The organism is Gudongella ferriphila, assembly GCF_046224405.1.
Taxonomy (GTDB): Bacteria; Bacillota; Clostridia; order Tissierellales; family Tissierellaceae; genus Gudongella.
In genome coordinates, this window is sequence record NZ_JBJXRK010000015.1 from 1 (window position 1) to 51,739 (window position 51,739).

At 39.5% G+C, this 51,739-nt stretch carries 37 protein-coding genes and 1 pseudogene; 34 read left to right on the forward strand and 4 right to left on the reverse strand.

Annotated features, from left to right (window positions below):
• From ACKVDP_RS08880 to ACKVDP_RS08935, 12 genes are all read left to right on the forward strand, one after another.
• A partial coding sequence (locus tag ACKVDP_RS08880) for a hypothetical protein (protein WP_409228469.1) occupies window positions 1–285 on the forward strand: 285 nt, incomplete at its 5' end.
• Between the two features lie 106 nt (window positions 286–391).
• Window positions 392–1,330, forward strand: coding sequence for an N-6 DNA methylase (locus tag ACKVDP_RS08885; RefSeq protein WP_409228470.1), 939 nt, complete (start codon window positions 392–394; stop codon window positions 1,328–1,330).
• Window positions 1,320–2,603, forward strand: coding sequence for a restriction endonuclease subunit S (locus tag ACKVDP_RS08890; RefSeq protein ID WP_409228471.1), 1,284 nt, complete (start codon window positions 1,320–1,322; stop codon window positions 2,601–2,603). Before ACKVDP_RS08885 ends, ACKVDP_RS08890 begins: the two co-directional genes overlap by 11 nt.
• 28 nt (window positions 2,604–2,631) lie before the next feature.
• Window positions 2,632–5,871, forward strand: coding sequence for a type I restriction endonuclease subunit R (locus tag ACKVDP_RS08895; RefSeq protein WP_409228472.1), 3,240 nt, complete (start codon window positions 2,632–2,634; stop codon window positions 5,869–5,871).
• Window positions 5,872–6,039: 168 nt separating this feature from the next.
• Entirely contained in the window at window positions 6,040–7,092 is a 1,053-nt protein-coding gene (locus ACKVDP_RS08900) for a hypothetical protein (protein WP_409228473.1), read from the forward strand.
• Window positions 7,093–7,154: 62 nt separating this feature from the next.
• Window positions 7,155–10,607: a coiled-coil domain-containing protein gene (locus tag ACKVDP_RS08905; protein ID WP_409228474.1), complete on the forward strand. Its 3,453-nt coding sequence runs from the start codon at window positions 7,155–7,157 to the stop codon at window positions 10,605–10,607.
• 2 nt (window positions 10,608–10,609) lie between these two features.
• Window positions 10,610–15,409 carry a DEAD/DEAH box helicase gene (locus ACKVDP_RS08910; protein WP_409228475.1) on the forward strand — a complete coding sequence of 1,600 codons (4,800 nt, stop codon included), beginning with the start codon at window positions 10,610–10,612 and terminating at the stop codon, window positions 15,407–15,409.
• A 388-nt stretch (window positions 15,410–15,797) separates the two neighbouring features.
• Window positions 15,798–18,245 carry a DEAD/DEAH box helicase family protein gene (locus ACKVDP_RS08915; protein WP_409228476.1) on the forward strand — a complete coding sequence of 816 codons (2,448 nt, stop codon included), beginning with the start codon at window positions 15,798–15,800 and terminating at the stop codon, window positions 18,243–18,245.
• Between the two features lie 26 nt (window positions 18,246–18,271).
• Window positions 18,272–18,640: an HIT family protein gene (locus tag ACKVDP_RS08920; protein WP_409228477.1), complete on the forward strand. Its 369-nt coding sequence runs from the start codon at window positions 18,272–18,274 to the stop codon at window positions 18,638–18,640.
• An 87-nt stretch (window positions 18,641–18,727) separates the two neighbouring features.
• Window positions 18,728–19,654 carry a restriction endonuclease gene (locus tag ACKVDP_RS08925; RefSeq protein ID WP_409228478.1) on the forward strand — a complete coding sequence of 309 codons (927 nt, stop codon included), beginning with the start codon at window positions 18,728–18,730 and terminating at the stop codon, window positions 19,652–19,654.
• A gap of 330 nt (window positions 19,655–19,984) precedes the next feature.
• Window positions 19,985–20,188, forward strand: coding sequence for a hypothetical protein (locus ACKVDP_RS08930; protein ID WP_409228479.1), 204 nt, complete (start codon window positions 19,985–19,987; stop codon window positions 20,186–20,188).
• Window positions 20,189–20,398: 210 nt separating this feature from the next.
• The gene (locus ACKVDP_RS08935; RefSeq protein WP_409228480.1) at window positions 20,399–21,247 is read left to right on the forward strand and encodes a DUF1643 domain-containing protein; all 849 of its coding nucleotides are present in this window, start codon (window positions 20,399–20,401) and stop codon (window positions 21,245–21,247) included.
• A 62-nt stretch (window positions 21,248–21,309) separates the two neighbouring features.
• Here the strand turns inward: ACKVDP_RS08935 and ACKVDP_RS08940 are convergent, their stop codons facing one another.
• Window positions 21,310–21,873 carry a DUF2179 domain-containing protein gene (locus ACKVDP_RS08940; protein WP_409228481.1) on the reverse strand — a complete coding sequence of 188 codons (564 nt, stop codon included), beginning with the start codon at window positions 21,871–21,873 and terminating at the stop codon, window positions 21,310–21,312.
• Between the two features lie 396 nt (window positions 21,874–22,269).
• On the opposite strand from ACKVDP_RS08940, the pseudogene ACKVDP_RS08945 reads away from it, so the two are divergent.
• From ACKVDP_RS08945 to ACKVDP_RS08990, 10 genes and pseudogenes are all read left to right on the forward strand, one after another.
• Window positions 22,270–23,061 (forward strand): annotated as a pseudogene (locus ACKVDP_RS08945) (SDR family NAD(P)-dependent oxidoreductase).
• Between the two features lie 268 nt (window positions 23,062–23,329).
• Window positions 23,330–24,937: an efflux RND transporter periplasmic adaptor subunit gene (locus ACKVDP_RS08950; RefSeq protein ID WP_409228482.1), complete on the forward strand. Its 1,608-nt coding sequence runs from the start codon at window positions 23,330–23,332 to the stop codon at window positions 24,935–24,937.
• Window positions 24,938–25,615 carry an ABC transporter ATP-binding protein gene (locus ACKVDP_RS08955; RefSeq protein ID WP_409228483.1) on the forward strand — a complete coding sequence of 226 codons (678 nt, stop codon included), beginning with the start codon at window positions 24,938–24,940 and terminating at the stop codon, window positions 25,613–25,615.
• Window positions 25,612–26,808, forward strand: coding sequence for an ABC transporter permease (locus ACKVDP_RS08960; protein WP_409228484.1), 1,197 nt, complete (start codon window positions 25,612–25,614; stop codon window positions 26,806–26,808). Before ACKVDP_RS08955 ends, ACKVDP_RS08960 begins: the two co-directional genes overlap by 4 nt.
• Before the next feature lie 169 nt (window positions 26,809–26,977).
• Window positions 26,978–27,781 carry a putative hydro-lyase gene (locus ACKVDP_RS08965; protein WP_409228485.1) on the forward strand — a complete coding sequence of 268 codons (804 nt, stop codon included), beginning with the start codon at window positions 26,978–26,980 and terminating at the stop codon, window positions 27,779–27,781.
• Window positions 27,782–27,817: 36 nt separating this feature from the next.
• The gene (locus tag ACKVDP_RS08970) at window positions 27,818–28,399 is read left to right on the forward strand and encodes a carboxymuconolactone decarboxylase family protein (protein WP_409228486.1); all 582 of its coding nucleotides are present in this window, start codon (window positions 27,818–27,820) and stop codon (window positions 28,397–28,399) included.
• 389 nt (window positions 28,400–28,788) lie between these two features.
• Window positions 28,789–31,494: a PAS domain S-box protein gene (locus ACKVDP_RS08975; protein WP_409228487.1), complete on the forward strand. Its 2,706-nt coding sequence runs from the start codon at window positions 28,789–28,791 to the stop codon at window positions 31,492–31,494.
• A 153-nt stretch (window positions 31,495–31,647) separates the two neighbouring features.
• Window positions 31,648–31,866, forward strand: coding sequence for a hypothetical protein (locus tag ACKVDP_RS08980; protein ID WP_409228488.1), 219 nt, complete (start codon window positions 31,648–31,650; stop codon window positions 31,864–31,866).
• 67 nt (window positions 31,867–31,933) lie between these two features.
• Complete coding sequence (locus tag ACKVDP_RS08985; protein WP_409228489.1) at window positions 31,934–34,609, forward strand: DEAD/DEAH box helicase; 2,676 nt, start codon at window positions 31,934–31,936, stop codon at window positions 34,607–34,609.
• Window positions 34,606–35,322 (forward strand): SWIM zinc finger family protein, encoded by a 717-nt coding sequence (locus ACKVDP_RS08990; RefSeq protein ID WP_409228490.1) that lies wholly within the window; start codon window positions 34,606–34,608, stop codon window positions 35,320–35,322. The genes ACKVDP_RS08985 and ACKVDP_RS08990 overlap by 4 nt, the downstream gene beginning before the upstream one ends.
• Before the next feature lie 120 nt (window positions 35,323–35,442).
• Here ACKVDP_RS08990 and ACKVDP_RS08995 read toward each other — a convergent pair whose 3' ends face one another.
• The 3 genes from ACKVDP_RS08995 to ACKVDP_RS09005 all read right to left on the reverse strand — a co-directional run bounded on the left by ACKVDP_RS08995 (window position 35,443) and on the right by ACKVDP_RS09005 (window position 37,503).
• Window positions 35,443–35,781 carry a DUF302 domain-containing protein gene (locus tag ACKVDP_RS08995; protein ID WP_409228491.1) on the reverse strand — a complete coding sequence of 113 codons (339 nt, stop codon included), beginning with the start codon at window positions 35,779–35,781 and terminating at the stop codon, window positions 35,443–35,445.
• A gap of 150 nt (window positions 35,782–35,931) precedes the next feature.
• Window positions 35,932–36,183 carry a hypothetical protein gene (locus ACKVDP_RS09000; protein ID WP_409228492.1) on the reverse strand — a complete coding sequence of 84 codons (252 nt, stop codon included), beginning with the start codon at window positions 36,181–36,183 and terminating at the stop codon, window positions 35,932–35,934.
• An 87-nt stretch (window positions 36,184–36,270) separates the two neighbouring features.
• Complete coding sequence (locus ACKVDP_RS09005) at window positions 36,271–37,503, reverse strand: S-layer homology domain-containing protein (protein ID WP_409228493.1); 1,233 nt, start codon at window positions 37,501–37,503, stop codon at window positions 36,271–36,273.
• 216 nt (window positions 37,504–37,719) lie between these two features.
• Between ACKVDP_RS09005 and ACKVDP_RS09010 the strand changes: the two genes are divergently transcribed.
• The 12 genes from ACKVDP_RS09010 (at window position 37,720) to ACKVDP_RS09065 (ending at window position 51,640) form a co-directional block, all read left to right on the forward strand.
• On the forward strand, window positions 37,720–38,931 hold the full coding sequence (locus ACKVDP_RS09010; RefSeq protein WP_409228494.1) for a Tm-1-like ATP-binding domain-containing protein: 1,212 nt from the start codon (window positions 37,720–37,722) through the stop codon (window positions 38,929–38,931).
• A gap of 6 nt (window positions 38,932–38,937) precedes the next feature.
• Window positions 38,938–39,759, forward strand: coding sequence for a phosphoenolpyruvate hydrolase family protein (locus tag ACKVDP_RS09015; protein WP_409228495.1), 822 nt, complete (start codon window positions 38,938–38,940; stop codon window positions 39,757–39,759).
• 213 nt (window positions 39,760–39,972) lie between these two features.
• Window positions 39,973–40,989, forward strand: coding sequence for an aldo/keto reductase (locus tag ACKVDP_RS09020; protein WP_409228496.1), 1,017 nt, complete (start codon window positions 39,973–39,975; stop codon window positions 40,987–40,989).
• A 158-nt stretch (window positions 40,990–41,147) separates the two neighbouring features.
• Window positions 41,148–42,035: a fructose bisphosphate aldolase gene (locus ACKVDP_RS09025; protein WP_409228497.1), complete on the forward strand. Its 888-nt coding sequence runs from the start codon at window positions 41,148–41,150 to the stop codon at window positions 42,033–42,035.
• A 177-nt stretch (window positions 42,036–42,212) separates the two neighbouring features.
• Complete coding sequence (locus ACKVDP_RS09030) at window positions 42,213–42,788, forward strand: TetR/AcrR family transcriptional regulator (RefSeq protein ID WP_409228498.1); 576 nt, start codon at window positions 42,213–42,215, stop codon at window positions 42,786–42,788.
• Window positions 42,789–42,987: 199 nt separating this feature from the next.
• A complete protein-coding gene (locus tag ACKVDP_RS09035; protein ID WP_409228500.1) occupies window positions 42,988–44,847 on the forward strand; it encodes an aldehyde ferredoxin oxidoreductase family protein in 1,860 nt (619 codons plus the stop codon).
• Window positions 44,848–45,007: 160 nt separating this feature from the next.
• Window positions 45,008–46,588: a transporter substrate-binding domain-containing protein gene (locus ACKVDP_RS09040; protein WP_409228501.1), complete on the forward strand. Its 1,581-nt coding sequence runs from the start codon at window positions 45,008–45,010 to the stop codon at window positions 46,586–46,588.
• Complete coding sequence (locus ACKVDP_RS09045) at window positions 46,581–47,921, forward strand: sigma-54-dependent transcriptional regulator (RefSeq protein ID WP_409228502.1); 1,341 nt, start codon at window positions 46,581–46,583, stop codon at window positions 47,919–47,921. The genes ACKVDP_RS09040 and ACKVDP_RS09045 overlap by 8 nt, the downstream gene beginning before the upstream one ends.
• A 253-nt stretch (window positions 47,922–48,174) precedes the next feature.
• Window positions 48,175–49,413: a sodium/glutamate symporter gene (gene gltS / locus ACKVDP_RS09050; RefSeq protein WP_409228503.1), complete on the forward strand. Its 1,239-nt coding sequence runs from the start codon at window positions 48,175–48,177 to the stop codon at window positions 49,411–49,413.
• A 57-nt stretch (window positions 49,414–49,470) separates the two neighbouring features.
• Window positions 49,471–50,370 carry a glutamate formimidoyltransferase gene (gene ftcD, locus ACKVDP_RS09055; RefSeq protein ID WP_409228504.1) on the forward strand — a complete coding sequence of 300 codons (900 nt, stop codon included), beginning with the start codon at window positions 49,471–49,473 and terminating at the stop codon, window positions 50,368–50,370.
• A gap of 90 nt (window positions 50,371–50,460) precedes the next feature.
• Complete coding sequence (locus tag ACKVDP_RS09060; protein ID WP_409228505.1) at window positions 50,461–51,024, forward strand: cyclodeaminase/cyclohydrolase family protein; 564 nt, start codon at window positions 50,461–50,463, stop codon at window positions 51,022–51,024.
• A 37-nt stretch (window positions 51,025–51,061) separates the two neighbouring features.
• Window positions 51,062–51,640 carry a HutD/Ves family protein gene (locus tag ACKVDP_RS09065; RefSeq protein ID WP_409228506.1) on the forward strand — a complete coding sequence of 193 codons (579 nt, stop codon included), beginning with the start codon at window positions 51,062–51,064 and terminating at the stop codon, window positions 51,638–51,640.
• Window positions 51,641–51,739 lie beyond the last annotated feature (99 nt).

The window sequence follows — 51,739 nt, forward strand, 5'->3', positions numbered from 1 at the left end:
AAATTTAAAAAGCTCTCAAAAGAAGAATATTTTAAGAGAAAGAAACTATTAGATAAGCAACTAGAAGAACTGTATATAAAAATTAAGGATATTAAAGATGAAGATATAGAATTATTAAATTCACAAAATGCTATTCGAAAGGGGATGTTCATTCACGAAAAATATATTGGTATAAACAGGCTTACAGATGAAATAATAAATGATACAATAGAAGAGATAATTCTCGGCGACAATAATGAAATTGAGATTAAATTTAAAACATCTGCTCAAGTACCTGAAATTTAATTAAAACAATATACAGTCATATATAGGAGCAGATTTCTTAAGTAGAAGGTAAGAGATCTGCTCTTTTGTTATTAAATTATAATAAAACTTTTTTTGTGTCATCACCTTGACACCAGCGGGATCAGGAGGAATGTTTGTACAAAGCGAGAAGTTTGTTGAAGATCACCAGGGTAAGGTAGAGAACCTATCCATATACGGACAGGAGCTTAACTCCACAACATGGAAGCTCTGCAAGATGAACCTTGCCATAAGAGGACTTGATGCTAACATAGGACCACACCATGAAGATACCTTCCACAATGACCTTCACAAGACACTTAAGGCAGACTATATACTTGCTAATCCGCCCTTTAACATCAGCGACTGGGGAGGAAACAGACTAGTAGATGATGTGAGGTGGAAGTATGGAATACCACCATCGGGAAATGCAAACTACGCATGGCTGCAGCACATGGTCTATCATCTTGCTCCAAATGGAACAGCAGGAGTAGTCTTAGCCAATGGATCCTTAAGCTCCAATACATCCAATGAGGGTGAAATAAGGAAGAACTTACTTGAATCAGACCTTGTAGATGCAATAGTGGCATTGCCAGATAAGCTATTCTATTCAACAGGAATCCCGGTATCACTATGGATACTAAACAGAAATAAATCAACCAACCCAGGCTTCAGGTCAAGAGAGAATGAGGTTCTCTTTATTGATGCCAGAAAGCTTGGAGATATGATAGATAGACGCCACAGAGAGCTTAATGAAGAAGATATCCAACAGATCTCAGAAACTTACCACAGCTGGAGAAACAAGGATGGAGACTATGAAGACATCCAAGGCTTTTGTAAGTCAGCTACCCTTGATGAAATACGAGGTCATGAGTATGTCCTTACACCAGGAAGGTATGTAGGTATTGAGGAAGTTGAAGATGATGGAATACCCTTTGATGAAAAGATGGTCAATATGACGGCAGAGCTTGCAGAGCTATTTGCCAAATCCAGGCACCTTGAGGAGGAGATACGCAAGAATCTTGGGGGTATTGGATATGAGTTTTAGTGAGTGGAAAGAAGTAGAATTGGAAGAAGTAATAGAGCTAGTCATTGATTATAGAGGGAAAACTCCGAAAAAACTTGGTGGTGACTGGTCAAGGAAAGGATATAAAGCACTATCAGCAAAGAATATAAAAACTGGAGTAATTGTCCAAGAAGATACAATTAGATATTTAGATACCAATTTGTACAAAAAGTGGATGAAGGAAGAGGTTAACAGAGGAGATATTTTAATGACATCAGAAGCTCCTTTTGGGGAATTATTACTTTGGGACAGTGATGAAAAAATTGTTCTTAGCCAGAGGTTGTTTTGCCTTAGAACTAATTATAAAGTTTATTCAAAGTACCTGTATTATTACATGACAACAAATAGGTTTCAAAAAGAACTGGATGCAAGGGCTACAGGAACGACAGTTAGAGGTTTAAGACAACCGCAATTATTGAAATGCAAAATTGAATATCCACCTCTTCAAGAACAAAAAGCTATAGCCCATATTCTATCAACCCTGGATGAAAAGATCGAGATAAACAACAAGATCAACAAGACTCTGGAAGAAATGGCTCAGGCAATATTCAAGCATTGGTTTGTGGACTTTGAATTCCCCAATGAAGATGGAGAACCTTATAAGTCCTCTGGAGGTGAGATGGTCCATAGTGAGCTTGGACCTATCCCGAAGGGGTGGGAAGTAGGAAATATATCAGATTTGGGAGATATTGTTGGAGGAGGGACGCCTTCAAGGAAAAAGGAAGAATACTTTGTACCAAAAGGAATACCTTGGATAACACCAAAGGACTTATCGAATAATAAGAATAAGTATATATATGAAGGTGAAAATGACATATCTGAGCTTGGTCTAAAAAATAGCAGCGCTAAAATTGTTCCTCAAGGAACAGTACTATTTAGCTCAAGAGCTCCTATAGGATATATTGCAATTGCGGCAGTAGATGTAACAACAAATCAAGGATTTAAATCAATTGTTCCAAAGGAAACATATGGAAGTGAGTATGTATATCAAGAATTAAAGAATAAGACCGCGTTAATTAGCAGCAGAGCTTCAGGTTCAACATTTAAGGAAATATCAGGTTCTGGATTAAAATCAATCGAGACCGTAATACCAAGTGAACAACTTGTGAATAAGTTTAGTTCAGTAGTTGGTCCATTTTCAGATAGAATCAAAGCAAATGAGCAAGAAATAGATGTACTTACCAATTTCCGCGACACCTTACTACCAAAATTAATGTCAGGCGAAATAAGAGTACCCCTTGAAGAAGATGAATAAGATCCTTTAATAAGGAGGCTGTTAAGATATGCATGCATTCAATGAAGATAGTCTTGAAGTATCTGTAATAGAACTGCTTTTATCCATGGGCTACGACTATGCCTATGGTCCAGACATCTCTCCAGGAGGAAAAGACCCAGAGAGAAAGGACCATAAGGAAGTGATCTTAGCTGGTAGAGCAAAAGATGCACTACGAAGGATAAACAAGAAGCTTCCAGAAGAAGCATTGGAAGAAGCATATAGACAGGTAATAACCTTTAACAGCCCCATGCTTGAAGAAAACAACAGATACTTCCATCAGCTTATGGTGGAAGGAATTGAAGTATCCTTTTCTGAAAAGGGACATATCAGGACAAAGAGAGCATATTTAATGGATTTTGACAATCCAGAAAACAACGACTTTCTGGCAGTGAATCAGCTGACAGTAGTGGAAAATGAAACAAGAAGACCAGATGTGGTGGTATATGTAAACGGTATACCACTTGTTTTAATGGAACTAAAATCAATAGTTGATGAAAACGTAGGAATAGAAAGCGCATACAACCAGATCCAGACATACAAGAAGGACATACCATCCCTCTTTAACTACAACGGCTTTTCAATACTGACAGATGGCACAAATGCAAAGGCAGGGACGATAACATCCACAATGGAGTGGTTCCAGTTCTGGAAATCCATAGATGGAATCGATATAACCCCAAAGTCAATGCCACAGTTTGAGACCCTAATCCAAGGAATGCTTAGAAAAGACAGACTCCTTGATATAGTCCAGAACTTTATCCTCTTTCAGGAATCAAAGGAATCAGATTTTGATATAGATGGCAAGAAGCTTGGAGATAAGAAATCCATAATAAAGATCCTATCAGGCTACCACCAATACTTTGCAGTTAAAAAGGCAGTGGAAAAGACGAAAGAGGCCATAAGCGAAGAGGGAGACAGAAAGATAGGCGTAGTATGGCATACCCAAGGATCAGGTAAAAGCCTATCCATGGTATTTTATGCAGCAAGCCTGATAAAGGAACTTAACAACCCTACACTGGTAGTAATAACAGACAGAAATGACCTGGATGATCAATTGTACTCAACCTTTAGTAAATCAAAGGATATATTAAGGCAGACTCCCCTGCAGGCAGATGTAAGGAAACTTACTGATGCCCAGAAAAAAGCAAAGGCGAACAACAACTCGGCGGACATAAACGGCCTCTACGACCTTCTAAACGAAAGGGAATCAGGAGGAATAATATTTACCACAATCCAGAAGTTCAGTCCAGACGAAGGGGATATGCCAGCCCTTACAGACAGAAGAAATGTAATAGTAATAGCAGATGAAGCCCATAGGAGCCAGTACGGCTTAAAGGCAAAGACAGATATAAAGACAGGAGAAGTTTCATATGGTTATGCCAAATACATCAGGGATGCCCTACCAAATGCATCCTTTATTGGCTTTACAGGAACACCAATTGACCTTGAAGACAAGTCCACCACAGCAGTGTTTGGACATACTATAGATACATACGATATGACCCAGGCAGTAGAAGACGAGGCAACAGTAAGGATCTACTACGAAAACAGGATCATAAAGCTGGATACAGTAGATGAAGAAATCCAGAAGATAGATGTAGAATTTGAAGAAGTAACAGAAGGCCAGGAAGATTCCATAAGGGATAAGACCAGGTCCAAATGGTCGCGCCTTGAAGCAGTTGTTGGATCTCCCAACAGGATAAAAAAGCTTGCAGAAGACATAGTCCACCACTACGAAGAGAAATCAAAGGCAATAGAAGGAAAGGCAATGATAGTCTGCATGAGCAGAAGGATCTGTGCAGAGCTCTATGAAGAGATCACATCCCTAAGACCAGACTGGCACAATGATGATCTGGACAAGGGAAAGATCAAGGTAGTTATGACAGGAAGCGCAGCAGATCCAGAGAAGATCCAGCAGCATGTTGGAGGCAAGCAGAGAAGAGACCTTCTTGCAAAGAGGATGAAGGACAACAACGACGAACTTAAGCTTGTAATAGTAAGGGACATGTGGCTAACAGGCTTTGATGTTCCATCCATGCATACCATGTATGTGGACAAGCCCATGAGAGGACATAACCTTATGCAGGCCATAGCAAGGGTTAACAGAGTCTTTAAGGAAAAATCAGGAGGAGTGGTAGTAGACTACATCGGAATCCTTGAAAGCCTTAAGGAAGCCCTTAACCAATACACCACCAAGGATAGGGGAAACACAGGTATAGATACAAGTGTGGCAGTTGGGATCATGCTTGAAAAACTGGAGATCCTAAACAACATGATGCATGGATACGACTACTCAGACTTTATGGGAGATTCCCAGCTCCAGCGGGCAAGGGCCATAACAGGTGGAATGGACCATATCCTTGGAAAATCAGAGGAAGACCAGAAAGAGTTTAAGAACATCACCTTGGAACTTGCCAAAGCCCATGCCCTTTGTGCAGCAACAGAGGAAGGTGCCAAGAAGAACCTTGAAGTAAGCTACTTTAAGGCAGTTAAGGCAAGTCTTGTAAAATTGGAGAAAAGAGGATCAGGTGTCTTATCCACTGCAGAGATAGAAGCAAGGATAAACCAGATGCTCCAAAGAAGCATACTTTCAGAGGAAGTAATAGATGTGTTCCAGGCATTGAATATGGAAAGACCGGATATATCAATCCTTTCTGAGGACTTCCTTAATGAAATCAGAAATATGGAACAGAAGAACCTTGCAGTAGAGATGCTAAGAAAGCTCCTTGAAGGAAAGATAAAGATAATTGAGAGGACAAACCTTGTTAAGTCGGAGAAGTTCTCAGAGAAGCTTACAAAGGCTCTAAACAAGTACAGGAACCAAGCCCTGACAAACACAGAGGTCCTTGAAGAACTGATACGAATGGCCCATGAGATAAAGATGTCCCAGGATGAAGAAAACAAACTTGGACTATCAGCAGATGAGGTGGCCTTCTACTACGCCCTTACATCAGATGAGATAGTAAAGGAACTGATGGAAGATGAGATCCTTAAAAAGATTGCCCATGAGTTGACAGAAGCCATAAGGAGAAACACAACCATAGATTGGAACATCCGTAAGAGTGCAAGGGCAAATATGAGAAGGATTATAAAGAGACTGCTTAAGAAGTATGGATACCCACCTGAGCAGGCAGTCAACGCCATGAGGATAGTAATGAGACAGGCAGAGAAGATGGCAGGCAATGTCTACGAGGAAGTGGCATATAGTCATGAGCTGGTAGCAGAGGAAGAGGGAGTGGAGTATTGAGGAGGGTTGAATTGACTTAATAGTAGAAATGGATGATTACTAACAAATCAAATACAAAAATATATTTATCTACTTATTTAATACTATAAATGTCTGAGCTCATAAAAGAACAACGTTATAGTCTAGAAATCGTCATGTAAACGCATTTGGAATAAGGAGGAGAAGTTGATGACTGATGTAACTTATAGCAATTCCACAACCATAATGGATATATTAATTAAGTTTGATAATGGAACCTATAATCCTGAGAGATATATAAAATACATAAACGATTTATATGAAACCAGGACACAGATTTTCATAAGTGAAGATTCAGTTAGTGACCATTTTATGCTGTGGGGATCACAAGTTGTCATTGATAAGGATAAAGAAATTAATAGATTATTGACAGATTATATATTTGTTACAGTAGTGGATTTTTTCCATGGTAAAGACATATACAAAGTTGGGGAGATTACGGAGGAAAGTTTAGTAGAGTTGATGTTTGCAACTAATGTTGGAATGAAGAAATTCTTACCGCTCTTATATATACTTTTCACAGGAGAGAATCCTCTAGATTTTGAAAATAGAAGCAAAGAAGAACAGGATGAGATCAGTAGAAAAATTGTAGCTTTTGAAATTATGGAAATAGAAACAAACGACGAGGAAAGCATCGAAAATGAGCTAGAAACTATGAATTATGATTTAGACCATGAAGAAACAGAATCTGATGAGATTAAAAAAGATCACGATGAAGAAGTCTTGGTAGATAAAAATAGTAATTTAGCTGAAGGTATAACAGAAGAACATGAGCTAGTTCTTCCCCCAAACAGTGATGAGGCGCTAAAATCATATGGAGAGTTCAGAGATATTATTGATAAAATGTCATCCTACATACTGGATTCATACAGTCAGTCAATATCTGAAGTTGAGAAATTGAAGAGTTTGAATTCTGACTTAAGTGAAGAGATTTCTGAAAGTCATGAAGAATATAGGATAAAAACAGAAGAATATTTATCTGAGATAGATACTTTAAGAGATATCATACATGAAAAAGACCTGTTAATAACGGACCTAAGAGAAAAGATAAAATCGATTACAGTTGAATTGGAGGAGCACAAGAGGGATTATGATCTTGAAGTAAAATCTCAAAAGGATGAAATAGACAACCTAAAACGGACTATAGAGGACTTTTCATCCATAAAAGGAATGGTTGATAATATATTGAAACGTTTTAAATGAAACGTTTTAAAGCATAGTCAATTATAATAAACTCTTAAAATAATCTAACGGGATGTGAGAGTATGGCTCTTGATTTTGAGTTAATGGAAAAACTTAAGAAATATGAGGATAGGTATATTCAAGAAATTGAAGATAATGATATCACCATATTACGTGACATTACTTTTAATGAAGAAGACTACAATAAATTGAGATCACTGTTAAGAAGCTTTATTAAGACGAGAAGGATGAAAGTTCTTAAGGAGAAATTCCCCCTAACTTTGTCAATTTTTATCGTATGGTCTGTAATTAAGCATTACAGTGATGGTGAGATGTGGAAGCCTTTTTTTAAAGAGTTAAACATTAAATACAATCCAGCTAAGTCTAGAATTTTCGGGGATATCTTTCTGGATGCAATTGAAAAATACCAACTGCTAAGTGTAAGGGATCATGGAGGGAAAAAGTACCTCAGTCCCATACTTATGCATGGATATATTAGTAATACATATTCAGTAAAATTGTTTGATAGGCTTAATAGGATATATGAAATAATTCTTGATAGAGAAGTTGATCTGGGAAAAATTGATGAATTGTGGGATACAATGTTTCCAGACGAAACCAATTTATCCACCAGCAAGCAGATTGAATCAACATTGAACCTTGAAATTGAAGATATCAAGAGACAGCTAAAGGAGCTAAATTCTAAAGGATATAATTTGGATTTCACAAGATCTGATATGGAGTTGCTTCAGGCAGAAGTGGACGATATTAAAGAGAATATTAGGCAATTGGAAATAGACAGCAGAAACACCAAGAATGAATTAGAAGACCTATATAGTATATATGCTCTTACTGATGACATTCTACTTAGATCAGATAAAATGGGGACTTACATCACTGATCCTACTGCAATTGATACTAACAAATACATAAATGAATCCTTTGATTCTCTTTTCTCAACCTTAGAAGAATCAATTCCAGAAAAGGAAGCTGAGTTGCAGAAAATCAAAGATAAGATTCTTAAGTCTAATAATCAACTTCAAATTAAGAATGGTAAACTTGTTGAAAACAAGACAAAAGTTACTATCCTTGGAGGAGGAACACTAGAAAATGGGTGGTATGCACTAGACGACTATAAAAAACTGGTTGATTTATTAGACAAAAAGCAAGTTGAACTTAAAAAGATATCTAAGTCACTGGAGTTGGATAGTAACAATGGACAGACTAGTTTTTCCCAAATTTATACTGCATCTCTATTTCACTTGAGAGAATCTGCTCCTGTGATATTCAAAACCTTTATCATAGAAAATTTGGAGATGATGGATAGGTACTTTAGGTATAAGACTATAGACATGGAAAATAAACTAGCTGAACAGTTTCTGAAATGGTATAAATCACCAAGTATAAAAAATGAGAACCAAAATGGAGGGGCAAATAGATTAGCAGCAGTTACAGAAAAACGAGATAATAAGGCAAATAAGAAATCCTCCAAAATAAGGACTCATAAAATAAAGCGTATGGACAAATTAAGTGAACCCTATCTACAATTGGAGCCTGACAAGAGGTCCATATCAATTTTAGTCCCAGAACAGACTTTTAACATTGGCTACAAGATTGATATTGAACCGTTAATTGACATCAAGTACCTGGATGGAACCAAAGATCGAATTACATTACAAGATCACTACAGAGGCGAAGACACCATAATTTATGAACAGAGAGTTAATGTAATAAAAGCTATTGATAATCTCGAATTTAGCTGGATAAACATTAGAAATCATTTTGAATACCAATTTGATAGTGTTTTAATCTTTGATCAAGATGGCAACAAGAAAGAAAATGGTCTTTTAGAAAATGGCCTTTATTACATATTAATAAGTGACTGTTGGGATATAACTAATGGTGAAATAATTAATAAGTATAACGCTAGCATTGAGGGCTACAGGATTATTGAAGCTGCGCTAAACGAAACTTCCCTTGAGTTTCAAAACAGGATAACAAAGGAGGATTTTGTTGTACGTGGAAGTAAATACAACAACATAGCTGTCTTGGATTTGAACATAGTTGAAGGAGTTAGTTTAGATGGTTTGGAAGTTATTAATGGGAAATTACCTACACTGGCATATAATTATATTATTGTTGATCATGACAATTTAAAACTGAAAGTAAAAGTGGATGGCACAACAATACTGAGCAAGTCACTAGCAACTTGTTGCGAACAGGATGAAATGCGTGAGAATGTATTTCTTGTAGATTTAAATAGTCTTATTAGAAGCAAATATTATTACCCCGTAAATGTTGATATATCAATAATCGATAAAAGAAACACCAAGGTGTTGCACCTTCAATATAGTTGGCTAACAAATACTACCCTAAAATACAGTGGCAACAACGTAGTGATTAAGTATCCAGAAGGAGCAAGGATTAAGCATCCAAATGTGAGCATAAGCAATTACAAAGCATACATACCCATGGAGAACTGTCCTTATGAGGAGATTGAAGTTTACTATGACAGATACGGTATCAAGGTATTTAGGGTAGAGGTGCCTCACTTAAGCTTAAGAATCGTCGACACGGAGGGTAATAATATCGAGTTGGGAATGGAATTCCTAAAAGAAGAACTCAATAGTTTGAAAAAATACCAATTGATTGTTGAGTCAACAAGTAAAATAACGAGATACATAAAGATATCTAATAGTGATGAGACTCTTGATATATCCATACCATTGAAAAAAGGTTCAATCAGAATTGATATGGATACGATTATTGATTTTCTGTGCACTGATGATCAAGACATTCTTAGTGTAAGATGGGTTGGACTAAACAGTCATGGCAATAGCATTGATATTCTCAAGGTCTTCAAAGAATGGATAATTCAAGACATTGAAATCTACCAGGAAGAGGTGGAAGAAGAGTATATACTGGAGGTAAACTACAAAGAAAACTATCGATATTCTGGAAGCAAGTACATCAAATTCCTTAATGAAGGTAATATAGTCTTTGTGAAAGAGATTAAGGAAGATAATCCATACTACTATATAAAAAGAGATAGCATCGAAAGTAAGAAGATAAGAATCGAGATATATAGAGTGAATGAAAGTGTTGTTAGGTCGGGATTGTTTGGCAAATCAAGCCCCAAAGAGGTACTAGCCGGTTATAAGGACATTAAACTAATATCCAAACTAGAAGAGATAATGAAACTCCAAAAGCATGGTCTCAAACTAAAATCTTTTAGTTATGAAGGAGAATTATACATGTTGGAAGACCCTTTATTCCTTGAGGGAATAGAGAAAAGCAGGTCTTTTAATTATTCAGAAGAGCCAGTCTACAAAGGGATAGTAAGATCCTCTTTAAGTGTATCTGAAGTTTTGTTCTATCTAGACATAGAAAACAGACAAATACCTTTGCTGCTTGATACGTATAGAGATGGTGCCCAGTATGACTTGGATACGGGAGAGGTCTTTTGGGATTTGAGAGAGTCTAAGAATGTAATAGCACCGATTGATGATTTTGACTACGAAATAAGGGAGGAATAAGCATGGGATTAAACCCCTTAGAAACTTCAAAACTTATATTTGATAGATACAAAAGATATATTTCAACCAGCCTGAAGTTTAATGATGAAGACCTTAATAACCAACTTAAGGAATTATTGGAAGAGACTGATAAATTTTCCAAGGGCCCCATAATTGAGGCAACTCCTCCATACAAGAAGGGCCGTACAATAGAAGACCTAATTGAAGAAGGTGTTCTTGCATCTGATTTCAGCAAGTTTAATTCATCGGCATTGCCTCTTGATAGAAGCCTTTATATTCATCAAGAAAAGGCAATTCGAAAAGTCTGTAAAGAAAACAGGAATATTATAGTGGCAACAGGTACTGGAAGTGGTAAGACAGAGTCATTTATGATCCCAATCCTCAATGAACTTATAAAGGAAAGGGAAAACGGTGAATTAACGCCAGGTGTAAGAGCACTATTGTTGTATCCGATGAATGCACTTGCTAATGACCAGATGAAAAGACTAAGATCGCTCCTTGAAAACGAACCTGAAATAACATTTGGGATATACACTGGTGAAACTGAAAACTATGAAGATAAAGCATTTGATAAATACATAAGGATGCATGGTAAGAAACCCATCCAAAACGAACTGATTTCAAGAGATAAGATGAAGGAATCACCTCCTCATATATTGCTGACAAATTATGCTATGCTTGAGTACTTGATGCTTAGGCCGGAAGATAGTGTATTTTTTGAGGGAGAGCATTCCAATAGCTGGAAATTTATTGTAATAGATGAAGCCCATACATATACTGGTGCTAAGGGAATAGAAATGTCTATGCTTTTGGCAAGGCTTAAGAGTACTATAGGAATTCCTAAGGGAAGTCTAAGATGTATTTTGACAAGTGCATCCTTGGGTAGTGGAAAAGAAGACCTACCAAAGGTAGCTAATTTTGGCCAAAAACTATTCCAGGAGGAATTTCATCCAAAGGATGTAATAGAAGCAGTGAAGGATAACTTAAGAACTGGAAAAGTATGGGGAACAGTAGATCCAATAATGTATAAGAAATTGGTTGAGATCCTAACTAATTCTCCAGATGGGGATGTTCGAGAAATACTGGAGCATTATGGAGTTCCAGAGGATATCATTAACAAGTCACTGGAGGAAGGAAATCACTACGACAGAAGGGTGGTCTATGATTCATTGTTAGGTGATGAACGTGTAAATAGGACAATAAAAGTTCTATCTGATGGACCAATGGACTTCTACACACTTGCCAATGAAATATTCACAGATGATGCGGATGCAGATTTTAAGATGACAACTCTTATCGACCTTTGCAATATTGTGAGGAGGTCAAAGGAAGAAAACCCCTTAATTCCAGCAAGATACCATTTTTTAGTTAAAGCTCTAGAAGGGGCATATGTGGCATTTTCAGAAACTAACAAGTTATACTTAAATCGAATGAAGACAGCAATAATAAACGACAATGAAGTTAAGGCTTTTGAAGTTGGAACATGTTCAAAATGTAATTCAATGTACCTTGTAGGGGAGATAGAGGAAGATAATTCAAATGGATTAAGTTATCTTGTCGAGAATCAGAACAGATATTCAGAAGAAAGCAAAGAGCTGGAGTTCTATGCAATTATACCTAGTGATTATAGCTACATCGAAAATGAGGATGATCTTAGCGAAGAAGGAACGGTCTTAATAAATCAAGAGACATTCCTATTATGCCCTATTTGTGGAAACATTAGGAGAGAAGGAGACACCAAAAGCTGCAGTTGCGACAATAGCAAGCAAATTAGGGTTGTTAAGACAAAAGGAGATAATGGCAGTGTACATAAATGCAGTATATGCGGTGCACGGAGTACAAGGGGCAGTGTGGTTAGGAGATTCTTCCTCTCAGAAGATGTAGTATCCAGTGTATTGGCAACAGCCCTATATGACCAGATACCTAACAAAGTTAAGGAAACTTCAGAGGATAAGGAGACTCGCGGATTATTTGCAGCAGCAAAGAGAAGAAGAGAACAGGATATAACTAAACAACTTCTAGTTTTTTCAGACAGTAGACAGAATGCTGCATATTTTGCCTCATATTTAAAGAATAGTTACGGAGATCTTTTAACAAGAAATATATTGGTAAAGGTAATAAGTGAGAATAGGGAGGCGTTTGAGAATAACAGTTGGAGCCTGGAAGACTTTCAAAGGAGGGTAAAGACTTTTGTAACGGATAGACGAATAATTAAAGGCTCAAGAGAAACCATTGAACTGGAGACCTGGAGATGGCTGACCAGAGAGTTTTTTGACAAGGGGAACAATTCACTGGAATCAACCGGGTACATTAAGTTCTTACCAGATTATGATGCTATCGACGATATGGATATAGTGTTTGAACTTGATCAATTTAAGGATTTAGGACTTGATGTAGATAATGCCAAACGACTAATAACCTACTTTATTGATGACTTCCGATACAGTAGGGCATTTAAATATCCCGAGATAGTGGATCCTAAGGACGATTACTTTTCACCTCAGAATACTCAAGGAGGATTTTGCAGAGTAAATCCACCCTCAAAGAATAAATATTCGAGAGGATATACGATTAAGTCATGGAAGCCATCAGCAAATCATTTAAATGGTAGACTGGATTATTTGATGAAGCTGGTAGAAGCAAATAACAAGGATTATTCAAAAGAGGAGTTAGTTGAGGTTCTCGATACACTTTATGAGTTGTTCACAAGTCCTGAAAGCCCACTGTACGAATATGTACTAAATGAGAATAATGAAGCATATGGCGTAATCAATAAGTTGGATACTAGACTGTTTAAGGTAGTACCAGGATTAGGGAATGATGAAGTGGAGTATTATAGATGCGATAAGTGCCATAATATAACTACCATCAACATTAGCGATGTATGTCCGACTTATAGGTGTTCAGGGAAGTTAAACAAGATAGACATGGAGGAAAGGCTTAGAAGTAACCATTATAGAGATCTTTACTCACAGTTAAAACTTGAAAAAATGGACGTAAGTGAACATACTGCCCAACTAAAGACTGAATATGCAGCTGAAGTACAGAACAAGTTCATTAATGGAGAGATAAATGTCCTTAGCTGTTCAACAACATTTGAACTTGGAGTGGACGTTGGTGAGCTTGAAACGGTATTTATGAAGAATGTGCCACCAACACCTGCAAACTACGCTCAAAGAGCAGGGCGTGCTGGTAGAAGAACTGATTCTACAGCTTATGCACTTACATTTGCAAGACTGTCATCTCATGATTTCAGCAGCTATCTGGATCCATTTAAGATGATAAGCGGTGTTGTTAAACCACCTTATTTTGAGATTGCAAATGAGAAAATAGCCAAAAGACATATATATGCGTGTGCATTTTCAAAATTTTGGAGGGAACACAGCGATTATTTTAAGACAGTAAATGATTTTTTTATCGACAAGGAAATTAAAGGTCCAGAACTAATGAAAGACTATCTTGATTCAAGACCCAAGTCTTTGGGAGAGATGATCAAGGACGTAGTGCCAGAATCACTTTATGAAGAAGTAGGGGTTGAAAATTGGAGCTGGGCTGCTGAGCTGTATAGTGATGATGGGACTATGACTAAAATTGTTTCAGAGCTTAAATCAGATATTGAATCATTGAATACATCCATAGAAAGTGCTATAAAAAAACAAGGTTTTAGAGAAGCAGCTGAATACAAAAGGATAATAAACACTATAGAGAGTAAGAATCTGATAGGCTTTCTTTCGCAAAAGAATGCTCTACCCAAATATGGATTCCCAGTTGATGTGGTTAGTATGGAAATCAATTCTCATGTAGATGAGGGAAGAAATATAGAGCTAAGTAGAGATCTTCAGATTGCAATATCAGAGTATGCTCCAGAGAGCCAAGTTGTTGCAAATGGTAAGTTGTGGACTGGAAGATATGTTAAAAAAGTAAGGAATAGGGAGTTGCTAAAGTATAGCTATGAGAGTTGCAAATGTGGTTATTTCAAGAAGCAACTGATTACAGGATCTATTGAAGTAAACGAGTCCTGCCCTGTATGTGGAAATAGAAGATTCAACACAGGTGTATACATGATGCCAGAATTTGGATTTATTACTGAGAAAAGGGTTGATAATCCAGGGCCTACAAGACCAAAAAAGACCTACAGCAGCAGGAAACATTTCTCAGGAATGGGTAGAATTTTGGAGAACAAAGAAATTCAGGTAGGGAAAAATATAATTGAATTGAAATCTATGAATCATGGTCAACTAAGTGTATTAAATAATGGAAAGGGGAGAGGCTTCTTCATTTGTAAGACCTGCGGATACGGGACAATAGAAAACTTTCCAAAGAGCCATGTCAAACCAGATAATCGACAGTGCAATGGGACTTTTGAAAGACTGACCTTAGGTTATGATTTTGAGACGGATATTGTTGAAATTAACTTCTCTAATACATTCCAGAGTTTGAAAATCGATGAAGGTTTTTGGGAGTCCCTAATGTATGCAATTATCGAAGGGGTTTCTCTTGCGCTTGAAATCGATAGGAGCGACATAGACGGGACCCTCTATGTGAAGAGTGGTGGCAACAAATCATTAATACTATTTGATACGGTTCCGGGAGGAGCTGGTCATGTGAAAAGACTTCTGGATGAAGTGCAGTTTAAGACAGCCCTAAGAAGAGCACTGGATATAGTTGAGAATTGTGATTGCGGAGGAGAAAATAGAGATACTAGTTGTTATAGTTGCTTGAGAAACTATCATAATCAGTACTGTCATGAAAAGATGCAAAGAGGGTTCGCAATAGATGGCCTTAGAAAAATACTTGAGTAAGAAATGTTTAGTGGGAGGTTAGTTTTATAGTAAGTATAGAAATCCCCACACATCCTTTCAATTTAAAAATGATTAGCTCATAAGCTAGGTAGGGCTTAACATAATATGAGGTGGAGATAAATGAGACTAATCCTTTATTTGATTGCATTACCGATTATGGTAATAATTGAACTTGTTAAGAAAAAAGGATGACAAATAAGAGAATAGAATAAGTTAACACTCTACCTAGCTAAATATTAATTTTTACATTTTTGGAAAAAGCGAATTCAGATGTTAATCTTAATATACGTCTGGTTATCACAAACATGTATAAAAAGATTAATATATAATGGTAGTTTTCTTATAAAGCGCATCCTCTAATATTAGCATAAACTATGGAGGTAATCCTATGAACCTTCCAATTAACAACAACTCACTAAATGTAATAACTGGAGATGAAGACAATTATCTTTCTTATTGGCTTAAGAAGTCTATTAAACGAGCCAGCAGAATTGATATAATTGTCTCTTTTCTTATGGAGTCAGGTGTGAAAATGTTGGTGAAGGATCTTGAGGAGGCGATTGATAGGGGAGCAGAAGTTAGGATTCTCACGGGAAACTATTTAAGCATTACACAACCTCAAGCATTGTATATGTTAAGGGATGCTTTGGGTGATAGAATTAACCTTCGGTTCTACAGTGAAAAGAATAAATCATTTCATCCAAAGTCATATATTTTCCATTATGCGGATGACGGAGAGGTCTTTATTGGATCCTCAAATATTTCTAGGGGTGCGCTGACTAACTCTATTGAATGGAACTATAGGCTTGCTAAGAGAAACAGTGAAGAAGATTTCAAAGCGTTTGCTGATAGCTTTGTGGATCTTTGGGAAAATCATTCTTATGAAGTTGATGACAAGGTGCTTGCAAGTTATGCAAGATCTTGGATCAGACCCAAAATATATAAGAATATGTTTGAGGGAGACCAGTCAAATGTAGTAGATATGGTTGAACCCCGTGGTGCACAGATAGAGGCTCTTTATGAGCTTAAGAAGACCAGGGAAGAAGGGTTTGACAAGGCTCTTGTTATTGCATCTACAGGAATAGGGAAGACTTACCTTGCTGCATTTGATTCCAGAGAATATGAAAAGGTATTGTTTGTTGCTCATAGAGAGGAAATCATTAAACAAGCTTTGACGAGCTTTAAGAATGTATCACCAGAAAAGAGCACGGGATTGTTCTATTCTGAGTACAAGGAGCACGACAGGGATGCAGTATTTGCAATAGTAAATACCCTTGGCAAGAAGGATTACCTAAATGAAGATTTCTTTGCAAAAGATCAGTTTGACTATATTGTAATTGATGAATTTCATCATGCTGCTGCTGATACATACAAAAGAGTTTTGGATTATTTTGAGCCTAAATTCCTACTAGGTCTTACAGCAACACCGGAAAGAATGGATAACAAAGATGTATTTGAACTTTGTGATTACAATGTTGCCTATGAGATCCGATTGAAGGAAGCAATAAACAGAGGTGAACTGGTACCATTTGATTATTATGGAATTCACGATGACACTGTTGATTACGATACCATTGAGTTCAAGAATGGAAGATATAATGATCAGGACCTTGAAAAAGCTCTGCAAATACACAAAAGAGCAGACAAGATCCTCCAGAACTATAAGAAGTACAGATCAAAAAAAGCTTTGGGATTTTGCACTTCAAAAGCTCATGCAGAATATATGGCAAAATTTTTCAATGAACAAGGAGTACCTTCTGCAGCTGTATATAGTGGAGACCAGGGTGAACATACCCAGTATAGGAACGAAGCCATAAATAATCTAAGAAATGGAGATCTAAGGGTAGTATTTTCTGTGGATATGTTTAACGAAGGCTTAGATGTACCTAGTGTTGATCTTGTAATGTTTTTAAGGCCCACTCAATCCCCAACAATATTTCTGCAACAGCTGGGAAGAGGACTAAGAAAGAGCAGGGAGAAAGATAAGCTAACAGTAATTGACTTTATAGGAAATTACAAGAAAGCCAATTTAATACCGTTCTTATTAAGCGGAAAGCCTTACAGTAATGGAGATGTATTAAACAAACCAGTATTGGAGTTTGAATATCCTGAAGATTGTCACATAGATTTTGATCTTCAGGTAATTGACATATTTAAAAAGCTTGCAGAAAGAGATCTTTCGATTAGGGGAATGATTGAACAAGAATACTATAGGGTTAAGGAACTAGTGGACAATCGTCCAAGTCGAACTGAGTTTTTTGTTCATATGGATGATGAGATTTACTCTAGAGCCAGGAGAAGCCAAAGTTTGAATCCTTTTAAGGGTTACATGGAGTTTTTGAATGATTTGGATGAGCTAAGTTCTGAAGAAATCGACCTTAAAGATTCCATTGCTGGTGACTTCGTTGAAATGGTTGAAAAGACTTCAATGTCAAAGACATACAAGATGCCTGTTCTATTGGCTTTTTACAATGATGGGAATCTTAAAATGGAAATAAATGATGAAGACCTGTTTGCGAGTTTTAAAAAGTTTTATTCCAAATCATCAAATGCTGTTGATATGATAAAAGACTCGTCAACAAAAGATTTCAAAGAATGGGGCAAAGAAAAGTATGTAAGTTTGGCCAAGAGAAATCCAGTGAAATTTCTTGTTAGAACTCATAGTGAGTATTTCTATATCAACCATGAAGGGAATATGTGTCTTAATGATGCGCTAGGAGAATTTTCAGGAAATAAGGACTTCTTGGACCATTTTATTGATGCAATAAATTTTAGAACCAAGGAATTTTATAAGAATAGGCTAGAAAAGAAAATGAAAGAATTGGGTGTTGAGTAGCTGTTAAATTAAGGAGGTAATGGTGTATGGATTGTATTTTCTGTAATCTGGATGATTCAAAGATCATACTTGAGAATGAGGGAGCAAGAGCAATATTTGATATCTTTCCGGTAAATGAAGGCCATATGTTGATTGTTCCAAAGAATCATATTGTATCTTATTTTGATGCACGTGAAGAAGACAAGAAGTATCTTTGGAAGCTGGTTGAGGAGTGCAAGAAATACCTTGATGAGGAGTATAAGCCAGATGGATATAACGTAGGAATTAACTGTGGTGAGGCAGCAGGACAGACTGTGATGCATTTACATATTCATCTGATCCCAAGGTATGTAGGGGACATTGAGAATCCAAGAGGCGGAGTAAGAGGAGTAATTCCAGAGAAGAGGATTTATTAGTAAGAGGGAATGTATAAGATAGTGTAATAGGATGTTTGTTTGAAAAGTAAATGAGACTTGTAATTAGGAATTTCTGGAGGTGTTATAGTGTCTATACCCAAGTATTTTGAGTTTATGAAGCCACTTCTAAGTATGATGAGTGATAAGAAGGAGCATTCTAGAAAAGAGATTTACAGCTCAATGGCAGAAAGATTCAAACTGACAGATGAAGAAATGAAGGAATGGCTTCCAAGTGGCAATCAACTGATATACAAAAATAGGATAGGATGGGCAATTACATATCTCAAGAAAGCAGGTCTATTGGAATCATCAAAGAGATCCACGTATAAGATAACTTCTCAGGGAATAGATGTTTTGAAGGATGGCCCCGAAATTATAGACAGTAAATACCTCCAGAAATTCAAAGGGTTCCAGGAATTTCAAGGAAGTGGAAATAAGAGTAACAATGAGGATGATATTACAAGTATAGCTTCTAATGAGGAGTCCCCTCAGGACCAGTTGGAAGATGCATATCAGACGATTCTTAGTGCACTTATGGATGATGTCTTAAATGAGGTTATGAACCAATCACCGGATTTTTTTGAGAAACTTGTGGTAGATTTACTTGTAAGCATGGGATATGGTGGCAGAAAAATTAAAAATGGTCAGGTGCTTGGAAAGTCAGGTGATGGTGGAATTGATGGTGTTATAAAGGAAGATAAGCTAGGATTTGAGAAGATATATATCCAAGCAAAGAGATGGGATGTAAGCAGTACTGTGGGTCGTCCAGAGATTCAAAGGTTTGTGGGTGCGTTAAGCGGTAATGGAGCTCAGAAAGGGGCCTTCATAACAACTGCTAAATTTTCAAAGGAAGCAAAGGAATATGCTGGGATGCAATATGCATACAAGATAGCTCTAATTGACGGTGAGAATCTTGCAAAACTTATGATTGAAAACAATATAGGAGTTTCTGTGGTGGATACCTATGTAATAAAACAGATTGATACGGACTATTTCAATCAGGATGAAGTGTAGGATTCATTTATAGTCAAGTAAATCAAGTATATTCGTTCCAAGGGAGGTAACAAAGACAAGGTGACAGGAGCCATGTTTCTATTCTTTGTGTAGGACACATTGAAAATCCAAGAGGGGGAGTAAGAGGAGTTATTCCTACAGGGATGCGGACATAATTATAGACCACAACAATTTATCTTTTGATATATTTTTGAGATAACGCATGTTAGAGAAGATATACATTTTGCCAAATTTGACTTGGGTTCTTTATAGACATATCACCTCATATTTTCTTGTAGGTGTGGCAATAGAAAACAGCAAATAAGTAGTGTGAAATTGGAGGGGATGTAGTTGAAGGTTGGGATCAGAAAACCAAGCTTGAATAAAAGAATTAGATCCAGAACTAGCATTAAAAGACAACTTGTCCATAGGGCAGGGTTAAAGATGCCTCGTGGGTATGGATGGGCAAGAAATCCCAGGAAGTACCTCTATAACAAGGTTTATGGGAAGACATCATTTGATATTTTCAAGATTATGAAAAAAATATTCAAATAGATTAAAATGAGGCATGAAAGGGACAGGAGATAAAGGGACAGGAACTGTGTCTTATTGATGCATATGATTCCAAGGTATGTAGGGGACATTGCGAATCCAAGAGGCGGAGTAAGAGGGGTTATTCCTGAAAAGAGGACCTACTTAATATAAGTGATTCAATCTTTAGAAAGAAAGTTGGGGAACTATTCAATAATAATGGTTTTGACTAGGATGCAAGAACTTGGAGCTGATACTTTGAGATGGTTATACGAGAAAAACAAAGACAATACAGTTCGTTATGTGCTGGGGGTAAAAGGGGAAAACCCACTAGTTTGTATAGGAATAAACCCTAGTACAGCTGAACCAGACAAATTAGACAATACACTGAAGTCAGTGGAAAGGGTCGCAAAGACCAATGGCTATGATGGATGGATTATGTTAAATGTTTATCCACAAAGGGCAACTGACCCTAATAATCTACATGAAAGAAGAGACTATGATTCCCATTGCAACAATCTGGAACAAATAGAAAAAATTATGAAAGAGTATCAACCGGATATTTGGGCAGCCTGGGGGACAATAATTACGAGGAAGGACTATTTGTTAAATTGCTTGTATAGAATAGTTGATCTATCAAAGGCTTACAATTGCAAATGGTTCAGTGCAGGAACTATATCAAAGAAAGGACATCCTCATCATCCACTTTACCTAAAAAAGGATGTTAAGTTAGACTCTTTTGATATTGATGGTTATATTCAAGAAGCTAGCACTGATAGGGTGTTTAGGTACATCAAAGATTTAAGGAAAAAATATATAGATTCCGAATCAGATTTTCTTGAAACAGTATATAGGGCTGATCTAATGGATAGGCATTATGCGAGCAATCTAACAACCTCACCCATACACATAGAAGAAGAGATGAAAAAACTTGGAGATGCAGATTATGTTTTTTCAAAGGCACTATTAACAGCAATTTTAAGGGAAGACCATTTTGCTAATGGTTCGCTGATTGAAAGAATAGAAAACGGAGATTTGCTGAAGGTCTTAAAAAGGTTGAAGAAGTTGAAAAGTGAAGTTTAAAGGCACAAAATATGGATTTTGTGCCTTAATCATTTTTCCAAAAAATGAGATAATAAGCTTGCCTATCCCACTTGTTCAGAATCAGTCTTTACTTTCTTGAGTTGAAGCTTTCTTTGCTTTTTCATATTATTTACAAGGAATCCACCCCTGAATCTTCTAGGTTCGTAAGAGATAACAAAGGACTGGGGTTCATATTCATCTATTAAATCCATTAGCTCCTTTCCCCTGCTTCTCTTGGTAAGGATATCTAACCTAAATCGTTTGCTATCTCTACCTTCTCCCTCATAAACGGTAACTCCAAAGCCATCGTTTCTTAAACGGGCAATTAAATCGGTGTTTTTATTCATCAGGTTTACTTCAAAGTTACTATAGCCAATGGCAAGTTTGTTTTCAACATATCCACCCACAAGTATACCTACCCCAAATCCGCCTGCATATACGATCATTGCTAGGGTTCCTTGGTCACCGCTAAAGACAAGGGATAATCCAAAGACATAGACAAGGGCTTCCAAAAAACCAAGAAACGCTGCTATCATGGTCATATTCTTGACTAGAAATATTGTCCTAAGGGTTAATATGGGTACATAAATTAGTTGCAGTAACAGTATTAAGAGTATGTTTATCACAAGTGTCAACGCCTTTCAGATAAAGTATTCAAATTATATTTGAGACCATTTATAGTTTAAACTATGGGTGGGTTTTTGCCAATAGTAATTTATGGGAATATCAAATAAAACGTTCTTCTAATATTTTTTGCCATCAAAAATACAATTATCTTTCTTACTTTGAGCAATTAATTCAAGGGATTGAAGGATTTAGATAATTGAATTTGCGAAATGGGAGTATTTGATATTTAATAGTGGAGATGTTAAAATCAAACTACGAGCTATACCAAATTAGCGCTGTAAAGTAAAATGCCTATGTTTCCTAGTATTACTGGTTTATCTTAAACAGATTTGCATTGGAAGTGAGTATTGAGAAGATGTGGTAACCAGTATGAAGATAAAAAGGAGCTGAGTACTATGTCAATAGAGATTTCACTTGTTGGTAAAACGGCTGCGATAACCGGTGGAGGAAGAGGTTTAGGAAAGGAAATAGCAATGACCCTGGCAAAGGCTGGAGCCAAGGTATGGATAGGTAACAGGACGGAAGAGCAATCGGTAAAGACTGTCAATGAAATGAAGTAACTGGGATATGAAGCAGGGTACACAAATATGGATGTTGCAAATTATGATGATATGAAGAGATTTCTGGATGATGCTGAAGAATTTGGTAATGGAAAGCTTGATATAGTTGTCAATGCTGCTGGTATAGTTGATACTGATTCCTTTATGGGTCTGAAAGTTGACCAATTCAAGAAATTACTGGATGTAAATGTTATTGGCGTAAGTAATGCTGCCCAGGTGGCAATTGAAAAAATGAAACCCCACAATGACGGAAAGATAGTTATTGTGGCATCAATTGCTGGTAGAGAGGGACTTGAAATATTGTCCCATTATTGCGCCACTAAAGCTGCAGCTATTAGCCTTACACAATCTGCTGCCAAGGTTGCAGCTCATAACAATATAAATGTAAATGCTATTGCTCCTGGCATTATCAGAACAAAAATGTGGGAAGAGATACTTGATGGAGTGGCTCCAGAGGGAGCTGACCGAGATGAGGTTTTTGATGGATTTATTGAAAGTATGATTCCGTTAAATAGACCTCAGACCGAGCAGGATATTGCAAATACTGTGTTGTTCCTATGCAGTGATCTGGCTTCAGAAATAACCGGACAGACCATAAACATTGACGGTAGGGCTGTAATGAGTTAAGAGTTGGAAATATTGGGTTACTTAAGGGGAAACATTGTATATGAACAGTGCTAATGGTAAAGTTAAACGCTGCAGATGGCCGAAGTGTCCCAAGCAGCGTTTTGTTTTATGCAAAAAAATTCAATGTCAGAAGGAATGTTTTTATTGGTATTTCAAATTTATCTACCATCTTCACAAATTGAACACAATTTAAACACATGTTGTCCACTTCTTGCATATACAATGTATATACCAATAAACGAAAAAATATGTTATAGGAGTGGATCGTGTGAAAAGAGGATACAAATATATGATTGCAGTACTAATAATGCTGGCCATAATGGTCGGTTTTTGGTTTGTCAGACAAGACATGAGGACCCAGGCAGCTGAGTCAGTTGAGCAATCAATTACGACAAGTGTAATAAAAGGAAATATACAGCTTACCGCAAGTGGTTCGTCTGTTATTCAATCCAGTGAAAAGAAGGAAATAAATGCCATAACCAATGGGAAAATTGAAGAAATATTGGTATCAGAAGGGCAGGAGGTCCGTGAAGGCGACTTGCTTCTTCTTTATGAAAATTCCTCAACTAGCTCCGAAATACAAAAGTTGATGCTGGACCTTGCGCAGAAGCAATCAGAGCTTTCTGGAATATACGAGACCAAGTCCAGCTTAAATGTATACGCTCCAATTTCAGGATACATAGAAAATATATCAGCTGATGTGGGTGATGATCTGAACAATGGTTTTAAAGTTGCCACCATTACAAACAGTGACGTTCTTCTCGTTAAGGGCTACTATGTAAAAGGGGATTATGATCTAATAGCTGTAGGGGATAGGGCCAATGTAACGGTAGATGCCTACATGAGAACATTCTCCGGTACGGTTTTAAGCAAGAATGAGACTCCTCAAACCAGAGGGGGTGGGATAGTGCTATATGAGATAGCTGTTGGTCTGGATAATGCCGGAGCAATGGCAGCTGGTGATGTGGGACGAGTATCGGTTTTAAAAGGGGTGGGAGAATTGAGAAGCTATGAAACATCTGAATTCAGCTACTCAGACAAAAGAGATGTTGTAGCAGGAATTGTAGGGAAGGTAACCTCCATCAGTATAAAGGATGGGGACTTTGTAAACAAGGGGGACTTGCTCCTAACTCTTGAAAGCTCCAATGTCGACCAGCAGATAAGCTCCCAGCAGAACTCCATAGAAAAAATAAACCTGGAAATCTCTGAGAAATACGATGTTATGGATGATTATGCCGTATATTCGCCAATTTCTGGGGTTGTAACATCTGTAAATGTAACCGAAGGAGAACAGGTGGGAAACAACAACACACTTTTCACAGTGACCGACCTGAACAACCTTGAAATAGTCATTCCTGTTGATGAGCTGCAAATAAATGAGATTCAGATTGGTATGCCAGCCCTGGTCAGTGTGGAAGCAGCATCCGGAAAGATTTACGATGCCACGGTCTCACACATAGGACTGGAGGGAACCTCGCAAAACGGAGTATCAACCTTTGATGTTACCTTGAAATTAAGCAGTTCTGAAAATCTCAAACCTGGAATGTCGGGGGAGGGAGTCATTGTCATAGACAAGAGCACAGATACACTGTTGCTTCCAATAGAAGCCGTTCAGACAAACCGTGAAGGCAGCTTTGTCATTATGGCCGATGCCCAGGATGGTGAGCTCACACCTGTTAAAATTGGGTTGGTTTCAGAATCATATGTTGAGATTTTGGAAGGGGCTTCAGAAGGTGACATCATAAAGTATTTCACAACCTCACAAACTGAGCCTGCCATACAGCCAACGGAGACAAGGCTACCAGGCATGGGTGGAGGAATCCCAGGAATGGGTGGTGGACAAAAGGGTACAGCCCCTTCTGGAGGTGGGAATTAGATGCTATTGGAGCTTAAGGACATAACAAAAGTATATAAGACTGGAAAGCTTGAACTGAAGGTTCTAAAAGGAGTCTCTCTGGACATTGATGAAGGTGACTTCATATCCATTATCGGTCCCTCAGGTTCTGGCAAGTCTACCTTTATGAACATTTTGGGCTGTCTGGATACCCCGACTGAAGGAACCTATAATTTTGAGGACAGGGAGGTAAGCAAATATACCGCAGACGAGCTTGCAGAGATACGAAATATAAAGATTGGATTCATTTTTCAGAAGTTCAACCTCTTGCCGAAGCTAACGGCTATTGAAAATGTTGAGTTACCATTGATTTATAGAGGAGAAACCACTTCTGCAAGACGGCAGATAGCAACCAAGGTTTTGGAGGATGTGGGTCTTGGAGGGAGAATGAATCACAGACCTTCAGAAATGTCCGGTGGGGAGCAGCAAAGGGTTGCCATTGCAAGAGCGCTTGCAGGAAACCCAAAACTTATCCTGGCGGATGAACCTACAGGAAATCTTGATACCAAGTCAGGTGCTGAGGTATTAGAAATATTGAGGGAACTTAACAGAAATGGAACCACCCTTGTTATGATAACCCATGACATGAATGTTGCATCCCACGGCAAGAGGATTATCAGGATTCTAGATGGGGAGTTGAGCCAGGAGGTGTCGGCATGATGTTTGGCAAAAAAACTGGCATGAAAGCCGGTATGGTCATAAAGCTTGCCCTGGCTTCGATATTTTCAAACAAGATGAGAAGCTTTCTTACCATGCTGGGAATAATAATTGGAACGTCTGCGGTGATTATCCTGGTGACCCTCGCTCAGGCAACAACGGAAAGTGTAACTGAAAACATTGAAGGAATGGGAACAAATATTTTGAGTGTAAGCATTATGGGTACTGGGAATCAAACATCCCTTGACTATGAAGATACACTGGACATTTCCAATATAGATGGGGTTGATTCAATTTCCCCAATTGTCAGCGGACAGGCAACCCTGAAATATGAACTGAACTCCACTGATATAACCGTAGAGGGAGCGGATGAGGGCTATGCTCCTGTAAGAGGACAGAGCGTCTCATCAGGGAGGTTTATACATTTCCTGGACATTGAAAACAGACACAAGGTCATCCTGCTGGGGACAGAGGTTGTACAGGACCTTTTTGGTTTTGCCAGTCCCCTGGGGGAACAGGTCAAGGTCAATGGAACCAGCTTTACGGTCATAGGTGTGCTTGAGGAAAGTGAAAGTACAATCGGTGGAAGCAGCAACGATAAGGCACTAATACCTGTTTCCACTGCGGAAAGATTTTTCAGGTCCCCTGGAATAAAGAGCATCAACATACAGGCGGAATCTCCGGAGTCAGTAGCAGGTGTGCAGGCTCAACTGGAGGCCTTTCTTCTTCGTATGTTCAACAATGACCAGGGAGCATACAGAATCTTTAATCAGACGGATATGCTCTCGACAATTGGTGAGGTTACGGCAATGCTGACTATGATGCTAGGAGGAATAGCCGCAATATCCCTTGTTGTTGGTGGAATCGGTATAATGAATATAATGCTTGTATCAGTAACTGAAAGGACCAGGGAAATAGGCATAAGGAAGGCAATTGGCGCAAAAAGAAAGGACATACTCAGCCAGTTCATAATTGAGGCTGCAGTCATAAGTGGAATTGGTGGGCTTATCGGAGTAATTTTTGGGATAATCGGAAGTTATCTCATCAGCAATATTATGGGCCTTCAAATTACCATAATATTCAGCATACTGATCATTTCATTCCTGTTCTCTCTGGCTATAGGCATGTTCTTTGGAATATATCCTGCCAACAAGGCTTCAAGACTAAAACCGGTGGATGCCCTGATGTATGAGTAACCATCAAACACCTACCTGTGGAGTTTCCATTATGCTTTATTGCTTGGAGACTCTGCAGGTTATTTTATAGGGATCTTGCTTATCCAAAAGTAAAGCTTTCAGTGGATAGAACTTGGAATTTTGTGTATAATGGGATTATAGCCATAAAAATGGAAATAGGAGGGAAATCATGATTGAACTGAACATGGATCTATCGAATCAAAGACCTAAGGATGTAAGACAGCTATTTAGAACTGGAGAACTGATTAAGCCAACTTCAGGAATGTGCAGAGGTCATATCCAGGCTAACTTGGCTATTGTACCAAAGGATTTGGCATTTGACTTCTTGCTGTTCGCCCAAAGAAACCCCAAGCCATGTCCCATATTGGACGTAACTGATGTGGGTGATCCTGAACCTAAATTGATGGCACCTGGTGCAGATTTAAGGTATGATATTCCACTGTATAGGATTTACAAGCATGGAGAACTGGTTGACGAGGTTTCAAACCTAAAGGATTATTGGAGAGACGATCTTGTTGGATTCTTGCTGGGATGCAGCTTCTCATTCGAATCAGCAATGATAAATGCATCAATACCTATCAGGCACATAGAGGACAATCACAATGTTCCAATGTACATAACCGATATGGATTGTGTACCCGCTGGAAATTTCCACGGGAAGATGGTAGTCAGCATGAGACCTGTTCCCTATAACCTGGTACCAAGAGCTGTACAGGCCACATCAAGATTTCCATCTGTCCATGGAGCTCCAATCCATATTGGGGACCCATCAAGGATTGGAATAAAGGATGTCAATAAACCGGACTTTGGAGATCCTTCCGTGATAAAGGATGGCGAGGTTCCAGTATTTTGGGCATGCGGTGTAACTCCGCAATCAATAGCCATGACAAGCAAGCCGGAGCTTATGATCACACATGCACCAGGACACATGTTCATATGTGATCCCAAGGATGAAGATCTGGCTGTATTGTAGAAGCATAAATAAAATCAAACAGAATGAAGGGTTAAAATGGAGTTTGGAAGAAAGCTATATTCATTGGGAGAAATATACACAATACTATATAAAGGTATAAGGACTGCACCACTTATGTCAAAAGCGAGGCGCAAGGGCGAGATGAGCTCTGAATTTATGGAGAGGATCATGCTGGCTGTAACTGAGGTCAATGGATGTCCTCTTTGTTCTTATGCCCATACCAAAATGGCTCTTGAGGCTGGGATGAGCAACGAAGAAATTCACAACATGCTTTCGGGAGTCATGGAGGATGTACCAGAGGATGAACTGCAGGCTGTTATGTTTGCACAGCATTATGCCGATTCAAGGGGAAAGCCTTCAAAGGAATCTTGGGACAGGGTTGTCCACAGCTATGGTAAAATTAAATCACAGGGTATACTTGGAGCCATTCGGGCGATTATGATGGGCAATGCCCTTGGAATACCTTGGGGTTCATTTTTAAACAGGTTTAAGGGAAAGCCCGATGAGAGGAGCAGCCTGGGCTATGAGTTGGCTGTAATTGTGGTCGGCAGTCTGATGGTACCAATTGCAATGGTTCATGCTCTGATAGGTTCAATTTTGAATAAAAGGGATGATTAATTTTAATCCCACCTCCAATAAGATCTTATTGGAGGTGGGATTTACTGCTTATGATCTATACTCACTGCATTCTACTGTTAAAATGTTTTCTTCTTCGGTTGTGGTATTACTTTAGACATTCTTATATGTCAATATATTGTTTACAGACTTATCAAATGATATACTGACTGTAAACATGTAGCTGAACAATTAGTAAAAAAAATAGTATAGACAACAGCTGGAGGAAGAAAAATTCAACCAAGGTTTCTTGGAAGAGTTGTACAATATAATACTCAAAGTATATTGATTGCCTAATGGTAAGCGGTTCAATTCTGAGCTGGCGGAGGGATTTGTCGAGATGATGAGTATGGTAAAGTTACAATCATCAGAGTTCAAATCAGGAGGTTTTTATGGTCAAAAGTTATAAGGAAAATCAAATGCTAAAACTAAACAAGTATGCTAGGGAATATATTGAAAACAAGGATAACGAGGTGGACTATCAAAAGATCTCCCAACAGATGAAGGAATTTTCTGGTGCTGAATATGTAATGTTCGATATCTTTGATGAGAACGGCAAGGATTTCACCCTCGTTGGATTTGAAGGGAACAGAAATAACATAGAAAAAGCCATGGATATAATCGGATACAATATCCTTGGCAAGAAATTCAAATACGAGGAGGGTAGAAACGAGAAGTTTGAAAAATCAATAGTTACCAAGGTCGACTCCTTAAAAGAGCTTGTGGGCAGTGCATTGCCCAGTTCAGTAACATCAATATTGGAGAAAATATTTAAAATAGAGAGTATCCTTACAGTTATAATAACAAAGGATGAGAAAACAATAGGTAACTTCATTTTGATATTCAATAAAGAGCAAATTGAAACCAGCGACGATATGCTGGAGCTATTTGCATCACAGGTTGGGTTATTCATAGACAAGAAAAAAATGGAACAGAGGAGTCAGGATTCCATCAATAGATTTCAGTCCCTATTGAAAAACAGTGTCAGCATAATTACCATTGTTGATGGTGAAGGGAATTATGTGGATGCTTCGGATAGTGCTGCAAGGCTAATAGGAGTAGATAGAGAGGAACTTATCGGGAAGAATTTCAAAGAAGTTGTTCCTGAAAAAAATGAAGAATTCATGAACACAATTTCAAGAATCAGAAAAACAAAAAAGCCTGTTTACAAGGAAGAATTCTACAAGGTCGACAATAAGGAAATAGTTTATGAAAGCAGAGTTTTTCCTATAGAGGAAAAAGACAATGAGGTAGTACTTTTTGGTTCCATAGCCAATGATATAACTGAAAGAAAAAAAGCTGAGCAGGAATCAGTTCACTTCAACAACCTGATAAGATATATCTTGGAGCATACTCCAAGTGGTGTCGCAGTTCATGACAAGGATCTTAACTACATATACGTAAGTGAAAAATATCTGAAAAGCTATAATATTGAAAGAGAGGATGTTGTAGGTAAGCATCATTATGAAATTTTTCCTGATCTGCCTAAAAAGTGGAGAGATGTGCACAAGCGATCCTTAAAGGGAGAGGTTGTAAGTAAAGAAGAGGATCCCTACTACAGGGAAGACGGCAGTATTGATTGGACCAAGTGGGAATCAAGGCCCTGGTACAATAAAGATGGAGAAGTTGGTGGAATTATTATATATACGGATGTGATAACCCAACAAAAGGAAATGGAAGCACAGATTTACAAAGAAAGAGAGCAATTCAAGACTACCCTGCTGTCAGTCGGAGATGCAATAATTTCCACTGATAGGAATGGTCGAATCAACTTAATGAACAATGTGGCCGAAAAACTAACTGCTTGGTCCAAGGAAGAGGCATTTGACAAACCACTGGAAGAGGTCCTTAACATAATTAATGAACATACAAGGGAACACTGCGAAAATCCTGCAAAAAAAGCGTTGGAGTTGGGAAAAACCGTTGAGATGAAAGAGCACACACTACTTATATCAAAAGAAGGCAAGGAAATTCCAATAGAAGATAGTGCATCCCTAATAGAAGATAGAAACGGAACTGTAACAGGCGTGGTTATAGTTTTTAGGGATTTTACTGAAAAAAGGGAGAGGCAGAAGGAGATTGAGTACTTGAATCTTCACGACCATCTTACAGGTCTCTATAACAGAAGATTTTTTGAAGATGAAATGGAAAGACTTGATGTGGAAACAAATTTACCCCTTTCAGTTATAGTCATAGATGTAAACGGATTGGTACTTATAAACGATGCCTTTGGACACAATAAAGGGGACGAAATTTTGATTAAATCTGCACAGGCAATAAGGAAGAGCCTAAGTTCTGAAGATAGGGTGTCAAGAATTGGAGGGGATGAGTTCTCTATAATCCTTCCAAGATGTGATAAGACTAGAACGGCTGAAATCGTGGAAAGGATTAAGGCGAATGTTGAAGAGGAATCAGAAGAAGGGATTCCGATATCTTTAGCCATAGGCTTTGATACCAAGACAGATTCAAGAACGGTCCTATCAGATGTGTTGAAAAAAGCGGAAAGCAGAATGTATACGAATAAAATATTCTCTGAGCAGAGTAAAAGAAGGGAAGTTATCCTTACCATGCTCTCCACATTGCATGAAAAGCATCCAAGAGAAGAGGAACACTCAAGAAGAGTCAGGGATCTTTCATATAGCTTGGGTAAAGCAATAGGATTGCAGGAAGATAGGTTGAATTTGCTAAAGACTGCTGGACTTCTTCATGATATTGGTAAAATTGCCATTGATTATTCAATTATTGAAAAGGCAGGTGCACTTACGGAAGAAGAATACACGGAAATTAAGAAACATCCTGAAATCGGTTATAGGATACTTAAATCTTCCATTGAATACGAGGATATCGCCAAAACGGTACTTTACCATCATGAAAAGATAGATGGAAGCGGTTATCCAAAAGGCATAAAGAAGAATGAAATTCCTCTTGAATCCAAAATCATAAGCATTACAGATGCTTACGATGCCATGGTATCTTCACGGCCCTATAAGAAAAGCAAGTTTACCAAGGAAGAAGCCATAACTGAGTTGAAAAGGTGTTCGGGAACTCAATTCGACCCTGAGATAGTTAAGATATTCGTTGATAAGGTCCTTGAATAGCATAATCTAGACCAAATGTATGTATTTACTTTTCCTATGTTATTGGAGTTAAAAGAGGGCTACAATTGCAACGGTTATTGCTCTTGCTGCTTTAGTATCTAGAATAGGAGAAGATTTGGTGTTACTCATTTAATGAGGAGTCGAAAATTATTTATGGGAAAAAAGAAGAAAAAGAACAAGAAAGAAGATAAAGTTGAAATATGGACCGAGGAGCAGTATGAGGATTACCTGAAAAGTCTTTATGGAATGGAGTTCATAGCAGGCTTCACTGAGAGTGGTGTTCCATTTGGAAGCTTTGAAGGAGACGATTACAAACCTGGGATACCCGAGAAGGAAGACGAGCTAGATGAGGATGATGATTTGCCTTTTTAGGTGCTAATATAATAAAAATCTGAAATAGCTACCGGGTTAAAGAAAGCTATTAATGGGGGATTTGTACATGTCACTTAAGAAATCAGTTGGAGGAATAGAGCTTAACGCTTTCTTCATTCCGGAAGGATTTATAATAGAGGAAACGCCAGAAGATATTGGGATATTAGGTCTTGATGAGAAAGATCCCCTTAAGAATTGGATACTGAGGTTTGACAGAAGCAAATACGAAGCCTTGTATCACCTTGGTTTCCTGGAGAAGGCCAAGTGGTTTTCACCTGCCCTTGGTTACCTTTATACCATTTCAGACCTTCTAATAAAGAAGCTGTCTCAACAATCGGACATAGAACTCAGCCGGGAGTCTACTAAGGTGGAACTGAGTTCTGATGAGCTTGACAGGTTGATCGAAGGTGTGCCCTTTGTAATTGGCATGGAGTACATTGATTCAAAATGGGTGGAAGTACTATGGAATAGATTGATGGTTGTTTTCCATAATGAAATCAAGGAGTATGATGGTACCGTTGCCAGGTATTTTGCAGAGTATAACTCAAATATAAATGTAGCTGGAAGAGTGTTTTTCCACCTGGTGGAAAACAAGGATGACCATTATCCTTTTGCATTTATGGCCACCTACTCAACCAAACCGGAAAGGAGTAAAAAGGCACTGCACACTCCTTTAAAGAATGCCCTTGTGGAATACAAGGGTGATGATAAACTTCTCCTATCTTTGATGGCAACAGTTATCAAGGCATCGGACAAGAGTCAGCTGATATCAGATTTAATGGAAAGTGGAGAACTTTTCTCTCCATTAAAATTCACTGCAGATGAGGCCTACACATTCCTGAAAGAGATCCCATTTTACGAAGAGGTGGGCATAATGTGCAGGGTGCCTGATTGGTGGAGGAAGAAAAGCAATGCAATTCAGCTTTCAGTGACTATAGGAGAGAAAGAACCTTCTAAGGTAGGATTGGATGCAATTATGGACTTTTCTCCTACATTAAGGGTTGGGGAAGAAGAGCTCACTGAGAAGGAACTGAAGGAATTTTTGGAGATGGCAAAAGGATTGGTTCAGTATAAGGGCAAGTGGGTTGAAATAGACAGAGAAAAGCTGGAAGCTGCATTGGAGGCTTTTAATAGGGTTAAGGACCTTTCCGAAGGCGGAGTATTGTCTCTTGGGGATGCCATTAGAATGGAGCTAAGCATAGGTGACTACCTGGACATCTCCTCAGAGGAGCTAGAGGTATCAGTAACAAATGGACAGTGGTTAAGGGCTATGAAGGATACTCTGGCCAATCCAATGTACAAACAATCGATTGATACTGCACCTACGTTTCATGCAACCCTAAGGGAATATCAGCAGAAAGGATACCAGTGGCTGCACCAGATGTCACAATTCGGATTTGGTGCCTGCCTTGCAGATGATATGGGACTTGGCAAGACTGTACAGGTTATAGCTTTTCTGGAGTACTCCAGAGTCAACCGCGGAGGAAAGGGGTTGCTTGTAATCCCAGCTTCCCTGATTGGAAACTGGCAGAATGAAATCGAGAAATTTGCACCTGACTTGAAGTATAAGATCCTACACAAAAGCGCGGGAGCCATTTCAATGGATATGGACCAAAATGATAGCACATTTCTGTATATAACAACCTATGGGATGGTATCCAGGATGGATGATATCAGAGAAAGGAACTGGGATTACCTGATTCTGGATGAGGCTCAGGCAATAAAGAATCCCAGAACAAAGCAGACAAGGTCTGTAAAGGAGATATCCGCAAGTGTTAAGATTGCAATGACAGGTACACCTATTGAAAACCGCTTGGGGGACCTGTGGTCTCTATTTGATTTTCTTAATCAGGGGCTGCTGGGGTCTTCGAAAGAGTTTACAACATTCGCAAAGGAGCTTGCTGAAGATGGAAGAGGCTATGCAAAACTGAGGAAGATGATTCAGCCCTTCATCCTTAGACGATTGAAGACAGACAAGAGTATCATCTCTGACCTTCCTGACAAGTTGGAGATAAACGAGTACTCCGCCCTGTCCAAAAAGCAGGTGGCTCTTTACAGGCAGCTGGTTGACAAGATAGCATCAACTCTTGAATCCTCTGAAGGGATTGAAAGGAAAGGACTTATACTGTCCAGCATCGTGAAATTCAAGCAGATCTGCAATCATCCGGATCAGTATCTGGGTAGAGAGGAGTTCAAGCCTGAGAATAGCGGAAAGTTTGAACTACTTGGAGAAATATGTGAAACTATCCACGAAAAAAGGGAGAGGGTCATTGTCTTCACCCAGTTCAAGGAGATGACCGACCCGATTTCAGACTTTCTTGAGGGAATATTCCAGAGGGAGGGCCTGGTGCTGCATGGGGGCACACCTGTAAAAAAAAGGAAGGAAATGGTTGAGAAGTTCAATGGAGAACATTACGTTCCGTATATGGTTCTTTCACTTAAAGCAGGAGGAGTTGGACTTAACCTTACAGCTGCCAATCATGTGATTCATTTTGACAGATGGTGGAATCCGGCTGTTGAGAATCAGGCCACAGACAGGGCATTCCGCATCGGTCAAAATAAGAATGTCATGGTACACAAGTTTGTAACAAGGGGAACAGTTGAGGAGAAGATAGATGCAATGATAGCGGAGAAGCAAAGGATTGCAGGTGACATTCTAAGCTCCAGTGGAGAACAGTGGATTACAGAGTTTGACAATGATCAGCTTATGGAGCTATTTTTGTTGGGTGGTGATGTGAAATGAGTCGGAACGATTATCCTAAACAGCCCTCGGTAGCTGAGAAGAAGGCTAGAGCTAAGAAGGCACTGGAGAAGCTGCGAAAGAAGAATCCAGATATCGAGCCTGTGATAATTGAGGGAAGGACTCTTGCCAGAAACTGGTGGGGTAAGGCATGGAACCAAAACCTGGAAAGTTATGCGGACTACAGCAACAGGATTGAAAGAGGAAGAAGCTATGTCAGAAACAATGCTGTGCTGGACCTTAGGATATCGAAAGGTTCAGTTCTGGCTCTGGTGCAAGGAAGCGGCTCAAAGCAGTACTCAGTTAGAATCGAGATTGATACCTTGAGCAGCGAAAAATGGGACCGGGTTACGGAAATATGCAACAATAGGATTGAAACCCTTGAACAGCTGGTCGATGGTAAATTTCCCAAGGAACTTGAGGTTCTCTTTACTGAAAAGAAGTATGGACTCTTTCCTTCACCTGGTGAAATTCGTTTTGGCTGCAGTTGCCCGGACTGGGCAGTTATGTGTAAACACGTGGCAGCAGTTCTTTATGGAATAGGATCCAGACTGGATGCTGACCCTATGCTTTTCTTTGAGCTAAGGGACATCGATGGGCAGGAACTAGTGAAAAAGTCTATGGAGCGAAAATTAGATAACATGCTTAAAAATGCGGGCAAAAGGAGCAAAAGGGAAATTGATACTGAAGATGTGAATGATTTATTTGGGCTATAGAGTCTGAGAGACAATAGTTACAGAGGTCATTTAAAAAGACATAACCAAAGGCTACCAGGAAAAAGATCCTGGTAGCCTTTGATATACTGTACAAATGATCTCATTTAATTTTACTCTACCTTACTTGGCATCCTCCATGGCTGCCATCAAGTCTTTTTCGATATTAGATGCAATCTCAGATAGTTTGCCATCATCAAAGGCCTTCATTAGTTCAGTTGGTCTTAGAAGACCCAGAAAGACTGTTCCCTTATCCTCATATACCGCCATCTTGCAAGGGAGGAACAGACCCGCTTCCATATTGGTTTCCAGAATATCCTTGGCCTGCTTGGGGTTGCATACCTCAAGAACCTTAAAATTTCCCTGGAAATCCAGTCCTTTGCTTTTTAATGTCTCCTCGAAATCCATTTCCCATAACAATCCAAAGCTTCTTTCCTTTAGACTTTTCTTTAATGCTTCCAATACTTCTTCATAACTTTTTCCGGTCTTTACTTTATATTGGATGTTTATCTAAATCCTCCTTTAAATATTTTCTATACTTATACAATGCATACCCAGGAGAGGTATATTCAATCAATCCTAACTACAATGTGAATGATTAAGTTTTTTTAATTACCCTATTTCATGAACCTCCAGATGACGGTCTTCAATGACCCAATTTTGGTTCTCATAACTGTAGGTTATGGTGAGGGTGTAATGACCGACCATCTCGGTGGTTGTCTCCTGGGTCAGCTGATGCTTTCTCGGATGGATCATTTCAAGAATGTATTCCCGATCTTCGATGATTCGAGTGATTCCATCCTTTGGTGGGATTACAAGTTCTCCGTCCATATAATCATAGTAGGTGTCTACATATTCTTCCACAAGGCTACGGTCAGCGATTTCAGAGATATATTCAATCAGGTCCTCCTTGGTGTCAAAATCTCTAACAACCCAGCTGTCAGCCTCTGTTTAATGATAGAGTCTATTCTCAAACTCTACCTCCAATATAAGGGCTTCTTCTGCTGTAAATGGTTCCATATTGATCAGTTCCTCAACCAATATTACAAACAGCTTGGATGCCTCTGCCCTTGTGCTTGTCCTATCTGGTCTAAAGGTGTTGTCTGATGGATAGCCCTTTATTATGCCGAGTTCAACTGCTGTGTAGATATATGGTGCAAACTCGGCTTCAACCTCAGAACTATCTGCAAAGCTCAGCTGACCACTTTGAGGCTCTTCACCAGTTGCCTTGATAATGATTTTTGTCATTTCCTGTCGTGTTATCGGACGGTTGTAATCCTCAAACTCGCCTTCTTCAATCAGTCCAAGTTCAAGGGCCTTGGAAACATAAGGTTCAAACCATACACTTGATGTTCCCTCCTGATAGTAACTAAGGGATTCAACCGCTACTTTAATGAATTCTGCAACTGTGATCTGGCCATCAGGTCTGAATGTTCCATCTGGATAACCTTCGATAAGTGCCAGAGTGACCAGCTTGGCTACATGGTCTACATACCATTCATCACCTGAAACATCAGAAAAGTCTATATCCAATTCAACACCTGAAGCTGCTTCATAAAGTGAATATCCCATGGGATAGGAATCTTCCTCAAAGAACATTAGCTTTTCAAAGGAGATGGCTCCAACACCTTCCTGGATTTTTCTTTCCTCATAGTAGTCACTGTTAATGTCCTCATACCTTACTTTAAAGATCCAGCCTTCATCTGTATTCTCAACATCTGTGATTCTGGACTCCAGTGTTGTAGCTCCTTCTGAATTTTCCACTTCCTGAGACCAGGATGTACCTTCCTTAAGGGGTGTCCTTATAAGCTCAATCTCATCGTATTCTGAATCCAGCATCACTTCTTCTGACTTTGTCTGGATGATAACATCAGAACGAACCGAGTAATCTAGGTTTAGGCTATAGTCCATATCCGATTCTCCTCCTGACATGTCATGAACAGAACCCTCAATTGCATAGTTGGTGGACATTTCATTTATCATCATACTGCTTATTTGCATATCGTGTCCATATTCCACACTTCCATGGTAGGTCCACTCAAAGTTGTTGTACTGAGGGAGTAGATCTTGAAGTTCCAATTCTTCAATATGGTTATCTGCAAGTACGGTTAGCGGACTAAATGTCATGGCTATAACGACAATAGCTAGAGTAATTTTGCTTGCTAAATTTCCTCTAATAACCACTTTTATCTCTCCTTTCAATTCCATATAACGCTCTTATTGATAACTTACCCGAGTAGAATGGAAATATTATTAAAGTTCCATTACATCCGTCAATTAAATCTTGAAACAATGAAAATATTTTGGGTAAGAGGTTTTGTTTTACACATTTATTGGTATATGAGTAATGGCGAGTATTTTTTAGGTTACTGTAATAATGTGATAAGGAGAGTGGTGCTGATGAAAACCGTTGCCATTGCAGGTACATATGACAGCAAGGCGAAGGAGCTAACCTTTGTGAAGGAGGTACTTGAGGGTGTTGGACTAAATACCCTTACAATCAACTGCGGGGTGTTCAAGCCAGAAATTCACACAGATGTAAAGAGCATTGACATTGCCGCTGATATAGGTGAGAACCTTGTTGAGATTGCAGGAAAGAAGGACCGGGCACTGGGGACAGAGGTCATGTCAAGGGCCATGGAAAAGGCCATTCCAAGGCTATATTCCGAGGGAAGGTTTGATGGGATAATCTCCCTTGGTGGTACAGGAGGTACTTCCCTTGTAACACCTGGTATGAGGGCCCTTCCTGTTGGAGTTCCAAAGGTTATGGTTTCAACAGTGGCTTCAGGGAACGTATCCCAGTATGTTGGGACAAGTGACATTATGATGGTTCCCTCCATAGTTGACGTATCAGGCCTTAATTCAATATCCACAAGGATATTTACAAACGCTGCCCTTGCAGTTGCAGGGATGGTTAATCTGGAGCACGAGGAGAAGTCATTGACCAAGAAACCTCTTATTGCCGCTACCATGTTTGGAGTGACCACCCCTTGTGTCAACATGGCCAGGGAGTACTTGGAGGAGAAGGGTTATGAGGTTCTTGTGTTCCATGCCACAGGAACCGGGGGCAAGACCATGGAAAGGCTGATAGAGGAAGGATACTTTGTAGGTGTTCTAGACCTTACCACAACCGAGTGGTGTGATGAGCTGGTTGGAGGAGTTCTTGCCGCAGGCCCAAACAGACTTGAGGCTGCCGGAAAGGCAAAGGTTCCACAGGTGGTTTCAGTGGGTGCACTTGACATGGTAAACTACGGACCTATTGATACTGTCCCTAGGGAATTTAAGGACAGGAATCTGTATAAGCACAACCCAACCGTTACCCTTATGAGAACAACAGTTGAGGAGAACGGGCAGCTGGGTGAGATAATATCTGAGAAGCTTAACATGACCGAGGGTCCAACGGCACTGATGCTTCCTCTTAAGGGAGTCTCCATGATTGATGCAGAGGGTCAGCCGTTCTATGGACCAGCGGAGGACCAGATGCTCTTTGATGTTTTAAGGAAGAATATCGACAGATCAAGGGTCGAGTTGATTGAAATGGACAACAACATAAATGACGAGGATTTTGCCTTGTCAGCTGCCAGGAAGCTAGTGGAATTAATTGAGGGGTGATAATTGATGGATAGACACGAGGTACTTAGAAGGCTTAGAGAGCAGGTTGAAAGTGGAAAGGCGATAATCGGGGCAGGCGCTGGGACTGGAATTTCTGCAAAGAGCGCTGAAAAGGGAGGAGTTGACCTAATTATCATATACAACTCAGGAAGGTACAGAATGGCTGGACGAGGATCCCTTGCCGGACTGCTTCCATATGGAGATGCTAACCAGATTGTTGTTGACATGGGCAGTGAAGTGTTGCCGATTGTAAAGGATACTCCAGTTCTTGCTGGCGTCTGCGGAACAGACCCCTTCAGAGTCATGGACAAGTTCCTGGAGCAATTGAAGGCTCAGGGCTTTGCAGGCGTTCAGAACTTCCCAACTGTTGGACTGATTGACGGGGTTTTCAGACAGAATCTCGAGGAGACTGGGATGGGCTATGACCTTGAGGTTGAGATGATAAGAAAGGCACATGAGCTTGAGATGCTTACTGCTCCATATGTGTTTGACACTGAGCAGGCCAAGAAGATGGTGGAGGCTGGTGCAGATATAATAGTAGCTCATATGGGGCTAACAACAAAGGGGTCTATCGGTGCCCAGACTGCACTTACCCTTGACGAGTCAGTTGTTAGGGTACAGGAAATCTGTGATGCAGGAAAGTATGTGAACCCAGGAGTCATTGTCCTTTGCCATGGTGGACCAATTGCAATGCCAGAAGATGCAAAATACATTCTGGATAGAACAGAGGGAGTGTCCGGATTCTTTGGAGCTTCAAGTATTGAGAGGCTGCCAACTGAGGTTGCGATCAAGGAGCAGGTTGAGGATTTCAAGAGAATTGAACTGTAAGAAAAATTAGGGGTAGCATTAATAGCAAGCGGGCTAAAACTTGGTCTGCTTGTTTTTTTGAACATTAATAATTAATGGAATTAACTTTCGTTTTTTCTTATGCTTGGAGTAGTTGGCACATTAAGCTTACAATATTTGATGAAAAACATTACAATATAGTTATAAAGTGTTGATTGGAGCTGGAATCAACACTTTATAACTTGGGAGGGTAACATGTTGACAGTAAAAGTTGGAAAAACTGGTATTATTGCAAATAAGAATGGTTTTGGAGCTTTGCCTATACAAAGGATTTCCGGCGAGGATGCCAAGGAAATATTGTTGCATGCATATGAAGGAGGCATAAATTTTTTCGATACTTCTCGTGCATACAGTGATAGCGAAGAGAAAATTGGAATGACATTGTCCCATGTGAGGGATAAAATGCATATTGCAACAAAAACCAAATCTAAAAATGCAGATGAGTTTTGGATTGACTTGAGAGAATCCCTTAAAGCAATGAAGACTGATTACATAGACATATATCAGTTTCACAACCCATCCTTTTGCCCAAAGCCCAAGGATGGGACAGGACTATATGAAGCTATGCTAGAGGCCAAGAAGAATGGGTTTATCAAGCATATTGGGATCACTAATCACAGGATGAAAATTGCACTGGAAGTTGTGGAATCTGGTTTATATGAGACCATACAATTCCCGTTCAGCTACTTGGCAACAGAGGAGGAGCTAAGTCTTGTTAGGATGTGCAAGGAAAGAGAAGTTGGCTTCATTGCAATGAAATCACTGGCTGGTGGATTAATCAACAATTCAAGGGCAGCTTATGCACATCAATCATTATTTGATAATGTATTACCTATTTGGGGAGTGCAGAAGCTGGAAGAGCTGGATGAATTCCTGGGCTACACAACCAATCCTCCTGAAATGACAGTTGAGATGCTTGAACTGATTGAGTATGACAAGAAGATTCTTTCTGGTGATTTTTGCAGAGGCTGTGGCTACTGCTTGCCATGCCCAGCTGATATTGATATTACCAATGCAGCGAGAATGTCTCTTATGATCAGAAGAGCACCAACCAAAGTATTTTTTAGTGAGGATTGGCAAAGAAAGATGAAAAAAATTGAAGAATGCATAGAATGCCGTCATTGTTCCGATAATTGTCCATACGGCTTGGATACGCCGAACCTATTGAAGAGGAATCTTAAAGATTACGAGGAATCAATTCAGAAAGTCTGATTTTCATACGGAGCATTTTTCATGGCTTGAATTTTGATCTTCAATTATTGGGAATCATCCACCAGTATCTTTAGAAGGAGTACTTTTGTACATTACGGGTATAAAAAAAGTGACAACAGATAAATAAGACTGGAATACTGATACTTGGGAGGTATATTATGAATGAAAATCAAAGAGATGTAATGAAGAAAGGAAAAGGTTTTGTAGCTGCACTGGACCAGAGTGGTGGAAGCACTCCAAAGGCCTTGCTGGGCTATGGGGTGACTGAAGACAAGTATAGCAGTGATGAAGAGATGTTTGATCTGGTTCATGAAATGAGAACCAGGATTATGACAAGTCCAGGCTTCAACTCAGAATATATATTGGCAGCCATTCTTTTTGAACAGACAATGGACCGTAAGGTGGAGGGCTTGTTTACGGGGGATTATTTATGGGAGAAAAAGGGAATAGTTCCAATTCTTAAGGTTGATAAGGGACTGGCGGATGAAGAGGATGGAGTACAGCTTATGAAGCCAATTCCAGAGCTGCGAGAGCTGTTGGATCGAGCTGTGGAGAAAAACATTTTTGGCACCAAGATGAGATCGGTGATAAAAAAGGCCAATCCAGAATCCATTAAAAGAATCGTTCAGCAGCAATTTGAAATTGGAAATCAAATAATGGCAAAGGGACTGGTTCCGATTATTGAACCGGAAGTGGACATCAACAGTTCAGATAAAAGGGAATCTGAAGAGATACTAAAGAAAGAAATCCTGGAACACTTGGATAGTCTTTCTGAGGGACAAGAGGTTATGCTAAAGCTTTCACTGCCTAGTGTGGATGGTTTCTATAAAGAACTGATTGAACATCCAAAGGTCATGCGTGTAGTTGCATTGTCAGGTGGTTATAGCAGGGAGGAAGCTGTAAGACTCCTGTACAATAACTCAGGCCTGATTGCAAGCTTTTCAAGAGCCCTGGTGGAAGGTCTAAGTGTTGACCAGAGTGAGAAGGAATTCAACGATATGCTAGTAAATTCAATTACAGAGATATACAAGGCCTCAATCTCTTAGAAGATAAACCTGGAGAGTTGAATAACATTGATTTTTATTAGGGCGGGTAGCCATATTATGGTACCCTGACTTAGTTTTATGTGATAATATTTAGGTGGAATAATAAGTAGCCAAGCGATTTTCAGAACTAAATGAAGATGGATAAAGGATTTATTCATAAGTCGGGTAGGTGAGTTTATGAAGGCTGACATGACAAAGAAGGTTTTAGCTCAATCTGTTAAGGAATTAGTTGCCAAAACTCCACTTGAGAATGTAAGCGTCAAGGATATAACTGATAACTGCGGGATGAGCAGGCATAGCTTCTACTATCATTTCAGGGACAAGCAAAATCTTGTGTCCTGGGTATTCAAGAATGAGGTAATGGTAAATCTCGAGCAAAAATGGCCCAGGGATATCTACAGGGATACGGTTGCATTTTTTTATGCAATTGAAAAGGACAAGGATTTCTATATTAATGCCTTTAAGTACGAAGGGCAGAACAGTCTCTCCGATTTTCTGTACAACTGGAATCGGAAGGACATGGAGTCCTATCTTTGTAGATTTGCAGAGGAGAATCATCAGTACAAGGAACTTCTTGAGGATGAGTTCAACTTCACCTTCGTAGTGAACCTTATGGCACATACTCTGTCTGGTCCGGCAATTGACTGGATAAGAATGGGGATGAAACCATCTGCAGAAAGTGCCACAAGGGTTATTGCAAATGTTCTGTCTGATTTCCTTCCTAATTTTCTTAAAGAAACATATAAAATGTAGTTGCAAGAATTAAAGAATTTAAAACCCTTGGGGTTGTTCATGGTATTGATAACTTTGAACAAACCCAAGGGTTTTGTACACATATAGATCTATGTACAAAACTTAGACACTGAGAGGATTTTGTAACAATTGAAATCCAAAAATAGGAGTATAATTTAAATAAGTTGGAAAATTATGATAATTGTAGAGGAGGATGGATATGCTATACGGTTATGCTGGAAAGATGCTATTTGTAAACCTTACAGATGGCAGCATTGAAGAAAAGGAATTGTCAAAGGAACTGGCTGAGTATTTTGTAGGAGGTTATGGATTTGGGGCTAAAATCCTCTATGAGATGATGCCTGCTGGAGTTGATCCGTTGGGTCCTGAAAACGTAATGGGCTTTATTACAGGACCAACAAGCGCAACAAAGGCCTTCTTCGGAGGAAGATACACAATTGTACATAAGTCTCCTGTGACTGGCGGATGGAATGACGCAAACTCCGGGGGCTACTTTGGGCCGGAGCTCAAGAAGGCAGGCTATGATGCCCTCTTTATAAGTGGTGCAAGTGAAAAGCCAGTCTACCTCTACATCAAGGATGGCAAGGTTGAAATAAGGGATGCTTCAGGTCTTTGGGGAATGGATTCAAAGGAGGTCTGGGAGGCACTCAAGAAAGAGACTGGCGAGCCTAGGGTCAGAGTAACAGCAATAGGACCACCTGGAGAAAAACTGGCACTTATTTCTTGTCCAATCAATGATGGCCATCGTGCTCCAGGTAGAGGCGGTGGAGGAGCGGTAATGGGTTCCAAGAAACTCAAGGCCATCGCCGTTAGGGGAACAGGCGAAATACCTGTAGCCAACCCCGAAAAGGTTCTTGAGATCAACAAGAAAATCGGGGATTTCATGAAGACCAGTGACATGGCACAAGCCTTTGGTACCTTTGGTACAGGCGTTGGGACAGCCGCATCTGCACTCAGCGGAGATTCACCGGTTAAAAACTGGGGTGGTGTTGGCATTGTGGACTTCGGTGAAGAAAATGCCGAGAAGGTAACTGCAACCACAATAGACAAGTATAAGACCAAAAAATATAATTGTTCAGCATGTCCATTGGGATGCGGTGCAGAATACACCGTGAATGAAGGAAGATGGCCAATGGAGAATACTGAGCGGCCTGAGTACGAGACAACAGCTGCATTCGGAAGTACATGCCTATGTGGTGAAGCCGATGCCATACTCAAATGCAATGAGATCTGCAACAGATATGGATTTGACACAATTTCAGCTGGAATGACAGTTGCCTGGGCAATGGAATGCTATAACAACGGAGTCTTAAGTAAGGAAGAGCTTGATGGAATAGACCTTACATGGGGCAACGGCGAAGCAATGGTAGAGCTGCTTCAGAAAATGGCAGATGGTGAAGGTTGCGGAGCGGTCCTTGCAAATGGTTCAGCCTATGCTGCCAAGCACTGGGGAAAAGGAGAGGAGCTCCTTCAGACTGCATCAGGGATAGAGCTGCCCATGCATGATCCCAAGTATGCACCGGGGCTTGCAAGAACCTACAAATATGACCCAACTCCAGGAAGGCACGTAAAGGGAGGTCTTGGACTCATCCAGATGATGAGTACTGACCCCAGCAAGTATAACTATGAGGATACAGGGCAGACTGACTTGGGGTTTACAACAAACACCGAGGTTATGAATGCCAGTAGCTTATGCGTGTTTAATGCGTATGCTGCTCCTCCTGAAGCACAGAATGAATTTTTGACTGCCATAACAGGGATTGAGTATGACGAGAAAAAAGTACATGAGACTGGGTGGAGAATCTATTTGTTGAGACATGCGTTCAACCTGAGGGAAGGACTCAAGCCATCTGACTTTACAATGACAAATAGAGCTGTTGGAGATCCTCCACAGACTGCAGGACCTCTGGAAGGAATAACTGTGGATGAGGAGAAACTTAGCAGGAATTTCTTTGAAGCTGCAAGAATTGATATGGAAACTGGAAAGCCTGATAAAGAGATCCTTGAGGAGTTGGGACAACTGGATGAACTGGTAAGGGATATTTACGGAAGTAAATAGAAAGAGATACTCACATTTGAATATGCAAAATCAGCAGACCTGGAGTATGGTCTGCTTTTTTTGGCACTCTAATTTCCACATATCAACTAAAAGATGCTATAATACAAAGGTCTGGAATTTATAGAGATGTTAAATATATTATCTTAACAGGGAGACTCTTATGAAGAAAGTGATACTAATTTTATGTATAGCATTGGGATTAATTTTTATCCAACCATCTTATGGTTTGGCACAGGTCTACAGAGTTGCTGGTGACAGTGATTTCCCACCCTATGAATACGTTGATGATGAGGGGAATTTCAAAGGTTTCAATGTAGATCTCCTAAAGGCAATAGCCTTAGTCACAGGAATGGAATTTGAGTTCATGCCTATGAAATGGGAGGATGCATATGTTTCAGTGCACCAGGGAAAGGCGGATATTATTCAGGGGATGAAGGAATCTGATGAAAGAAGGAACAAATTCTTATTTTCCGAGTCCCTGCTGATGAACTCCCAGTCCATATTTGTTCTGGATGAGAATACTGATATAAGGAACGAAAATGACCTTGCTGGAAAACTTGTTGCACTTAACAAGGAGGACACGGTTCTGGAGGAGATAAGTGGTATAAGGGATGCAAAAATAATTGAATACGAAACCCTGGGAAAAGCCCTGGACAGCCTGTTAAGTGGGGAGGTGGATGCGTTGGTTGGAAATACACTGACTGTGAATTACCTTTGCAAGGAGAAGAATTCAATTGAGCTTGTAAAGATTGTCGGGGATTCGATCAACGAGCAGAAGTACTCAATTGCGGTACATAGGAACAACACGGAACTTATGAAGAAGTTAAATGAAGGCATTATAGAAATCCAGGAAAATGGCATGTATGACTCACTATACAGGAAGTGGTTCGGGACGCCTATCAAGAACACCAAGACAAATTATGAGTTTCTTTGGAAAATGACCCTTGGATTGATTGGTGCCTTGATTGTGCTGATATTAATAATCAAAAGCGCAAATGACAAGCTCAAAAAGGTTATCCATGCAAAGACAGAGGAGCAGAGGGCTCTGATGTATGAGCTGAGACACTACGATAAATTGCAGTTTATGAACCAGATAATTTCATCAATTGCCCATGAGATAAGAAATCCTTTGACCTCAATCAAGATATATACAAACCAGATTCGGGACAAGCTGGACAACAGGGAGTTTATGCTCGCAGCATCTGAGGATATTCCCGTTGAGATCGACAGGATAGACGGTTTGATCAAGGAGTTTATGGAATACACTTCACCCAGGAGACCGGTTATTTCAGATATAAATCTGTACGATGAGATCATGGGCTCCATCAAGCTTGTTAAGTTTCATATAAGCAATATAAGGATTGAAGTGGATATTGAAAGGTCATTGTTTATAAAATTTGACATGGCACAATTTAAGCAGGTAATAATTAACATCCTCCTAAACAGTAATGATGCCGTTAGGGATGCGGAGGAGCCTTTGATAGAAATATCAGCATTTGAGGATGGAGATTTCATTGAAATTTACTTTAGGGATAACGGATATGGAATGAATCAGGATAAGCTTCAGTATATCTTCGAGCCCTTCTACACAACAAAGGAATATGGGAATGGAGTGGGAATGTTTGTGGTAAAGCAGATAATAGACGACAACGGTGGAAGCATTTTTGCTGAAAGCGGAGGAGAAAACAAGGGAATGTATGTTAGAGTAAGGGTGAAAAGGGGTGAGACCATTTATGAATAAACTTATGATTGTGGATGATGAGCCTAAAATTCTTAGATCCCTAAGGTTTCTGCTGGAGGATGAATTTCAGGTATATACAAGTGAAAATTCAAAGGATGCGCTAGATATATTAAGGAACGAGGAAATCAGTTTGGTTCTTTTGGACCTAAGGCTTAGGGATGAAAATGGTATTGACCTAATGAGCAAATTTCTTGAAATTGATCCAAAGGCCATAATCATAATCATGACTGCCTATTCAACCCTTGAAAACTCCATTAAAGCCATCAAGGCGGGAGCCTATTACTTTATCACCAAGCCCATTGACAATGAACAACTTAAGCTTCTACTTAATACAGCCAATGAAAAGTTGGATATGATGAAGAAGATCAATAGCCTTCAGGGTCATATCAGAAAGGACATCATAGGTAATTCCGTTAGGATAAGGGAAATCAACGAGATTATAGACAGGGTGAAGGATACCAACGCAACAATTCTCATAACAGGTGAAAGCGGTACGGGCAAGGAATTGATTGCACAGAAAATCCACGGAACCAGCAACCGTGCAGACAAACCGTATGTTGCCATAAATTGTGCTGCCATGCCTGGGGAACTGTTGGAAAGCGAGATGTTTGGATATAAGAAAGGGTCATTTACAGGTGCCCAGAAGGATGAGATGGGAGTAATAAGAAGAGCGGACAAGGGAACCCTGATTCTGGATGAGATTGGTGAAATGGATCTGAGGCTGCAGTCGAAGCTGTTGAGGTTTCTGCAGGACAAGGAGGTTAGGCCAATCGGTGATGCAAGTAGCTATCAGGTGGATGTACGCATAATATGCATAACAAACAGGAATCTCAAAAAAGAGGTTGAAGCCGGAAACTTCCGTGAGGACCTTTACTATAGAATCAATGTAATAAACATAGTCACCCCTCTTTTAAGGGAACGGATTGATGATCTTAGGTACCTGGTGCCGTATTTCATTGACAAGTACAATATCTCTTTTGACAAGAAAGTAAATGGAATTACTGATGACGCCTTTGAAATTCTCAGCAACTACAGCTTCCAGGGTAACATCAGAGAGCTTGAGAACATAATCCAGAGGGCGGTTCTGTTAAGCATCTCAGACTACATTGATTCGGACTCATTGCATATAAGCCCGCAGAAACCACTTTTTCGGACAGAAAAGGCAGATGATGAATTCCTAAGAATATACAAGGGTGAGAGCATGAAGGAGATTGAGAAGAAGGTGATTGAATTTGCCCTTGAGAACAATAATGGAAACAGAAAATGGACCGCCGACAGCCTAGGAATCGGAGAAAGAACTTTAAGATATAAAATAAAGGAGTACAATCTTTAAAAACAACCCTGCAAATTTTGCGCCCTGCAAAAATTGCAGGGTTGTTTTATGCACAAAATGTAGTCTGCTTTATGTTCTCCTACTAGAAAATCAGCAATTTAGACATCCTATCTTAAACCAATAAGTTGGCATGGCTCTTGCATTTGAATAAGATTGAAATCATTTAATATTTTGTAAATTTGAACGAGGAGGGTAGAAGTTAAATTTCAGTACGAATACATACTTAAATTAAACTTAAAACTAGGAGGATGTCATGAACTTTGAAATTATTGATGGTATTTCAATGATTAATGTAAATTCTGCAGTCACATTGGCTCTTGCTGCATCATTATTGCTTTTGGGTTATTTTGTGAAGAACAAGGTTACTCTTCTGGACAAGTATTGTATCCCTGCACCGGTTATTGGGGGATTCATATTTATGTTTATCACTTGGATAGGTCATCTGACAGGAGCATTTGCATTTAGCTTTGACAACATATTCCAGAACACATTTATGCTTGCCTTTTTTACAACTGTTGGACTAGGTGCCAGCTACAAGCTTCTCGTAAAGGGTGGGAAATTACTTATTGTATATTGGCTGATTGCCGGCTTTGTTTCTATACTTCAAAATACTTTGGGAATAGGACTTTCCAAGGTTTTGGGACTTGAGGCTCCATATGCACTTCTATCAAGTGCGATTTCAATGATAGGTGGGCACGGAGCAGCTCTTTCATATGGTACCACCTTTGGTGAAATGGGGTATGAAATCGCACCACTTGTTGGTGCGGCGGCAGCAACCTTCGGTCTTATTTCTGCTGTACTAATAGGCGGGCCACTTGGTAGAAGACTTATTGAGAAGCATAATCTGAAGCCTGAAGAGGATTCTGCATTTGATTCGTCAGTTACAGATATCAACGTAGCGACCGGTGAAAAACTTAGCTCACTTGATATCATGAAGAATGTATCTGTAATTTTCATTTGTATGGCCTTTGGTACTATTATTGCTGGATGGATTGGAAATATTATCAACATGGGATTCCCAACATATGTAGGTGCAATGTTTGTAGCAGTTATAGTCAGAAACCTCAATGAAAAGCTGCACCTGTACAGGTTTGACTTTGGACTTGTTGATGAAATAGGTAATGTAACCCTTAATATTTACCTTTCACTTGCTCTAATGACATTGAAGCTTTGGGAACTGTCAGGACTAATCGGTGGAGTGTTCGTTGTAGTTATGTCACAGGTTCTTTTGGTTTCACTTCTAGCATACTTTGTTGTATTCAGAATCCTTGGAAAGAACTACGATGCGGCGGTTATGTGTGCTGGACTTTGTGGTCACGGACTTGGAGCAACGCCCTCAGCAATAGTCAACATGACAGCGGTAAATGAGAAGTATGGCATGAGCAGAAAGGCGATGATGATTGTTCCGATAGTAGGAGCTTTCTTGGTAGATGTTATCTACCAGCCACAGACAATATGGTTCATAAAAACATTTGTTGAAAACTTGATGTAAATCATTTAGATTATAGATAGAAGGCATTTTATTTCTAGAAAACAATAGGAGGCTATTATGAGAAAATTAATGGAATGTGTACCAAATTTCAGTGAAGGAAGAGATCTGGAGGTTGTTGAAAAGATTATTGATGAAGTGAGAAAGATTGAAGGCATAACAATTCTTGACTATTCATCTGACAAGGACCACAACAGATCAGTCCTGACAATGATCGGTTCACCTGAGAAGATCAAGGAAGCTGCTATTAACACTGCAAAGAAGGCAGCAGAGCTTATTGACATGTCCAAGCACGAGGGTGCTCATCCAAGAATGGGAGCGACTGATGTAATTCCATTTACACCTGTATCAAATGTTACCATTGAAGAGTGCAAGGAGATAGCAAACGAAGTTGCTGCTGAGATTGGAAGCTGGGGAGTCCCTGTGTACATGTATGAGGATTCAGCTACCAAGCCAGAGAGACAAAATCTTGCAAAGGTCAGAAAAGGCCAATACGAGGGCTTCTTCGACAAGATCAAGGAGGAAGAGTGGAAGCCTGACTTCGGACCTCAGGAGATGAATGTAAAGAGCGGAGCTACAGCAGTTGGAGCAAGGGTTCCTCTTGTTGCATTCAACATAAATCTTGATACTCCGGATGTAGAGATTGCAAATGCAATCGCGAAGAAGGTTAGACACATCGGTGGTGGACTTAGGTTTGTAAAGGGAATTGGCCTTAAGCTTGAGGAAAGAAATCAGACCCAGGTTTCCATGAACCTTGTAAACTACGAAAAGACATCAGTTTACCAGGCTTTTGAGATGGTCAAAATGGAAGCAAGAAGGTACGGAGTCAATGTTGTGGGTAGTGAGGTTATCGGAACAATTCCGATGAAGTCACTTCTTGATGTTGCCGAGTACTACCTGCAGATAGAAAACTTTGGAATCGACCAGATTCTTGAGAAGAGACTTCTGGACGAACAATAAAAACACAGAGCTTTACAGCTAATGGGTTCGAATTGTGCGAGCCCATTAGCTTAGGGATAATTGACAAATGTGTAAACAGGAGGTAGTAAAATGGATTATAAGGATATTATGGAGCTGATTTTGGATACTGATGATGTTACAGTTGGAGGAGGAAGTGCTTCGGCACTGTCTGGAGCCTTGGCTTGTGGATTGATAGGGATGGTCTGTAAGCTTTCAACAAAGAAGGATTATGGAATTGCACCTGAAAGACAACTGGAAATAGCCAAGGAACTAGAGGACATCAGGGACAAACTATTGAAAGGTATAGTGGAGGATGCTAACGCTTACGGGGTTATTATTGACGCATTCAAGCTCCCTAAGGATACGGATGAGGAGAAGGAGACCAGAAAAAGGGCAATCGCCAATGCTGGAGTTGTGGGAGCCACGGCGCCAATGGAAAATGCAAAGCTTTGCAAAAGGGTCTACGAAATCGGAATCGAGCTTGATGGAAAAACAAATCCAAACTGTCACTCTGACCTTGTTATAGGTTATGAACTGGCCAAGGATGGAACAAACGGATGTATTATGAACATTGAGGCAAATCTTCCACTGGTTAAGGGCGAAGAAAATATCCAGGAGTTCAACAAGGCAATAGAAGATTTGAAGATAGACTAGGGGGAAGACCCCAACAAGTAAAGGTCAGGTGCAAAAAATGAGGGAAAAGACGATCACAAAAGATGATTTCATTACAACTAAATGGGCTGGAGGAGAAACCATCCAGCTGGCAATCTATCCTGAGGATGCTGTTTTTGCAGACAGGGACTTCCTGTGGCGTATATCATCTGCAACCTTTACGGGAACAGAATCCACATTCTCGGACTTCAGCGGATATCAAAGGTACCTGCTTCCCTTGGAGGGGGGGCTTTCAGTATCCCATAAGGGTCTTTATTCAAGGAAGCTTGAGAAATATGATGTTGAATACTTTGATGGGTCATGGGAGACCACTTCGGAGAATTCACTGGATTGCCGTGACTACAACTTTATTGTAAGAAGCTGCAGAAGGTCAAAGCTTCAGGTTCTTCATGAAGGTGATGAGATCAGGCTAAAGTCAAATGAAATAGTTACCCTATTCTCCGCCCAGGATTATGAGATAGAGCTTGGGATTGAGGGAGGAACAAGAAGTATTAAAGGCTTTAACCTTTATATTATGGAGATCGAACAGGACATTAAGTTAAGGATGACCAGCGCATCGGAGCCTGCGATACTGACTGAGTTTCAAAATGATAAATAAGAGTAATGGAAAATCATAAAATACTCCTTGATAATTATTTGATACGGTAATATAATAAATGAGCAAATTGCATAATCTAAAACTGTTGAAATGACTAAC

Coding starts and splice junctions, on each gene's coding strand:
- ACKVDP_RS08990 (WP_409228490.1), top strand. CDS start 34,606: ATGAGTCGGAACGATTATCCTAAACAGCCCTCGGTAGCTGAGAAGAAG.
- ACKVDP_RS09010 (WP_409228494.1), top strand. CDS start 37,720: ATGAAAACCGTTGCCATTGCAGGTACATATGACAGCAAGGCGAAGGAG.
- ACKVDP_RS09025 (WP_409228497.1), top strand. CDS start 41,148: ATGAATGAAAATCAAAGAGATGTAATGAAGAAAGGAAAAGGTTTTGTA.
- ACKVDP_RS09060 (WP_409228505.1), top strand. CDS start 50,461: ATGGATTATAAGGATATTATGGAGCTGATTTTGGATACTGATGATGTT.
- ACKVDP_RS09015 (WP_409228495.1), top strand. CDS start 38,938: ATGGATAGACACGAGGTACTTAGAAGGCTTAGAGAGCAGGTTGAAAGT.
- ACKVDP_RS08915 (WP_409228476.1), top strand. CDS start 15,798: ATGAACCTTCCAATTAACAACAACTCACTAAATGTAATAACTGGAGAT.
- ftcD (WP_409228504.1), top strand. CDS start 49,471: ATGAGAAAATTAATGGAATGTGTACCAAATTTCAGTGAAGGAAGAGAT.
- ACKVDP_RS08900 (WP_409228473.1), top strand. CDS start 6,040: ATGACTGATGTAACTTATAGCAATTCCACAACCATAATGGATATATTA.
- gltS (WP_409228503.1), top strand. CDS start 48,175: ATGAACTTTGAAATTATTGATGGTATTTCAATGATTAATGTAAATTCT.
- ACKVDP_RS08890 (WP_409228471.1), top strand. CDS start 1,320: ATGAGTTTTAGTGAGTGGAAAGAAGTAGAATTGGAAGAAGTAATAGAG.
- ACKVDP_RS08935 (WP_409228480.1), top strand. CDS start 20,399: ATGCAAGAACTTGGAGCTGATACTTTGAGATGGTTATACGAGAAAAAC.
- ACKVDP_RS09045 (WP_409228502.1), top strand. CDS start 46,581: ATGAATAAACTTATGATTGTGGATGATGAGCCTAAAATTCTTAGATCC.
- ACKVDP_RS08905 (WP_409228474.1), top strand. CDS start 7,155: ATGGCTCTTGATTTTGAGTTAATGGAAAAACTTAAGAAATATGAGGAT.
- ACKVDP_RS08895 (WP_409228472.1), top strand. CDS start 2,632: ATGCATGCATTCAATGAAGATAGTCTTGAAGTATCTGTAATAGAACTG.
- ACKVDP_RS08960 (WP_409228484.1), top strand. CDS start 25,612: ATGATGTTTGGCAAAAAAACTGGCATGAAAGCCGGTATGGTCATAAAG.
- ACKVDP_RS08910 (WP_409228475.1), top strand. CDS start 10,610: ATGGGATTAAACCCCTTAGAAACTTCAAAACTTATATTTGATAGATAC.
- ACKVDP_RS08965 (WP_409228485.1), top strand. CDS start 26,978: ATGATTGAACTGAACATGGATCTATCGAATCAAAGACCTAAGGATGTA.
- ACKVDP_RS08970 (WP_409228486.1), top strand. CDS start 27,818: ATGGAGTTTGGAAGAAAGCTATATTCATTGGGAGAAATATACACAATA.
- ACKVDP_RS08985 (WP_409228489.1), top strand. CDS start 31,934: ATGTCACTTAAGAAATCAGTTGGAGGAATAGAGCTTAACGCTTTCTTC.
- ACKVDP_RS09065 (WP_409228506.1), top strand. CDS start 51,062: ATGAGGGAAAAGACGATCACAAAAGATGATTTCATTACAACTAAATGG.
- ACKVDP_RS08920 (WP_409228477.1), top strand. CDS start 18,272: ATGGATTGTATTTTCTGTAATCTGGATGATTCAAAGATCATACTTGAG.
- ACKVDP_RS08955 (WP_409228483.1), top strand. CDS start 24,938: ATGCTATTGGAGCTTAAGGACATAACAAAAGTATATAAGACTGGAAAG.
- ACKVDP_RS09035 (WP_409228500.1), top strand. CDS start 42,988: ATGCTATACGGTTATGCTGGAAAGATGCTATTTGTAAACCTTACAGAT.
- ACKVDP_RS08980 (WP_409228488.1), top strand. CDS start 31,648: ATGGGAAAAAAGAAGAAAAAGAACAAGAAAGAAGATAAAGTTGAAATA.
- ACKVDP_RS09040 (WP_409228501.1), top strand. CDS start 45,008: ATGAAGAAAGTGATACTAATTTTATGTATAGCATTGGGATTAATTTTT.
- ACKVDP_RS08975 (WP_409228487.1), top strand. CDS start 28,789: ATGGTCAAAAGTTATAAGGAAAATCAAATGCTAAAACTAAACAAGTAT.
- ACKVDP_RS09020 (WP_409228496.1), top strand. CDS start 39,973: ATGTTGACAGTAAAAGTTGGAAAAACTGGTATTATTGCAAATAAGAAT.
- ACKVDP_RS09030 (WP_409228498.1), top strand. CDS start 42,213: ATGAAGGCTGACATGACAAAGAAGGTTTTAGCTCAATCTGTTAAGGAA.